Here is a 43,465-nt window from a genome sequence, read left to right as displayed (position 1 = left end):
CGATCCCAACGGCGTTGCCAAGCAGCATTTTGCTGCTTTGTTCCTTGATAAAGTTAACCTCGGACGGGATTTGCTCAGGCGTCCTGTTGGAAATTTCCATCCTCATACCGGCTGCCAATCCCTTTATGGAATGTCTTTTCAGATCCCGCTATAGGATATGCCGAGCCCCAGACAAGCGTGAGGGCTATAGCGCCAATCCACCCTTGTCGGATTGCCCAAAGTCTGAGTTGGATATTAAGGCGGAAAATCGTAATATTCTGGTTGCCTAAGAGAAAAAAGGGTTGGTTAGCAAGCCCTAATTATGTATTCCTTCAATATAACGATTAATTTCATTTTAGGTTTTCCAGACTTAAAGTCGTAGCTCCGAATTAGTGGCCACTGAAAAAGGGGCTAAATCCTTTCGAGATTTTGCCCCTTTTTCACTCAAAGACCCTTCACTACCCTCTTCACCAGTGTCTTTGCGATCTCAACCTTATAGGCATTTTTGGAAAGGGGCTTTGCTCCAACCAGAGCAAGCCTCGCTGCTTCAGCTACAATCTCTTCGGACAATTCTTTCCCTCTTAAAAATTCCTCGGCCTCAATGGCCCGAATGGGTTTGGGAGCTACCGCCCCTAGTATAATCCGGGCATCTTTACAGACCCCCTTATCTACTGTGATGAGACATGCAGCACTCACAATGGCGAAGTCAATGGGTTTCCTAAGAGTGAACTTAAGAAATTTTTGTCTGGCAACGGGAGAAGGCTTTGGAATATTAATCATCATTATCATCTCATCAGGTGCAAGTACATTCCCTATGGGAGTAAAGAACTCCTTCATTGGGATATTTCGGGTTCCTCCTCCACCTACAATAGTAAGCGATGCATCAAGAACGGTTAGTACCACAGCCATATCGGAGGGACAGACCGCAAAACATTTCTTTGCCTCCATAATGGCATGGTAGCGGTTCTCTCCAGGGACAGCAGGACATGTCTTCCCCCCTTTCCTGAAACACTTAATCATACCACCGATCTCCTCAGGATAACGGTAGTACCAACAGCGGGTATCCTGACCAAGGTTTCCACCGATCGTCGCCATATTCCGAATTAGAGGAGAGGCGACGGTAATGGCCGCCTCTTGGAGAATTGAGTAGGTTTTTTCGACTAAGGTCGAGGAGAGTATATTTATAAGGGGTGTTAAGGCACCAATCCTTATCCCATCGTCATTCTCTTCAATTGTATTTAGCTGAGCTATTGGTTTAATATTGATAATTACTTCAGGATAATCAGGGAGAATACGGTCCTTTAAGACTCCGAGGAGATCTGTTCCCCCAGCATTAAGCTTGGCCCTTCCTTTATATTTTACGAGTAGTTGGATCGCTTCATCCACTGAGCGGGCATTCTCATGAGCAAAGGATTTCATACTCTTCCCCCCTTCTTCAGAGTATCTATCTTCCCTAAAGCACTTAAGATCTTTTCTGGAGTGAGTGGATAATCATGGATCCGCACACCTATGGCATTGGTTACGGCCATGAGAACGGCAGAGGGCCCAGGAGACGGGGCAATCTCACCTACGCCAATGGCATGGAAGCGATGGGTGGGAAAGGGTGTTTCGAGGATTGCATGTTCCATCTCGGGAAGTTCTGCAAAGGTACGCCACTTGTAGTCGATCATATTGGGGTTCATGATGCGCCCGAGCCGTGTATCTAAAACCGTCTCTTCGAAAAGAGCGCTATCGATACCGGCAGAACCCAGGCAGCCATTGAGTTGATTTGTAATGCCAAGAGGGTCAATGATCTGTCCAACGTCGGTAGCAGCTACTACTCTGATCAGATCAACTTTGCCCGTTTCAGTATCAACTTCCACTTCGGTAAAGATCATCATAAAGTTGGGCTGAGTGAAATCAGGCTCGAAACGGCCGCGACCCAGACAGGTGCCATGATAGCGGAGCCCTTTGATCCACGGGAGCCTTACTTCGGGTTTCCCTTTCACGTAGACCATCCCGTCTTCCGTTTCCAAGTCTTCCGACGTAACATTAAACTTAGGAGCCATTATTTCATTAAACTTTGGGGCCATTAGTTCAAAAAGCTGTTTTTTAGCATCTTCAGCGGCAGCTATCACAACACTCCCTATGGCATAGGTCCCCCTCGAACCGACAGGTCCAAACTCAAAGGGGTTGATGCTTGAATCAGCCGCCGTGACAGAAACCCGGTCAAGAGGAAGCTGTAGAATCTCAGCCACGTACTTACAGATGTTGCTGCGCTGACCTGTGCCATGTTCCGCCAAGCCTGAGTAGATTGTAGCCTTACCATCGGGATCAAGACGTACAAAGGCCTCGGATACATCCTCCCCAACATCGGCATTACCGTGTACTCCAACCCCCACGCCTCTCCGCTTTGTACCCATGACAGATGTAGGCTTTAACCACCCTTGCCATTTTTCTTGCCAGCCGAAGGCTTTAGAGCCTTCTTCGATCGCCTTGGTGAAGTCGACTCCCTTAGAAACCCACCATTTTCCATCCCGCCAGTAATAGCCTTCCCCTGGTTTCACATAATTCCTCTTGAAGAAATCGACCGGATCAATGTTAGCCTTTTCCATTCCGAGAGTAAGGATGGGAACCAAGGCGCATTTCAGTTCTTGACCGCCGTAACCCCGCACCTGCCCTGAAGCTGTTCGGTTGGTGCATACCACTTGGGGTTTAAGATTCCAATTGGCACACTTCAGCATGAGTTGCACTTCACCGCACCCCACTGCTACCATACCCTGAGTCCCTTCTGAAAAGGCGCCGGTGTTAACTAACCAATCGCCCTCCAAGAACGTTACGGTGCCGTCCATTTGCATGCCTACCTTACCATGAATGCGGGATCCGATGCGGACTGAAAAGGCAGCCAAATGTTCTGCCTTCCCGTAACAAATCTTGACAGGCCTCCCTGTCGCTTTGGCGAGCGCAGCGGCCGGAAAAACATACTGCCAAGACATATACTTTGAACCATAACTCCCTCCAACGGGACTCCCGATCGACTTTACCTTAGTGGATCTCCCCATCAGATTCTGAAGGGCAACTTTGAGCATATGGGGACCCTGGGATGCCGACCAAACTGTTAAGGTATCTGTCCCTTCCCAAACCGCGATTGCTCCAGGAGATTCCGGTGGCAAAGGATTGGGTATATTCTCATAGGCATAGGTTCCCTCAACAATGAAATCAGCCTCTGCGATTCCCTGGTCTATATCCCCAATGACCAGCTCCTGAAGGGGGGTTGGTCCAAACACCCGGATTCCCCGTGGCAAGACATTACCCGGGAACTGCTCATACAACTGCGGTGCCTCGGGTTGTATAGCCTCATCTACATCATAGACTGCGGGAAGGGGTTCGTACTCGACCACAATCAGGCGGAGTGCCTCTTCTCCAATCTCCTCCGTCTCAGCCGCTACCAAGGCAACCGCGTCCCCAACATAACGGACCTTACTGTCGAGGACTCGAACGTGTTGTGGTAATCCCCCCATCCATTCGGGAATATCTTTGTGGGTGAGGACGGCCTTCACACCGGGGAGGTTCATCGCCTTGGTAGTATCGATACTCTTGATGAGAGCATGAGAATGAGGACTTCTGAGGACCTTAGCGTAGAGCATATTGGGAACGCTAAGATCATTAATGAATTTGGTTTTGCCCGTAACGATGTCGAGGGCATCCGTACGGGGTGTGGATTTGCCAATAAAGCGGTAGTCTTTCATTTCTTAACCGTCCTTTCGGGCAACTGCCATCACCGCATCCAGAACATGATAATGACTGTTGCACCGACAGAAATTCCCTGAGAGGGCTTCTTGGACCTCACCTCTTGTGGGAGAGGGGTTCTCAGTAAGGAGGGCCTTGGTGCTCATGATAATTCCCGGAGTACAGAACCCGCACTGGAAGGCCGTATGGTCGATAAAGGATTGCTGGATAGGATCAATGGATTCTGTCATAGGATCTCCTAAGCCTTCAATTGTAGAAATCTCCTTTCCTTCACACTCTACAGTCAAGAGCATACAGGAGAGGACCGCTTTCCCGTCCATCATCACAGTACAACAGCCACAAGCACCACGATCACAGGAAATTTTAGTACCCGTAAGCCCTAACCTCTCTCTTAGGGTGAAGGCTAAGGTGTGAGACGGAGAGACCTCGTGACAGCCCTCTCCCAAGGCGAATAAGTGGGTATCACCATTGATACTTAGAGTAAGAGTGGAATGGGATTTTTCTTTGGATGTTTGTTCCATTAATAACTTCCTCCCCCATAGTAAAACTTCGAACTTTCGGTTCTCGTTAAAACTCCACTTATGATCGATCGGCGATACTTTCCACCGGACACTATCGTCACCGAAGTCTCGATGTTCAACCTTAGTTCACGACTTCACACGCAATGTACCCTAAGCTCTTAGAAATCAGTTCACTTGCTTCCTTGGTTAGTGCTGCAATTTCCTCAATTTTCGTTCGCATTCGCCTACTAGGCCCTAATACAGCTATTGCAGCGTTTATCTTCTGGTCGTAAGAAAAAATAGGAGCTGCACAAGCCACAATATCCAGGGCATATTCTTCAAAATCAAACGCCAGCTGCTTGTGCCTGACCTTAAGTACCTCTTCTCTAAGGGCTTCCTTGTCTATGATTGTGTTCGGGGTAAACGTCTTCAACTCATGTTCTGACAAGTATCTATCGAATTCCTTATCTGGTAGTTCAGATAAAAATATCTTACCGGTTGCTGTGCAATGAGCGGAAAATTTCTTGCCTAGGGGTACAGAAACCTTGATGTCGGAAGGACTTTCCCATTGATCGATAAGCATTACTTTATCCTTATACCAAATTGTTAAGTGCACACTCTCCCCAGTTTTCTGGGTTAACCCTTGAAGCACAGGTCCAGCCAACGTGCGTATGTCCATACTATTAAAAAGCGCTAAGCTTAATCCAATCAGAGTGGAACCCAGTCTGAAACCACCGGATTTTGGATTTGATTGTACAAATCCGCCTGTTGCCAGAGTGGTCAGGATTCGATAAACCGTCGTGCGGTTCATATTCAGCTTATTGCTCAGTTCATTAACCGTCCACTCAGACTGTTGAGGGGAGAAACACTTGAGTAGTTCCATCGTTTTCAAAATTACTTTTATCGAGTATTTCTCTTCAGTTTCCAACTCGGCTCACTCCTTGTACGAGGTTCTCAAATGTTCATAATGATAACACAATGTTCACAATATAATATTAACACGATATAGAATTTTCTGTCAATTAATTTATAGGTAGTATCAGCGACCTTAAGCGAACTAACTTCGCTCGATGATTCAGTGGGGGTCTCTACCCTCCCCTACTGAATTAGAAGGTATTATAATGAATTTTGCCCGAATGGCACGTTAATTTGATAGACTGAAAATCGAAATTAAAAAGCTTGCAAACTTCCGTACTGTTGTGTCAATATTAACCTACAGAGCTACTAAATTCCCTTTTGGGGTTTTCAACTGTATTCCGTGTGTGCATAGGTAAAACTCAGTTTTGATGTCCAATTTTTACGGCTCGATCATATTTGTAAGTGTTGAGGAATAGGAGGCAACCGGTATGAAACCGTCAGTTTATATAGGCATCGACCTAGGGGGAACTTCCATCAAGATGGGCCTTGTAGATCAGCTAGGCAATATTCTCCATACTCTGGAAAGTCCAACGCCGGTCAAAGCAGGTTACCATCAGATATTAGCTGTTTTCTCTCAAATGGCTGAACAACTTTTTCGGAAAAGTCAATATGAATGGAAAGATATTATTGGCGTAGGAGCTGGTGTTCCTGCATTTCTCGATCAGCAAAAGGGTATTGTCGTTGAGGCAGTTAACCTTGGCTGGGATCATGTACCTTTGAAAGCAGATCTAGAGAGAATGTGGATGGTGCCAATTATGGTTGATAACGACGCAAATGCAGCCGCCTTGGGAGAAATGTGGAGTGGGGCTGGAAAAGGAGCTTCACATTTAATCTGCCTGACACTGGGCACCGGAATCGGTGGTGGCGTAATTATCAATGGTAATATTTATCACGGCGCAAATGGATGTGCGGGCGAAGTAGGGCACATTACTGTTAAGCCTCAAGGTGGCCGTAGGTGTAATTGCGGCAGAAAGGGTTGCCTGGAAACTGAAACGTCGGCAACAGCCATTGTGTCGGATGCCCTGGAACAGGTAAAGGGGATGTCAACCGGACCGTTAAAAGACGAATATGACCGAACGGGAACGGTTTCAGCCAAGTCAGTGGTCCAATTGGCCCAACAAGGGGATTCTATTTGCTTAGAGATTATCACAAAAGTTGGCTGCATCCTTGGAAACACCTTGGCTCAAATGTGTTATCTGTTAAATCCTGAGGTTATCGTGATTGGCGGAGGAGTTGCACATGCAGGCAAGATACTTTTTGATCCCCTGACGAAGGCCTTTAATAAGGCGATTCTGCCAAGAGTAGCAGAAAACACATCCATTGTTCCAGCTAAACTGGGAAACCTGGCAGGGTTAACGGGTGCTGCCTGGTTGATTCATCGAAAATACACATTAAATAAGCCTTAAGGTCAAAGGTGATTGACCTTAAGGCTCCTGAGGCGGACAGAGAAGCTCTCAGACTCAGAAAGATGCCAAGTTCATGATATCCAAAGAATTCACGCAATCTTTAGAGCCCTTTTAATTTCCAAGCGAGATCGTTCCAGCGCAATTCGTTACGGAAAGCCAAAAGATTGGTGTCCTTGTTAATTAATAGACATTCAACACCCACCATTTCAGACCAATCAAGCAATTGTTCAGCACTTACCTTCAATGAAAAACAAGTATGGTGAGCTCCACCAGCACGTATCCAAGCTTCAGCTGCCTCTTGAAGATTGGGCTGAGGTTTCCAAAGAACTCTGGCAACGGGAAGCTTTGGCAGTGAATGCGGTGATTTTACAGCATCTACTTCATTAACAATCAGACGGAAGCGTCCTCCTATATCTATTAGTGAGACACAAATTGCAGGGCCAGTTGCACCATCAAAGACCAATCGTGCAGGATCAGCTTTTCCACCAATAGAAAGTGGATGAACTTCAATCCGCGGGCGAGAAGCGGCTATGGTTGGGCAAATTTCAAGCATGTGTGCTCCAAGGATCATTTCGTTACCTTTTTCCAGATGATAGGTGTAATCTTCCATGAGAGAAGTCCCTTTTCCTGCAGCCATGATCTTCATGATTCGAACCAAGGCGGCCGTTTTCCAGTCCCCTTCAGCACCGAAGCCATACCCTGCCGCCATGAGACGTTGTGCTGCCAAACCAGGGAGCTGTTTCATACCATGCAAATCTTGAAAGGTCGTGGTAAAGGCACTATAACCACCTTCTATCAAGAAGGCCTTTAAGGCCAGTTCAATACGAGCCTGTTCTCGAACAGCCTCACGAAGCGAACCTTCTTCCCTAGCTTCTAAAACAATATCATATAGAGTTTCATATTCTTCCATCAATTGGTTTACTTCTGCGTCAGAAATGCCGTCAATATATCTTACTAAATCCCCTACTCCGTACCCGTTTATAGACCAACCCAATTTGATTTGGGCTTCTACCTTATCTCCTTCTGTTACAGCCACTTCGCGCATATTATCGCCAAACCGTGCAACCTTAAGCTGGCGTCCCTCTGTGTATCCTACAGCCGTGTGCATCCAAGTACCTATTCTTTGGCAGACTTCAGGGTCCTCCCAGTAGCCGACAACCACTTTCCGAGGAATCCGCAGGCGAGCACCGATAAAACCATATTCACGGTCACCATGAGCGGATTGGTTTAAATTCATAAAATCCATGTCAATATTACCCCAGGGCAGGTCACGATTAAACTGAGTATGCAGATGTAAGAGCGGTTTGTTCAACTCTGAAAGGCCGGCAATCCACATTTTTGCGGGTGAAAAGGTGTGCATCCATGTAATTAGGCCAGCACAAGAATCATCAACATTTGCCTCCAGACACAACTTGCGAATACCCTCCGGTGTTTTCAAGACTGACTTAAATTCGATTTGATAAGGGATGGCTGAATCGTGATCTAAGCCCTTCGTCATCAACCTAGAATGTTCCTCTACCTTCAGAAGCACTTCAGGTCCATATAAATCTTGACTTCCAGTCACAAACCAAAATACTGATTTTTTAATATCTAACATCATTTCATCTCTCCATCTTCGTCTCATTTTTTATATTCTCTATAAGGAAACTTACTTCAGGTGGAGTTTATCTCCATCTGTTTTCCTATTGTCCATAATAAGCATTTACACCATGCTTTCTTAGAAAATGCTTATCCAGCAAGATCTGATCAATCGAATTAACTCCAGGCGTAAGCGAGCAGGCAGTATAAGCCATCATGGCAACTTCTTCAAGTACCACAGAATTATGCACTGCCTCTTGAGCATCCTTTCCCCAAGTAAAAGGCCCATGATTATTCACTAGCACTCCTGGCATATAAATTGGATTCCTACCTAAAAAAGTTTCTACTATTACTGCTCCAGTTTGCTTTTCATAGTCTACCTGTATTTCTTCTGGCGTCAGCTTTCTAGTGCATGGTATTTCTCCGTAGAAATAGTCCGCATGAGTGGTTCCTAGGGCCGGAATTCCTTTACCCGCTTGTGCCCAGCTCGTAGCCCATCTCGAATGAGTATGAGCCACACCACCCACCTGATTGAAATTTTTATAAATAACAAGATGAGTTGGAGTATCCGATGAAGGCTTTAACTTACCTTCTACTTGATTTCCATCAAGATCGACGACAACAAGATCTTCAAGTTTAAGTTCTTCGTAAGGAACACCACTAGGTTTAATGACAATAAGATTGCTCCTACGATCAATGCCACTGACATTTCCCCAGGTATAGGTTACAAGACCTTTTTTAGGTAGTTCTAGGTTTGCATCCAGGACGGATCTTTTTAATTCTTCTAGCATATAATTAGCTCCTTTAAGGTGACTGCTCCTATTTTACTGCGGCTTTTATCTTCTTAAGTCTTTTCATGACATCATTTGTACCTCGTCCGAAGTAATCATGGAGGATATTGTATTCCACGTAAAGCTCTTCATAGATTTCAACATTCTTTTTATTGGGTTTATAATAGTCTTCTTTCACCTTACCCATGTGTTTTGCTGCCTCAACAATTGAGTCATATCCGCCCTTTTCTTTCCCTGCAACAACTGCTCCAAACATGGCAGAACCAAGAGCAGGAGTTTGAGCTGAAGCTGATATTCTAATTTCACGGTTAGTTACATCAGAATAGATCTGCATCATGAACTTATTTTTCTCAGCAATCCCACCAGCTGCATATAATTCACGAATAGGAACCCCATTTTCCTCGAAGGTATCAATTATTTTCCGTGTTCCATAAGCTGTTGCTTCTATTAAGGCCCTATAGATCTCCTCCGGTTTTGTTAAAAGAGTACACCCTAAAATCATTCCGGTAAGGTCAACATCCACCAATACCGATCTATTTCCATTCCACCAATCTAAGGCAATCAGTCCACTTTCTCCTACTTGGAGTTTTTCAGCCTTTTCTGTCAATAGCCCATGAATATCTAGGCCTCGTTCTTCAGCTTCCTTGGTTAGGCTAGCAGGCACACAATTTTCTACAAACCATTCGAAATGGTCTCCCACGCAGGATTGACCTGCTTCATAACCCAATAGGCCAGGAATAATTCCGTCTTCAACGACACCGCACATACCGGGAACGATTTTTTCGTCGGTCCCCAGCATGACATGGCATGTTGATGTTCCCATAATCATTAACATTTTGCCTGCCTCCGTCATGCCCAAGGCCGGAACTGAGACGTGAGCATCGACATTACCAACAGCTACAGCAGTTCCAATTTTTAACCCCGTGAGTTCTGCCGCTTGAGGCGTAATTTCCCCTGCTTTTGAACCTATGGCATAGATGTCAGTGCTAAGTTTCTCTTCAACTACGTTTTCAAGGTTTGGATGAAGCGCTTTGAAGAAATCCTGGGAAGGATACCCCTCATGTTTATGCCATATTGCTTTATACCCTGCTGTACAACTATTTCGTTTTTCTTCTCCAGTAAGCTGATAGACTACCCAGTCAGCCGCTTCCATGAATCGATCTGCCAACTTATAAAGTTCGGGTGCCTCATGAACAATTTGGAGTATTTTAGGTATCATCCATTCTGAAGAAATTTTTCCCCCGTAATTTTTAAGGAATTTCTCTCCTCTTTCCTCCGCTAGTTTGTTCAACTGATTCGCTTCCTCTTGGGCAGCATGGTGTTTCCAAAGCTTCACATAGGCATGAGGATTTGATTTCAAGTCTTCGTCGAAGCATAGTGGCGAGCCATCCTTGTAGGTTGGTAACATGGTACAAGCCGTAAAGTCAATCCCAACCCCAATGACATCTTCAGCCTTGACTCCTGATTTCTTTAAAACTGCAGAAATAGTTGCACTTAGAACCTCCAGATAATCTTGAGGATGTTGAAGCGCCCAATCCGGTTCTAGCTTAGTCACGCCATCCGGCAAATACTCGTCCATGACGCCATGAGGATAAACCTTGACTGCAGCAGCGACCTCTTTCCCAGTCTCTACTTCAACAAGTACTGCTCTTCCAGATTGAGTTCCGTAATCCACTCCAATAGCATATTTATGATTCATTGATTTTCCATCCCCTTGATCATATTAATTTATGTTTAAGTAACGTCACTTTGATTGGATAATAACCTATTAGCAATAGTGCTAACGGGAAGAGAACAACCATTCCAGGTATCATATAAACCACGCCAAAGATTATGCAGAAAATCCCATCGAATAACGTTATTCTTCGTTCGTTGGCTGTCTTATAGTTCTTCTTTGCGGCATCATACGAAATTTGTTTACCAGGGTATTTATTAAACGCAATTCCATACATTCCGATGGCCATAATTATTAATCCTAGAACAATATTTGAGTGAGACATAGACGACTCTCCTTTAAACCTTTTTCCATACGATAAACTACATTGTTTATACCGTTATACAGATAAAAGCTGAAAATACTATTCAGCTTTTATCCAAATATGAAGGTATGATTTTTCTACAGAACCTCTCACCGTTGGGTCAAGCACTATCTGCAACAGTATTCTATTGCTGATAATTGACTTCGAAATGCCAGACAAGGCAACTCATTTAGGCAGTTTTTGATTTTGAGTAGACATCAAATGCGACAGCCATTAATAATACTAAGCCTTTGATGGTCTGTTGCCAGTCAATCCCGACGCCTATTAATGACATGCCATTGTTCATAACACCCATAACAAGCCCACCTATGATTGCGCCCATGATCGTACCTATGCCTCCAGCGGTTGATGCCCCTCCTATGAAGCAGGCAGCAATAGCATCCAGCTCAAAGTTTGAACCAGCATTGGGTGTTGCGGAATTTAATCTAGCAGCAAAGACCAGTCCCGAAAGAGCCGCTAGTATCCCCATATTTACGAAGACCATGAAGATCACTTGCTTTGTTTTGACCCCAGAAAGTCTTGCGGCCTTTTCATTGCCACCAAGGGCATAAATATGTCTTCCTAAAGTCGTCTTAGTTGTAATAAACGTATAGAAACCGATTAATACCAGCAATAAGACTAAAACATTGGGTATTCCTTTGTAAATAGCGAGGGTATAGAAAAATAAATTTAAGACAGTGACCAGTGCCACAATTTTTACGATCAACGGCCCCAGTGATACCACTTCAAAATTGTATTTCTTTTGAGTCTTTCTCTTACTTATTTCATAGATCACATATAAAACTGATAGAAGTAGTCCGATAACAATCGTGGTGATATGAATACCTGTCCCATGAAAGAAATCTGGTATAAAACCCGTGCTCATTTTTTGGAAAGAGCTTGGAAATGGTGCGATTGAAGTGCCTTTGAGGGAAACGTAAGTCAGACCTCTGAATATTAACATTCCCGCCAGAGTCGTGATAAAGGCGGGTATTCTGACATAAGCAATCCAGAACCCTTGAAAGGCTCCTATCAGGGCGCCAACTATAAGGCAAATCAGGATCCCCAAGGCAACCGGAACATCATTGTTAATGATCAAGATCCCTGAAAGAGCTCCTACGACAGCGGCGACTGAACCCACGGATAGATCTATCTGAAAAGAAACTATGACCAGTAACATACCAATTGCTAAAATTAATATATAGCTATTCTGTAAGATTAAATTGGTAACGTTCAAAGGTTTTAATAATATACCACCGGAAGCAATCTGAAAGAAGATCATAATTCCGACTAACGCTATAACCATACTGTATTTGGTTATATTTTCTTTAAAAATTTTATATAGAGCTCCCATACTTATACCTCCTGCCCCTGTTTCATAATCATTTCCATAATTTTTTCCTGAGATGCTTCCTTCGCGCTAATCTCTCCTAATACTTTTCCATCATTCATGACATAGATCCGATCACACATCCCCAGCAATTCAGGAAGTTCCGAAGAAATAAGCAATATGCCCTTTCCTTCCGTTGCTAATTGATTAATAATCGTGTATATTTCATATTTTGCACCGACATCAATGCCTCGGGTTGGTTCATCCATGATTAATATATCGGGTTCAGTGAAAATCCATTTACTGAGTACTACCTTTTGTTGGTTTCCACCACTTAGATTACCGGTTTGCTGCAAGATTCCAGAACACTTGATATTTAATTTTGAACGTAAATTCTCTGAATGCACAATTTCTTCATTTTCGTTGACGATACCGCCCTTGGATATTCTCTTCAGATTAGCTAATGAAATATTTGCCTTTATGTGATCTATTAAAATTAATCCGAATTCTTTTCTGTCCTCTGTAACGTATGCCAGACCGTTTTTAATAGCCTTATTTACATTGTTGATGTTTATTTCTTGACCGTCTTTATAGATTTGACCACTTATTTTTTTGCCATAGGATTTACCAAAGATACTCATAGCAAGTTCGGTTCTTCCTGCACCCATAAGGCCAGCAATGCCTACAACTTCCCCTTTACGAACATTGATGTTGACATTATCACAGACTTTACGTCCACTGCTTATCGGATGATAGACCGTCCAATTCTTAACTTCAAAGTTGATCTCACCAATTTCCGCTTCTCTTGGTGGGTAACGATGGACTAAATCCCTGCCTACCATACCTTTGATGATCTTGTCGACCGTTATATTATCATTTTTTGTATCGAGTGTTTCGATGCATGTCCCATCGCGTATAATCGTAATTGAATCAGCAATCTTGGAGATCTCGTTTAATTTATGGGAAATAAGGATCGATGTAATCCCTTGGCTTTTAAGTTCAGCAATCAGATCGATCAAATTCTGACTATCATCTTCATTCAAAGCAGCTGTGGGTTCGTCCAAAATTAATAATTTAACTTCTTTTGATAAAGCCTTGGCAATTTCAACGAGTTGTTGCTTACCAACCCCAATATTAGCAATCAGAGTCTTTGGGGATTCGTTCAATCCGACTTTTTTAAGTAATTCTGTTGTTCTCCTTGTAGTTTCATTCCAGTCAACGATTCCATAGTTACTTCGTTCGTTTCCAAGAAAGATATTTTCTGCAATCGATAAAAAGGGTATTAGAGCCAACTCTTGATGAATGATTACAATCCCTAAGCGTTCACTTTGTTTGATATCTTTAAACTCGCATAACTTGTTATGAAATAGGATGTCTCCGGTATAGCTCCCGTGGGGATACACACCGCTCAAAACCTTCATTAGTGTTGATTTACCTGCCCCATTTTCCCCAACTAGTGCGTGAATCTCTCCTTGTCTAACCTTTAAATTAACGTTATTGAGCGCCTTAACACCAGGAAAAGTTTTAGTAATCTTTTTCATTTCGAGAATGGTCTCTGCCATAGGATTTCAGCTCCTACCATAAAAAATAATTTAGTGATGGGTATAGCACGATCGATATACACCATCACTAAATAGCATTCAGTCAATTACGAATCTTTATTCTTTACTTGAGTTTATCTGCTGTATAGTATCCACTTTCAATTAAGATCTTTTCATAATTTGTTTTATCAACAACCACTGGATCACAGAGGAAGGAAGGAACAACTTTAAGTCCGGTGTCATATGTTTTTGTATCATTAACGACTGGAGTTTTACCTTTTAGGACAAAGTCTGCCATTTCAGCAGCTTTAGCTGCCAATACTCTGGTGTCCTTAAAGATCGAGGTGGTTTGTTCACCAGCGATGATTGATTTGACCGAAGCGACTTCACAGTCTTGTCCTGAGATGATCGGCATTTTTTGAGTAGCTGATCCATAGCCGACGCCCTTCAAGGATGAAATGATACCAATACTGATACCATCATAAGGAGATAAGACTGCATCAACTTTAGCGGTTGTATAGTTTTTACTAAGTATGTTATCCATTCTCGCCTGTGCGGTAGCGCCGTCCCATCTTAGGGTTCCGACTTGTGCATAAGCTGTTTGTCCACTCTTGACAACTAATTTACCAGACGTGATGTACGGCTGTAAAACGGACATAGCTCCATCAAAGAAGAATTTAGCATTGTTATCATCTGGAGATCCAGCAAACAATTCAATGTTAAAGGGTCCTTTTCCATCCTTTAAGCCTAACGCTGTTTCAATGGAACCTGCTTGAAGGACACCGACTTTGAAGTTATCGAAGGTTGCATAGTAATCTACGTAAGCGCTCTTCGTGATCAGTCGGTCGTAGGATATTACTGGAATCTTGGCATCATGAGCCTTTTGTAAGACATCTGTTAAAGCTGTACCATCAATTGAAGCAATGACTAAGACGTTTGCGCCTTTCGTGATCATATTTTCGATCTGTGCTACCTGATTCGGTACATTATTATCACCATACTGTAAATCAGTCTTATAACCGAGTGCTTCCAAGGATTTTACCATGTTATTGCCATCGTCAATCCATCTCTGGGATGTCTTTGTGGGCATAGCAATACCGGCGATTTTACCATTGCTTTCTACTGTTGGGCTTGGAGTAGCTGAGCTTGGAGCTGCTGGTTTCGCTGCACCGCAGGCTGTCGTCATGACCATGACTAATAAGAGCATTAAAACTGACAGGACCTTTTTCATTCTTTTTCCCCCTTATTTTTTTATAGAAATATATCACTATTCCTTTACCGTGTTATCATTACTTCTTTTAGATATACTGGCAAAAGATAGTAACCGAAAGAGTAAATATCTCAACCTTAGACTTAGTTAATTAAATTATCTAAGTTAGGTATATTGTATATTGCCGGAATCTGAATAGTCAAGCACTATCTTTAAGACAACTTACTCATTGATAGTTTCAAATAATGCATCAGTTAACCCTGTCGATGTGAATATTTTTTTCAGTACTAAGGTAAGCGCCCCAATAGCGATGGCATTTTCGCCCAATTCCGAGATGACAATAGAAACTGCATGAGCTGGTTTTGCTAAAGCCCGACGTTCGACCGTCTTTCTTAAAGAATCCATGATGAAATCAGCGGATCCGAAAACTCCTCCACTTAAAATAATCAGCGATGGATTGAGAGTATTGATCAGATTAGCAATGCCTATTCCAAGATAGCGGCCTGTGTCTTCTAACACGTCTATTGCCACTTGATCCTCTTGCTGCGCTGCCAAGTAGAGCATTTTTCCATCAATAAGCTCGATGTTTCCTTTAACCATATCCTCCAGAATTGACTTCTTGCCAAAACGAATGGCCTGCTGGGCTCTCACCGCAAGCGCAGTCCCGCCTACCATACTTTCAAGACAACCGTAGTTACCACAGCTGCATTTTGGTCCATTGATATCAATGATTGTATGCCCTATTTCACCTGCAGTGAATGAGGTTCCACGATACAACTGATGATCTAAAATAATACCTGCCCCTACGCCTGTTCCAACCCGGAACAAGATAAAATTAGGAACGCACTTCCCTTGACCAAACCAACTTTCTCCGATGGCCTGAGCTCGAATATCATTTTCCACTTCAACGGGCAAATCAAATTTATGTTCTAGGTACGCTTTGATGGCGATGTTACGAAAATTAAGATGAGGAGCAAAAATCGAAACTCCTTGTTCGGAGTCGACAAGGCCATGCATACCCACGCCAATTCCTAGAATAGACTCCATTTTGGGGTTCGCTCTCTCGATAACCTTTTCGATGACGTCTGCCAGGGTTGCCAAGAACTGTTCACACGTCGGATTTTCTACATACCTCGCTTCTACTTGGGTGATCACATTTCCATCCAAGGTGGCCGCCACTGCCTTAACTTTCTTCGGCCCAGCATAAACGCCAACCACATGGAAAGCGGAGGAGTTAATTCTGAGCATAATCGGTTTTCTTCCACCCGTAGACTCACCCAGATCGGTTTCTACCACCAATTTTGTGTCAATTAATTCCCCAACAAGATTCGTAACTGTAGGGGGAGTTAGCTTTGTCAATTTTGCTATCTCAGCTCTCGAAATAAGGCCATGCTGCCTGACGACATTGAGAATTGCCGATTTATTCAGAGATTTCATGCCCTGAAAACTCCCGACTGAAATTGGTTCACCCACGCTTTCACTCCCTTTTTTGTGCCAATTGTGATATTCCATTATCGAATCAGGATATCTGGGCGGAGGTAAATTTGGCCGTTTTTCTCCATCCGCATATACTCCCATTCCCCTGTGTATGTTAAAAATTCCGGCCCATTCTCGGTAACCAAAATTGTATCTTCTGATTTTATTCCTTTGAGGGATGGGTTCCAAGCAAAGGCTTGATGATCCTGAACCACGCCCTCACTATTCAAATTAGCCAAAAATTCACGTGAAGCATACCCTGTCGGACCGCCTTGATGAAGGGAACGCCAATCCTCTTCATAGCCCATTTTTCTATACACTTCAATACCTTGCCGAAAAACATCCTTGATCGGGACTCCTGGCCGAGTCGCCAGATTAAACGCTAGATCAATTTCTAACAATTTTCGTTTATTCTGCTGTAGTTCCTCCGAGATTGGTCCAAAATGAACAAAGCGAGTTGCACTAGCGACTAAGCCCCATTTTTCACCACAAAGGACAAGCATCGCATAATTCTCCAGCTTTTTCTCCGTAGGAATGGGATGACGATACTTATAAATTCTCTGATCCGTTGCCACCAGAAGTACTTGCGGTTGGATTCCTAGACTTACTACTTTCGAGGTTAGAAGCGCTTGAATCTCGAATTCTGACATTCCTGGTCCAATCTGTCGGCACGTCATTTCCAAAGCTCTAGCAACGTTTTGTGACAACCATCGATAGTGATCAATTTCTTCAAGACTTAAGACATAGGACAGCTCCGCTAATTCCTTGCTCAGGTCTATTCCTGCTGTAAGAGGAACCGTTTCTGGGCACATATCCGTCCCCATCTTTTTCCCTTGGCATAAGTTGTCAATCGCCACTTGATGTCCCTCAAACCACTCTGGCGTGATCCACTCAATTTCCAGATCAGACAGTTCCTCTTCCTGTATGCGGGCAAACTCCATTTTAGTCGTGATGCAGCAAACCTTGTCCTCAAAGACTAACAAATCCGCTACTCCTAGCTCTGTCGAGGAAAAGATATAGTTTACCCGTCCGTTCGTCAGCCATGAAAAGCTCCGACGTTTACGGAGAAGGACTCCGTCTAAAGACTTCTCTCTTAGTAAATTCCTGATTCTCTGGATTTTTCCTTTTGTAGTCATTAATTATCAAACCCTTCCCGCTGATGCCGCTGCCAGTTCTTAGCTGTTTAGTTCACGGGCTCCATCCCCACTATCGCAATGATAAAATGTCGGGGTCAGCCCAGTCTTGCCCCTATATCCTATCGTCACCTGCGTTTGAAAATCCTTGACAGCCTCTTTATGAACCAAACTCACGGTACACCCGCCAAAACCAGCTCCTGTCATTCTCGTGCCCAGGCATCCGTCGACCTGACGTGCCTCAACAAAAAGTGTGTCTAGTTCCGGACCTGTCACTTCGAAGAGATCACGCAGAGACTCGTGAGACTTTATCATATACTGACCAAAATCCTGGATATTCCCTGCTTCTAAAGCGAAGGTTGAAGCTAGAGTACGTTCGTTTTCATGGATCACGTGGTCTAAGCGTTTATAAATCTCTGGCACCGTTACATACTTCTGTACCTCTTGCCATTGATCAAGCGAGAGATTACCCAAACTAACAACCCCAGGAAGGTTTTTCTGGACAATATTAACCCCTTCCTCGCACTCTTGCCTTCTTTGATTATACTTTGATTCTGTCAAACTTCGCTGTTTATTTGAGTTGGTGATGACAAGTTGATAGTCTCCCAAGACCAGCGGAACATAGCGATAATCCAAGGTGTCACATTTCAAGAGCACAGCGTTCCCCGCCTGTCCCATCCCCGAAGCAAACTGATCCATAATCCCACAATTAAGCCCGACAAATTGATTTTCGGCGCGCTGAGCCAGTTGCGCAAGGTCAATTAATGAGTAATCGAGAGATTCGATGTGTTTAAGAGCAATTGCAGTCACCATTTCTATAGAAGCGGACGAGGACAATCCAGCCCCTTTGGGGATATTCCCATCGTACAGAATATCGCAGCCTGATAAGCGCAGACCCAATTGATTGAATTCACTGAAGACCCCTTTGGGATAATTTGCCCATCCGTCAGCCTGCTGGTATATAACCTTATCCGCGTCGATCTCTACCTTTCCAGGAAAGCTTGTCGAAGCAAGACGAAACCTTCGATCCTTGCGAGGACGAACAACCGCCCAGGTTCCGTATGTTAACGCCGCAGGCAACACATACCCTCCCGTGAAATCAGTATGTTCTCCAATTAAATTTACTCGACCTGGGGCAAAGAAAACTCGCAGTTCCTCTCCGCTATCGCCATAGCCAAAGACTTTTGTAAAGGTCTGTCTCAGTATGTTCAGTCCAGGCATTCGTTGGTCCGCCCTTCTTTATCGAGATAATCTTGAAACGCCTTGCGCAAATATTCGGACGTCTCTTCCACAGCTTGCGGGTTAGCAGGCGCCCAAGCACCCATTTCAGAAGAAGCATAGTATTTTAGTTTACCTTCATCTCTCAAGGGTGTGTAAAATTCAATATGAAAGTGATAATAATCCTTTGCAGACTGTCCATGAACCGGGCGTTGATGAATGACCATCATATAGGGGAACAACCTATTGAATAAAGTATCCATGGCACCCGTCATACACTTTAGCATGAGAGCTAAACTACGTTTTTCCTCCCGAGTGAAATCACTTAAGGCCGTCTTATGGTTTTTACTAACAATAAATAACCCGTATGGGTAATCCGTAAAGAACGGAATATACGCTAAAAAATGCTCATTTTCATGAATTACACGCTTCTGAAACTCTAATTCTGCTCGATTCATATCACAAATTAGACACGATCCGTGTGAGGTGTAATAGGTATGGCAATTCTCGAGTTCCGTGCGGATTTTCAAAGGAATCCAAGAATAAGCATAAATCTGACCATGCGGATGAGGCATCGTTACACCGCACTCTTCCCCTCGATTCTCGAAAATCATAATATATTCATGGTTTGGCTCCTGACTCAGGGCCACAAACCGTTCCGTCCACAAATCAATTAATTTTTCCAGATGCTCGATAGAAAGCTCTGGAAGTGTCGTGGTATGATTAGGGGAATAGAGGATTACCTCGCATTTTCCATGCGCTTTCGCAGTTTTATATAAGGAAGACCCTACAGAATCAGCCTCGGGTGGGTCAGACATAAGTGCAGGAAAATCGTTATCGTATTTAAGAACATCATAATCTTCAGGTACCTTACCCGAACCCGGACAAAAAGGACAACCTTCCTTCGGCATATTCGGTCGATTTTGCCTGCGGGTAGCCACCATAGTCCAATCCCCCAACAACGGGTTATAACGTAATTCAGTCATGGCTATCCCCTCCTCTATGATCGTCTCTCAATGAGTTTTTAATCTTAGCTTATTTGATCTTCTCTATTCTATTATAATCCATTTAATTAAATTAATTAAGTATCTTTTATATTTATTTTCTCGTTTTTATTTAACAAATTAGGGAATGTTTAGTTGGTTAAATTAACCCTTCCATTCAAATTAATAGCAGATAGGGGTCGGTCTCTTTTTTCATGCCTCCACTCTTACCCTTATCAACTAGATGTTAAAGGCTGCCGATACCATAGGGTATCGACAGCCTTTTTCCTACTATCAGAAAGTATAAGTTTCGGGTAAGGTCCCTTCTCGCCATCACAGCACCTTGCCATCCATGGCGGTGCTCTAATCTCAAACGTCCTGTTCGAGTCATGACCAACGCATAAGTGCAACTAAGGCTGAGGCCTTCGCTAAGGCTTCTCCGCTAAGCTAACACGTGCGAAGACAGTGTCTTCGTGGACGTCAGCCAAGTTTTCTTTACATCGTTTATGCTTTGAAGTTTTCTTAGCCCTTGTAGAAGGTTTATCTTGCTGCTTGGGTAGTGCTCAATCCTAAGCCCTTTCTCTTCGCCATAATATGAGCCTCGATGTTATTAGCCACTTCGACAGGATCGTCTCCGAGGGCGACCTTCCCTCCGGTTAGCCCTTCTACATCTTGGGTCAATAATTTGACGAGTTGGGGTGCGCCCGTCACAAAGGGGGTCGGGGATAGATGAGTGTACGCCCCATATGCAACAGCAAATACTCCATCAATCGTCGCTTTTTGCTCCATCCATTCGGGGGCAGTCACTGCAATGGGTAATTGAGGTACGTCAACATCCAAATGATCTGCCAGGGCTGTGACGAGCATCGAGATTCTTCCTGTATCCGTACAGGTTCCAAAACTCAAGACGGGTGGGATTTTTAAGGCACCGCATATTTCTCCAAGGCCTTTGCCCGCCATTTTAACGGCATCCATGTTACAAAGCCCCGCCACTTCTAAGGCGTGATTTCCACACCCACCGGAAACAACCAAAATATCCTTTTTGATTAGTTCTTTTGCCAGATTTACAGTGTTCCAATCCTGTGGGCCATTCCTAATGGTCGAGCAGCTCACTAGGGCGACAACACCTTTAATTTTTCCCGCTGCGATGACATCAACGAGCGGATCTAGTTTGTTGCCAAGAGCCTCTAAGACAGCTTCAGTGGAGAATCCCGCAATCGCCTTCTGCGTGATTTTGGGAACCTTCGGGGTAATTGTCCCTTTTCGCTTATTGAAGTTTTCAATACTCAAATTAATGAGTTGATCAGCTATTGCATCAACTTCAGCCGGATGATACGCATACTTATGTTGGAGTCCCGGTACACCGATGATCGTACTGACACTCACCAGGGTTATTTGATATTTTTCTGCATACATATCAATGGCTGGTGGGGAACAATTCTCATCCATGGCTAGGACATCCACCGTCCCGGTAGCTAAAAGGGGCTCTATGGTCAACCAATTCCCCATTAGACCCACAAAAACATCATCTACAGGAAATCTCTGGACCAATTCTTGTCCGGTTTCGATAGAACCGACGATTCTAAGTCCTTTCGCCCCAGCCGCTTTGGCCCGATCTTGGACTTCCTTCGTTTTGGCCTTTTGAATGGTTGCAACTCCAGGCCATGGTTGGTGACCATTGAGCACGATATTAACGTAATCAGGGTCCATAATCCCTAAATCAACATTGACTTCGTGGGGTTTAGGTGTGCCAAACAAAATATCTTGGGTCATTTCCAGCCCAATTTGAGCATTATAGATTGTGGCAAGTCCCAAGCGCAAGGCTTTGAGTGCCAATGATACGTAATCTCCATCGACATTAGTTAAGCAGCTAGCGACACAATTTTGCTCTTCATGAACGGCACCGGCAGGGTAAATATTTAAGTCCTTCCAGACTTGTTTCCGTTTCTTCGGAGCAAATGCTTCGACCATAAGGTTAGGCTCTTCAGATCCGATGTTCATCTGTGCATTGAGGAGATCGGCTAATTGTATGGCCATCTGGTTAGTATCCTGATTCGTATTGAGTCCAAGCTTTTCACACATCCATTTAAGTTTATTAACATCTGTAATAATAAATGGAGTTTTCCCTTCTCCAGTCGCCTTTAAGGTTCTGAAAGCCTCATAGGCATGATGGCTATAGGTCCCCGCTCCCATAATATTTTGCAGAAGAAGCTTTCTCATAGCCATAGCATCGGCACCAATTCCACAGACCCCTTTATCCTGTTCACCCTTTTCACTGATTCGGCAGGGTCCTTGGGCACATTGTTGACAGGTTAAGCCTTGAAGACAAAATTTACAACGTATCTTCTCCTGTTGAGTCCAGCGATCGAATGAATTGGACATACCATCTTCCCGGATACGTATTAACATCTCTTCAACAGAGTCATGATAACTTACCCGGCCTTCTGTCTTTTCCAGTATGGTTTCAGTCATTACCGATCCCCCTTTTGTTATTACTATAGAAAGTTTGCTCATCTGCAATGGTAAATATGTACATGTTAATAAAAACTAAAAAGTCTCATTATCTATTCTCTTGTCATTCAATAGTTGCTGATTAATTTTCGATATTAATCAGCATGGTTGTTATAGTTGCTTAGGAAAAATGGAAAGATATAAAAATAGTAACCTTACAAGGAGGGATCATAAATGAACGAAAGCAGCGTTATGAACACTGATCCGAAAAATCTCCAAGCTAAAAGAATCGTTTATTATATCTTAGGGGTTTTACAAGTTTTACTAGCCTTTCGCTTAATCTTCAAGCTATTAGGGGCCAACCCACAAAGTCCTTTTGTGTCGTTCATCTATTCTGTGTCACAAGCCTTTTTAATCCCCTTCAACGGTATTTTCAGATCGGCTGTCACTAAAGGAATTGAGGCACAGTCAGTCTTAGAGCCAACGACCATTATCGCAATGATTGTTTATGCGATCATTGCTTGGGGAATCGTTAAGTTAATTGAAATCCGCAGGCCTGCGCATAGCAACGAAATCCGGTAAAGGAATGCTTACCTCAGGTGAAGTTTTACTCCATCCGAAAGTTTAGTTGAACTTATCCATGTGCAAGTCATGCAAGCCAAGTGCAAGCCAAGAACCGTCCCCAACTTGCACACCAACTTGCATACAACTGCATATTACGACTAGTGCAAAGAAACCCCCGTAACGGTAAATCTATACCGTTACGGGGGTTTGGCCATTTTCTTTCATAAAGTCATGCAACAATAAAATTCCATTCCGGATCTCATCCGGTTCCAGATGCCCATATCCTATCAACAACTTGTCTAAATGCTTACCTTTGCGGATACTGTGATATTCCACCGGAGTAACACGAATCCCATAGTTTCGACCCCGCTGTGCAAACTCATTATCAAAACGCATACCTGGAAACTCTAGGGCAAGATGTAACCCTGCAGCATCTCCCCACGGGTGCCATGCTTTCCCGAATGTTTCATCCAGCGTCTGTAAAAGGACATGTCGCCTCTGTCCATATACCCTCCGCATCTGCTGTACATGCCTATCTAGTTTTCGAGTATGCAAGTATTCAGCCAAGGCCGCCTGTTCAAAAGGGGGATTCTGGACATCTGCATGAATACGTAGATACCGCCACTGTGAGTGTAGTTGTTGCGGCAACACCACATAACCGATCCTTAACGCTGGGAATAAAACTTTGCTGAATGTCCCAACATAAATCACCCGTTGCGGATCCATCGAATAGAGAGGAGATACCGGGGCCCCGCAATATCTGAATTCACTATCATAATCATCCTCAACAATATACAAGTTATTTTCCCTAGCAAATCGTATCAACGCGGCTCGACGTTTAGCTGGAAGAATGCCTCCCAGAGGAAACTGATGAGAAGGTGTTACATATACTGCACATGCTCCTTTACCATCAAGATACTCGGTCTGAAGTCCTAGTGCATCCACCGGCACTGGACGCATTGAATATCCTTTACCTTGGAGTGCTCGCAGCATACCGATATGGCATGGGTCCTCTATCAGCATCTCCCGTCCCTCAGTAGACAGTAAATCGGCAATCAAATGTAAGGTTTGCGTTGCTCCAGCAGTAATGAAGATATCTTGTGAACTAACTGCAAGCCCCTTGCTTCGAAATAGCCATGCAGCAATTTCTTCACGTAACGACAGAAGCCCTTCCGGTCCGGAATAACCTAGTTGATTTAATGGCATTTTTTCAAATGCTTTAACGAATAGTTGCTGCCATTGATAGCGCGGAAAACATCGCAAATCTGGCTGACCTGTCTTAAAATCAGCCCTGAACGATTGAGCCTGTGGCATTGTTTCTTTCAACTGTTCTAAGGCAGGGGTTTTTTCAAGGCGCAGACCTTCAACAACCCGTGTTGGAGAACCCTGTCGGCTAATTACAAATCCCTCAGCTAATAACATTTCGTAGGACTCAGCAACAGTATTGCGCGATACCGACTGTTGTTTTGCTAATTCACGTGTAGAAGGTAATGCTTCACCTGGTTTTATCCGCCCATCTATTATGTAATCTCTCAGTGTTTGATAAATCTGACGCGACAAGGAAATTTCGCCTTGACGCTCTAATTCTATTCCCCACATACTCCCTCCAACTGGACTATTAATAATCCCCTTCAACTGGTTCTGTTGCTAGACCAGTTTATTTTGTATGATTATAACATCCCTGATTATTCATTACTATAAAATAAACTATTATATGGAGGATGAAAAATGGAACAGTTTAAAGGAATGATTTATTTAATGGGTGCTTTTACTCTGGCAGGAACTTCAGTTATTGCAGCCCGCTTCGTTTCCGGTCATCTGGGGACATTTACCATTACTGCTATCAGCTTGTTGTTTGCAATTCTTGCTTTGCTGCCGCTTTGCAGAAGCAATCTCAGAAAGACGCTTCAACAGATGTCGGCACGCGACTGGGTTACACTACTTCTCCAGGCAACATTTGGTATTTTTCTATTCCGTATGTTTCTTTTACAGGGTTTATTGTACACAAGTTCAGGTGAAGCCGGAGTCCTAACCGGAGCGACACCAGCAGCAACAGCACTTTTTGCAAGGTTTCTGTTAAAGGAACCCTTATATAAAAAAAGCCTTTTCGGTATTTTCAGTACTATTATAGGTATTCTGTTGTTACAGGGAATATTGTTACCTGGAAATGCATTGACTATGAATCATGTAATCGGGAATATATTGGTTCTCTGTGCTGCAGTATGTGAATCTCTGTTCAATATTCTATCCCGGATCAGTAGTCTTAGAATAGTTGCAGCTCGTTCTCTTCCCATAAATCCCATTGTCCAAACGATCCTTGTATCAGGAATTGCTTTGCTTCTTTGCCTAATACCATCACTATTCGAGCATCCGGTTTTATCGCTTATGTCACTTGGTATTAAAGAATGGTTGGCATTGGGGTGGTACGGTTTGTTCGTAACTGCACTGGCTTTCATTTTTTGGTACGCTGGTATAAAACGCTGCACCGCATATACAGCTGCTGCCTTTTCCGGTATGATGCCACTCACTTCGTTGGTCCTGTCTGTTTTGATATTAGGGGAGCGCGTTGCATTGCACCAATGGTCTGGGGGACTCTTGGTTGTCTTTGGTATGCTTCTGATTGGAGGGTGCCAAGTCAATCTACAACAAACAAGGTTACTAAGTATATCAGCATCTAAATGATACGAACTGTATGAGTGCGGAGCAAGTTGTGTCCCAACTTTTCATACCCTCGCCAACAGTGGGTTCACAGAGTTCGAGTCGATTTAATTTACATAAATTGGGCTGGTAATAAGCATTGAATTAAGTCTATAATCAATTAATGATATACTCATTTTTCAGTCGTATATCATTTGTTATTTGGATACCAATCAATCATCTGGTTGCAAGTTAACTCTAGAAAATGAGTTTAGACATCGTACAGGAGAGGATTGTATGGATCATAAACCAAAGAGCCTATTTCAACTCATTGAAGAGGACAAGCTAGTACGAATCATTGAAACCTTCACTAAGGCCACTGACATCACGATTGATATTAATGATGCCCTGGGTTTTCCTGTGGTTCAGCATGATTACTTTTATGGATTTTGCCGTAGCATCCGCTCCAAAGAGGCTGGTCTAAAGCGATGTATTAATTCCAATGCTCAGCTAGGTTTTAATACCGTAGAGCAGGGCAACTCCTGTATGGGCAAATGCCATGCTGGTGTTATGCTAATGTCAGTACCCATCATAGTAGATGATCAGTTCTATGGATCGATTACCTGCGGTCAGATGCTCCTGGAAAAACCACAAACTCAAGAGATTGAAGATATGCTTCACGCTACTTCTGACTTGGGTCTTGATCCCGAACACTTAATCCAATCTTTTCAGGAAATCCAGGTTATAAGCATGGAAAAATGCCAAGCTGCCGGTGGACTTATACAATTTGTGGTGAGTTATATAGTCGAACTGATCTATCGGGCAAAGATGCAAGAAGCGCTAAGCAAAGAGAAATTGAAAGCAGCTGAGGACGCGCGAATTATCGTAGAGCTTGAGCACACGCTACACAAGGCAGAGTTAAAAAACCTACAGGCTCAAATTAAACCCCACTTTTTATTCAACACTCTAAACACGATCATCAGTTTGGTAACTCTCGGTGAAAATACAAAAGGATTGAACACTCTTTTCGCCCTGTCCAATTTACTAAGGCATAATTTAGATCAGCCAGAAGAATTGGTCTCCTTGTGTGAAGAACTACATTATGTAGAAAGCTATCTTCTTATTCAAAAAACCAGATTTGGTAGTCGACTTGAAGTATCTATAGACGTTCCGGAAAACCTCCGAAATTTACAGATTCCTTTTTTAAGTTTGCAACCCTTAGCGGAGAATGCCTGTATCCATGGGTTGGAACCAAAAGAGGGTATAGGCCACCTCTGGATTAAGGCTAGAAAAGTTAACAACCTTGTGGAGATATCAGTGATAGATGATGGAGTCGGCATGCCCCAGGCTTATGCTGCGATCGATTTGAGCAAGGATCAGCAAATCCTTGCAGGGATTGGTCTGCGCAATGTTCATAAACGCTTGCAACTACAATTTGGCAAGGAATTCGGGGTTAAGCTGGTGCCTGAACAAGGGCTTACTACAGTTAGTCTCTTAATACCGAGTCAGTCCCCTATACCGCATTACGGCATCACTGATGAATGAAATCTCTACATCGCGGCGCAATACCATCACTGCGCGTTTGAGTCTTGGTAGCGCTCTAATTCAAACATCCTTGTTCGAGTCTTAGTAGCTCTATCCTCAAACATCCTTGTTCTAGTTATAGCCAGCGCGTGCAACTTAAGCGAGAACATAGGACGCGCCTAGTATCAAATGCTCCATGGATGGTTTAGCAGCATGGAAAAAGGACAAGCTTTTGAGCCTGTCCTTTCCTACGTGTGAAACTTCGGTTGCTAAACCGTTCTTGGGGTCTAATCCGGCTTAAAAACTAGAGGGGACTTCAGTAACGTCACTTAACGGCGTGTACTCCAGATTGAGTGCTTCTGCAACTGCTTTATAGGTGAGTTTACCATGGATTACGTTGACACCGCGGGCCAGCGCCAGGTCGGTTCTGATTGCTTCAGCATAGCCTAGTTTAGCAAGCTTAAGTGCATAGGGCAATGTAGCATTGGTCAAGGCGAAGGTCGAAGTACGGGCTACTGCTCCAGGCATGTTGGCGACACTATAGTGTATAACCCCAAACTTTTCATAGGTTGGTTCTGCATGAGTGGTCACATGATCAATCGTTTCTACACTGCCACCTTGGTCAATAGCAACGTCAACAATCACCGAACCCGGTTTCATAGCTTTCACCATTTCTTCAGTAACCAGCTTAGGGGCTCTCGCACCGGGGATCAGAACTGCTCCTACCAGCAGATCAGCTTGCGCTACAGCCTGCGCAATATTATAACTGTTAGACATTAAAGTTTTGATCTTTGAACTAAAGATATCATCCAGATAGCGGAGACGGGCATTGCTTACATCCAGAATAGTAACCTCTGCTCCCATACCGATGGCCATTTTAGCGGCGTTGATACCAACGATACCGCCACCAACAATCGTAACTTTAGCAGGGGAAACTCCGGGAACTCCGCCTAAGAGGATACCTTTCCCACCATATTGCTTTTCCAGAAACTGAGCACCAATTTGAGTTGCCATTCGCCCGGCCACTTCACTCATAGGAATGAGTAGAGGCAGGCTGCCGTCAGCAGGCTGAACAGTTTCGTAAGCAATACCTACGACATTTTTCTTGAGTAATGCTGCTGTCAAGGCGGGCTCTGGTGCCAGGTGAAGATAGGTAAACAGCAGTTGACCATCTTTGAACAGATCATATTCTGCAGACAGGGGCTCTTTTACTTTAATGATCATATCCGCGCTAGTATAAACATCAGCCGGGGTAGCCAAGACTTCGGCGCCAGCAGCAATGTATTCCTCGTTACTGATTCCACTGCCGACACCAGCATTATTTTCAATGACAACTTGGTGGCCGGCTTTGCAAAATGCCACAACCCCGGCGGGAGTAAGAGCAACGCGGTTTTCATTATTCTTAATTTCTTTAGGTACTCCGATAATCATTTTAATAATCTCCTTTCAATATGGGAAGCCTTTTAGTACCTTTATCATCTCACAATTAAGTTCTTAAACCAGACAAAACCATGTGCAATATTCTTAAGATATTGTCAGATTATTTGAATAACTTATTAAAATTTTTACCTTGAGTATTAATATTTTGTAATGCATAGATATTAAAAGAAAGTATAATTAATATGAACTCCTATCATAAGCAACAGATCTTGAGGGTGGGTGGTAATAGGATGTATAGAGTATTACTGGTTGATGATGAGGAATTAGAACGCAAAATTATCTGCTTTATCCTACAAAACTCCAGCCTGCCTATCACAATAGTTGGAGAAGCTACGAGTGGGCGAGAAGCTTTAGAAAAGGTTCATCTCACACGCCCTGATTTGATAATCATGGATATCAAAATGCCCGGAATTGACGGAATTGAGGCAACCAGACAAATTAAGGCACTTAACCCTGCCACAGAAGTCATTATTTTAACAGCCTATGGTAAATTTTCTTATTCTCAGCAGGCTATAAAAGCTCAAGCCACAGATTACTTACTCAAACCAATTCAACCACAACAACTGATCGAGGCTGTAAAACAGGCAATGGATAGATTTTCCCTTAGAAAGTTTCAACCTGGTCCTACTCTGGATTTGACAGGACTTGAGGAACAAGTAAGAGCAGGAAATCTTAAGGAGGGTAAACGTCAATTAGCGCTTATTCTTGAGCAGCTCGCTGCTTCAAACCAGATTCCACAAACAGTTCTTGTAAATTCTTTTGCTGTACGACTCATGATCATTGTCATACAAGTTACCCTTTCTGCAGGTGCTGATCCCTCCGAAGTTACTCCAATTGAACATGAGCTTGCCCAAGATTTATCCCATGTATCCTCCCTCGATGATATAAAATATTGGGGGGAGATAATGCTGGAAAAATGTATTGGTTTATTAGGTTCAAATCAGCCGTTTAATCAATCCCAAGTCTTAGTAAGTAAGGCCAAAGACTATATCGAATCTAACTATGCCCATAATATTTCGCTTAATATAGTGGCAACTCATGTCCACCTCAGTCCCGCTTATCTCAGCCGGATCTTTAATAAACATACAGGTATTGGTTTAACAGATTATCTGGCCCAAGTACGGCTCAAGAATGCCAAGCAACAATTGCGTAGGTCAACTGCCACAATCGACCAAATAGCCGCTGCTACCGGGTTTAATTCCAGCAGCTATTTTTCAGCTATTTTCAAAAAGCACGAGGGTATTACCCCCTCTGAGTATCGAGCAAATCATACCTTTTAACCAGGATCAGAGGTCATTATAGTTGCCAAAAGGGATGCAGAAATTGAGTCAATTCGACTGCATAATTTAGAGGTATTGAGCGTTTTAGCGCGAAATGTTACGTAATAGTTTATTTTTTCCTGTCAGGCCAATCCTATTAAAGATTAAACAACAAATTGAGGAGACTACTATGTCTAAGAGAAATATTGAGAATTTTCTTGATCCTAAATACTTAGAGGAAATCCTAGCTAGCTTTTCTAAGGCTACTGGGTTACACATTGAAGCAGTAAATAGGAAAGGGGAAACCCTCGCAATATTGGGTAATAAAAGCAGAAACCATTTTTGTCAGTTTATCCGCAGTCATAGTAAAGGGGAAAAGAAGTGTCTAGATTCTTATAAAGAAGCGACTTTAGAGGCAGCAAAATGGAATGAACCCTATTTCTTCCGTTGCCACGCCGGGCTCATCATCTGGGCTGTTCCAATTATCGTTGATAATGTATTTTTAGGGAGTATTATTTGTGGACAAGTCTTATTATGGAAACCCGATGAATTTTTTCTTCAACAGTTAAAGAAATCAAATCCTAAAAATATTGACTTTGATACTTTACTACAAAGAGTCAAAGACCTTCCCATTTCCTCTCCTGAGCAGTCTCAAGCTGCGGCTGATATGCTCTTTGTTGTCGTAAATCATCTGGTAAACAGAAACATTCACACGATGGAGGCGGAAAATGCCTATCACTTAGAACGCCTGCAAATAAAAGCTGATCTAGAAAACAGGAAGAAGAAGAACATTTCAGGCTTTACTGACTATGGAACCTATTTAAAGAATGAGAGGCGTTTTCTAAGTTATATACGGCTTGGTGATAAAACCAAGGCCCAAAGCACTTTGAAGAATTTATTAACCGACCTCTTAACAAAGACCGCGGGTGAAAAAGCGACTATCAAAATACGGATTCTTGAATTGGCTTCCCTATCATCAAGAGCAGCCGTCGAAGGGGGAGCTGATGCAGAACAAGTCATGGTGAAACTTCAGGATTTTAATAATGAAGTTGAAAGCATAGAACGCATAGAAGAATTTTTTTTCAAAGTCCATAAAGTCATAGCAGAATTCCTCGATGGAATTTTCAAACTTGCAGACAAGAAACATCTCAGTCTAGTTAATAACGCCCGAAATTTCATCATGGAAAATTACCATAAACCGCTAACCCTTAAAGCAACCGCCGATTATCTGTTTATTAGCCCGTCCCACCTATCTCGTTTATTCCGCTTAGAATTAGATTGTACCTTTAACGATTATCTAACTCGAGTCCGTGTTGAAAAAGCAGTAGAGCTGATGAAGAAACCGGAGTTCAGCGTTGAACAAGTTTCTAAGGCCATAGGCTTTAAAAGCCAAAGTTATTTCGCTGAAGTATTCCGAAAATATATTGGGGTAACTCCTTTGATTTATAAAAATAGCTTATTTTAGGAGCGATTTAAATTGATTTTTGACGATATTATTGACTCCATTGCAGAAGGTGAATCTGAAGATACCCTCGAATTAACCAAACAAGCATTGGCACAAGGCTATTCAGCTACTTCCATTCTTGAAAAAGGACTAATTACGGGTATAAACATCATCGCTGAAAAATACCGCACAGAAAAAGTGAACGTTCCGGAGGTCCTGATGGCCACCAATGCGATGCATGCCGGGCTATCTGTGATTGAACCAATCCTGACTGCACCTACCAAAAAGGGGCTCGGCAAGATAATCTTGGGTACTGTGGCAGGCGATTTACATGATATTGGCCTGGGCATTGTTAAAACCATGGCTATGACGACGGGTGCTAAAGTGATAGATCTGGGGGTTAATGTTTCTCCTAAGAAATTTGCCAGTGCCGTTCGCAAGGAAAAACCTAATATTTTAATGATCTCTGCCTTATTAACTACAACCATGCCTGTTATGAAAGATGTGATCGTTGAACTGGAAGCTCAAGGATTACGTAGTGGGCTTAAAGTAATTGTAGGGGGAGCACCGATCACAGATGCTTTTGCCAAGGAAATAGGAGCGGATTATACCTTTGAAGATGCTTTTGAGTTTCGCAATTTTCTAAAAGCAAATTTAAGCAAAATCTTAGCTTCCAAACATGTCGACCTATAAATCAAAAAGAACTACTCTCATATTGGGAGTAGTTCTTTGCTTCTCAACGACTTGATTTGGGGTGATCGTTATTTTTCTCGCTGTCCTCCTTTTAACATTTTCAAAGTAATGACTTGCCCAGCGTCAACATAGATAGACTCTGGTGCCTTGATTCCTTTCATTACTGAGGTGAGAAGGCTAATGTCACCCTCGATTTCTCCGACTTCCCAGTCAAAAAAATCGGCGATTTCTCGAACCTTCTGCCGGTATCCTTCAAGATCTTTGATTCCTGGTGTAATAATAAAGATTGCTTTCTTATAACTTCCATACAAGGTATTAATCAATTTACGTGCTTTCTTTTCTCCATATCTTGCTTCATATTCGAAGTATTCTGCCAAGGGAGTGCGGCCATAATCCAACCATCCCTGACTGAAATAATAAGTAAGGGAATTCTCCTTGAATAACTCCATATGTCTTGTCGTCGACCCTAACATTAAGCCAATACAATCGTGGGTCGCCGGAAATAAAAGTGGTACGCGAGGGGATAGCAAGCCAAGCATTGAATTAGAACATCGTCCGTAAGTCAAGATGATCAAATCATAGTCCTGGCTCTCATTAATTATCTCTTGTAGTTTAGTGTGTAACTTATCCGGTCGAGCGTGAAAGCTGTAATCTAGGAATTCACAATCCATCCCTTGGTTCAGTCCTTGGGCATGAATTTCATTCATAGTTGATTGACAACCAATCAGTTTAATCGCTTTATCCATTAGATTTTCCTTCCTCGCACTAGATGAATCTGAGTGTGGGAAAAACACCCAGGCCTCCACAACCTAGGTGTTCTTCAATTTCGTCATTAGGACGTTCTGACTTTTATGAAGTTATGGCTTAGCGTTACTTTCCTCCCAAAAGCTTCTCCTGCCCAAGTGCTTTGAAAATACTATAGCACATTGCTAGCATGATCAACATGAAGGGGAAGGCCGCTACAATAGAAACCGTTTGTAAGACCGCTAAAGCTGCAGTGCCACCGCCGACTAGGATCAGGATGATGGTGAAAGCACCCTGCATGATACCCCAGAAGCTACGCAATTTCTTGTCAGGGTCCATGTTGCCATTGGAAGTCAGCATGGCCAGGACATAAGTTGCGGAATTGGCAGCACCTACGAAAGAAGCAACGATGAGAAGAATTGCCAAGGGAGCTGTGATCGAATACAAAGGTAACTGTTGCAGTGTCGCGAAAAAGGCGGTAGTATAATCTGCATTAACAGCGGCCTGAATGGCCCCATTGGAGAGTTTATCCAAGTTGAAAGCGGCACCGCCGTAAATCGAGAGCCAAACCATAGAGAATCCTGAAGGTAGCAATGTTACTGCCAACACGAATTGGCGGATGGTACGACCCTTGGAGACACGGGCCACGAATTGTCCGACGAACGGAGCCCAAGCAATCCACCATGCCCAATAGAACACGGTCCAGCCATTCACCCAATCAATATTGCCCATCCACAGAGTCTGTCCGACAAAGTTTTGCAGGTAGGCTCCCAGAGTATCAGTGAAGTTGTTCAGGATTAACACTGTACCCCCGAACAAGAAGATAAATACCATGAAACCGATTGAAAGCCATACCTTAATATCGGCAGCAATCTGCATTGCCTTATGCAGACCGGAGATCGTGGCCAGAGTAAAGAGTAGAGTCATCGCCGCGATAACTATAGAAACTGTCACGGGCGTCGCCGGAATTCCCCAGATATAGTTCAGCCCTGTGGCTATCTGGTTGGAGCCGAGACCTAAACTGGTGGCCACGCCGAACACTGTGGCAAACACTGATAAGATGTCAATAGCTTTTCCGATAGGTCCGTAAATCCGGTCGCCAATCAGCGGATAGAAGGCTGAGCTGACTAGGAACGGCAAACCCTTACGGAATTGGAAGTAAGCTAGAGCCAAACCACAAATGGCGAAAATAACCCAAGGGTGGATGCCCCAGTGGAAAAACACGATACGCATAGCTGTACGCATAGCTTCAGGAGTAGCAGCTTCGCCCATCGGGGGGGACAGGTAATGCATCATTGGCTCGGCAACTGACCAGAACACCAGGCCGATACCCATACCTCCTCCAAACAACATCGAAAACCACTGGAAGTTGCTGAACTCAGGCTTGTCGTCGTCTTTTCCCAGCTTGATCAGACCAAAACGACTAAACGCAATCCCGTAAATGAAAACCGTGAAAAAGGCTACGGATAACAGGTATAGCCAGCCAAAATCAGTGGTCAAAAATGCGAAGGTCGCGCTAGCAACTTTACCCATTTCTTTGGGAAGGAACATGCCGAATAATACGAACAATACGATAATGACAGAAGAAATATACATAACCGAACGATTTGTGGTTGTCCCCTTACTATTTGTCATAAATAGCATTACTCCCCTTCCTATATTCAATACTTCTTCGAAATAATTGGGTCGTATTCTAATTCTGGTACGTGGAGAGTCACCAGTCTATAGAATCACTTGGGATACCTCTATCACAGTCAATAACGTATAAATACCAAGTAATACATTCTGACTATTAGAAAAGAATCCTAGGGACTTAAATGGATGTGATGTGCATTATTAAGGTCCCTAGGATTCAACTACATTAAGCAATCTTCCTCTATTGAATTAATGGTGATTCATTATTTAGCCAGCATACGATCGGCAAGTGCGACTGCCTCGTCTGCAGATTCTGCCCATCCATCGGCTCCGATTTCATTGGCATAGGCTTGGCTGGTAGGACCGCCGCCAATGAATACTTTGAACTGATCCCTAAGATTATGCTCTTTCAAATAATCAACAATCTGCTTTTGTGCACTCATCGTCGTTGTCAAGAGGGCACTTGCACCAATAATGTCCGCATCAACCTCTTGGGCCTTTAAGACAAAATCTTCGGCTTTAATATCAGTCCCGATATCATAAACTTTATAGCCTGCTGCCGTAAACATTGCTCCCGTAATATTCTTACCAATGTCATGAATATCACCTTCTACGGTTCCCAAGACTAGCTTACCTTTTGCCTCACCTTGACTCATACCCAATTTAGCAATCTCGGGTTCAAGCAGACCTAACCCTACTTTCATGGCCTCAGCGGACATCATTACATCCGGCAAAAAGACTTCTCCAGCTTTCCATAATTCTCCTACAACTTCAATTCCCTTGATCAAGCCTTGTTGTACAGCGTCAACTGGGTTAATTGATTCATCAATGACTTTTTGGGAAAGTTCGCCTACGATATCCTCATCCCCATCAATAATTGCTTGCTTTAATTCTAAAAAGATTTCATTCATTGCTTTATTTCCTCCCCATTTTTGATTCTTTTGAAAGTTATTGAGCGTTATTGAGCCTAGACGCTCTAAGATCGTTGAGCGATAAAATCTAATAATTTTTTATCAATGGCTTCGTCAAGTGCGGGTGGCACGTAATTAGCTAACACCTCTTGCCATTGTTTATGGGCCCTTTGGTTTGTATCCAGTTTTTCCTTGGACCAAGCATCAAAAGCTGAGCGATCACTTAATTGAGGGGAACGGAACTCTTTTTTATGATTCTTCCGTGTATGTTTTTGAGTAAGGAAGTGCCCGCCCGGTCCTACTTTAGCAATCGCATCGAAGGCTAAACCGTCCTCATCAAAGTTGAACCCCTTCATATAGTGCAAGAGCATCCCGGCCATTTCATCGTCCATCATAAACTTTTCATAAGAAATAGCCATATAATATTGTAAAATTCCAGCCGTATGAAGAACAAAGTTGATACCCGTTACGCTAGCTGCCATCAAGGTCATCATTGATTCATACCCCGCTTGGGCATCGACAATCTTGGCATCATTCAAAGCGCCGCCGGATCGACTGGGAACACCGTAGAAACGGGCAATTTGAGCACTGGCCGAAATGAACAAAGCAGTTTCTGGACTGCCAATCGAGAGGCTACCGCTACGCATATCACTGAGAGCCGAGGTTGAGCCGTACACGACCGGTGTTCCAGGATTAATACTTTGGGCTAGGGCTATGCCAGCTAAAACTTCAGCGTTTTGCAGGGCTAAAGTACCGACTAAGGCTGCCGGTCCAGTAGACCCAGCCATGACCAAAGAAGCGATAACAACAGCTTGTCCGGCTCTAGCGTAGGCCATCATAGCTCCCAACATTCTCTCGTCATATTTTAAGGGTGTTAACGAGTTGATTAGGGAAATAAGCACGGGTCTTTCCTTGATAACGTCTTTGCCACCAAAAAGCAGGGCAGCCATTTCGATGGAGTCCTCTGCGCGTTCCTGTCCTTCTGCACTGCCCATAAAACACTTATCCGAGTTTTTAATAGAACTATAAATCATTTTCATATGCCGAATTTCATCCGGGATATCTTGAGGCTCAGCTACCGTCCCACCTGTCATATGCAAATTTTTGCTGGCTCCGGCTAATTTAACAATATTATCGAAGTCCTGTATCGTGCTTTTACGACGAGTTCCGTCAGCTAATTGAACAAAGGGAGCCCCATAACCAGGCATATAGATTATATTTTCTCCGCCGCAAACCAGATTGTGTTCCGGATTCCGGGCATGCAGGGTAAATTCAGACGGTGCCAGCTTAACTTTGCCCTCAATAAATTCTCTCGTAAAATGCACTCGGTTTCCCTCTACCTTGAGTCCTTCCGCCCTGAAGACTTCTAAAGCTGGTGGATATTCAAAATCCATGCCGATTTCTTCAAGGATCTTGATGGATTCATTATGAATAATCTCTACCTGTTCCTGGGTCAAAACGTCATACTTAGGTAACATCAAATTACACCCCTTTAAAATTTATCTACGTTCCACTTTCTATAAGTGGGAGCTCAACGCTCGTAGGCTCATGTTTAGCATTAGCTGAACGGGTTCTAAAAAATCTTTAATAATGGATGCTCAGGTGATCCGAATTTTACACCCGTCAGCTTGTTATTATAAGCCATCATGGCATCCGTGGTAGCAACTGCCCTATATACCCAAGGAGCATTTACCATTGGACCATAGAGAATGAAGCTGGCACCTTGAGTTACTGGATACGTAAAGACGGCAGCCCCGGCCACTTCGAAAAATGGAGTTCCTTTGGAACGCATCTTCTTCCACAAATATACTGCGTTAGAAGGAGCACATCCGCCAGGATAACCAAATTCCTGATTGACTACATTGATAGCCTCACTCGTCCAGCTTGCGCTCGGTACATCCAAGACACCTGGATCAACCAAAAACTGCTCGATTCCTGCTCTCTTAGCAGCGTCAATTAAACCTTCCTTCTCTCCATCTCCTGTCAGAAGCTTAATTCTAGCTTTAGGTTTTAACGCTTTATTACTAAACGCTAAAATAACGGCGGTTTTAATCCCGCTTTCTTTGATAGCGGCTAACTCTTCCTCAGAATAATGCTCGTCAATCGAGTTATAGATAAGTCTTTTGCGCACTTCTGGATCGTTGCCAAGTTCTTTCAAAGCACCCATCCGTACGGCAGGACTGATACTGTCCAACAAAAAAGGAGCTTTAGAGTTTTTCATAACAAATTCAACATAACGGGTTAAAGCTTCTACCGATTCACCTAAAACATCGAGAATAAATGGATTACCCGTTTCAGCGCTAAGCTCGGCTTCTTGATCTAAGAGAGCTTTGGCAGCATCTTCATTGAAAATTCCCTTCATGCCATCCTGGACAATTTTGTGACCCCGATAAAAGATGCTACCGATCAGCACAGTTGGATATTGTCCTGGCTGTCCGCCTACTTTTACTCCGTTAATATCATAGACATGTTGTTCTGAAGTATAATTTAACATTATAAATTCCCCCATATTTTTATTGATTGAAACTTTCATCGTCGTCAAATGCAGCTTTCATATTTCAATCTAAAATTCCCTTTAACTAAATGTTTGATTCCCCAGAGAATACGAACTTTACATCATATATTAATGCGTTCCATGCATCTTGGAAGTTCACCCCCTATATATTGGTGACATGCGACAATTTCTTTGTTTGATCTTCCCTGTATCCATCATAACACCATAGCTCTCACGCATTATCACTACAGTTATGCTCGTTTTGCTACATTTGAAGCTGAAAATGAAAATTCGGATTATTCCTTTATTTGATATAATTTTCACATTTATATGTAAAAAAGACCCCATACTACATTAGTATGGGATCTTAAGAGAATTTGGACACTTTATGTGAATTCTCCCCTAAAAGCTTTTATAATCGACACAGTCATCGCAAACATGACAAACATAAACGGGAATGCTGCAGTGATGGAGGCCGTCTGCAGCGCACTCAGTCCCCCAGCTATCATTAAGGCAATAGCAACGGCACCCTCAATCAAACCCCAGGTAATCTTCAACCCAGCATTAGGGTTTAATTCCCCACCTGAAGTGAACATAGCTAAAACAAAGGTTGCAGAGTCCGCAGAAGTTATAAAAAAGATTGCTATGATTATAGTTGTCAGGACTGTTAGGACACCCGTAAGCGGGTAGTGCTGGAACATGGCAAAAATGGCTGTACTCATATCTTTAGTTACTTGAGTTGCAATTCCACCATGTTGTACAACATCAATGTACAGCGCGCTGTTACCTATGACTCCCAACCACATAAAACTCATCAACGCGGGCGCAATGACCACCCCTAAGATAAACTCTCTTACTGTCCGACCCTTTGAAATTCGGGCAATGAACGCGCCAACAAAAGGGCCCCAGGCAACCCACCATGCCCAGTAGAAAATGGTCCAACCTCCTACCCAACCAGGATTAGTTTCAAATGTATCTGCCCAAAAACTCATTTGAATGATATTTTGAACGTAAGACCCAAAAGTTTCGGTAAAGCCATTAAGAACAAACCGAGTCGGCCCAATGATTAACATAAAGGCCAGAATTATAAAAAGGAGCAGCATATTAGCGTTGCTTAGAAACTTAATGCCTCGTTCAATTCCAGTTACTGCAGATATTATAAATAATGCCGTAATGACTACGATGATAACGACAGAGGGCATGATTCCTGTAGGAAGGCCATAGGCATAATTTAATCCGGTGGCGATCTGCGTAGCCCCTAATCCCAGAGATGTAGCAACCCCAAATATCGTTGCAAATACAGCCAGGATGTCAACTAACTTTCCAATCCACCCCTTGATTCCTTTTTCCCCAATTATCGGGTAAAGAGAGGAACTAACTAAAGCAGGTAACCCTTTACGGAACTGAAAATACGCCATAGACAGCCCTACGATGCCAAACACACTCCAGGGATGAAAACCCCAGTGGAAAAAGGTATAGCGCATTGCGGTTTGGGCTGATTCTATTGTAGAAGGTTGCCCGAAGGGAGGTTTAGTATAGTGCGTCATCGGTTCAGCTACTCCCCAGAATAGCAATCCAATTCCCATACCAGCCGCAAAGAGCATGGCAAACCAACTCCAAGTACTGTATTCGGGCTTCTCACCGTCTTTGCCTAGGGTAATATTGCCGTATTTGCTTAAGGCAATAAACAAAGCAAAAAACAGAAAGAAAGTCACACCGATTAAGTAACTCCAGCCGAAATTGTTCGTAATGAATTTCTGCACTGCGTTAAACATGTCACCGGCTTCTTTAGGCATAAGCAGTGTAAAGATAACAAACAGCACCATAATTGCTGCGGAAATTGAGAAAATGGGACGATCTATCTTGCCAAATAAACTCTCTTTTTCACTCATTCTTCGTCCCCCTATAATTATTTCTTTCATCTTAACATGTTTATGTTATCCTAAATTGCCACTATAATGATTATTTTGCTACATTTAGACCATTTTTGAATATTCTAACTACTCTATGTGAAAATAACTTAATATTCACTATTTTATCCATCGTTGAGACTCTCCCCAACCGAAGACTCGATGTTCAACTTAAGTTGACCGAGTTCATCCTCATTGTGCCGCGCACCGATAGAGGTCTAATATATGCGAAGAACCAAGGCTAAGCCTCGGTTCTGTATTGTTTACCTGGTCCTTACTTATTCCTGCGGTACTGATACCGTCATAACTGCCACAGTCTTATCGCTACTATCCTTAAAGGGAATATAGACCTTCAGATATCCGCCGCTTAGAGTACTAGTAGTCGTTCCACTTTTCATAACCTCTCCAACCGTTGCTGGGGTGGCATAACCTTTTAGAACCCTTGCAGTGCCTTGTAAAACACTAGAAGAGATTCTTTCTTCACCCACGAAAATAGATACCCCCATAGTATCCGGGAACAAGGCTGCAACGTCATCCACTATTTTATGATTACCATTTTCAGTGTAGGAACCTTTACTTAAAGTGGTTCCGGTTACTTTCCAGTCCCCGGGATAGTTTTTACTAAGCAGGTCATTTATTTTGGTTTCCACATCAACCCGGCTCACTTTGCCCCCAGGTTGAACTGGGGTTTCAGCAGGATGCCCTTCCGGTGTTAGTGTCGCATTGTTGGGTTGGGGTGCGGGTGCTGGAGTTACAGGTTTTTTTGCACAACCAACAAAAGAAACCATTAATATCAGGATAGTTACAACCAGTAAAAGTTTCTTAACCATTGTTCCTCCTTATTTGTTGTAAATGAGCGGTTTAGAAAAATCAGACTGTATGCCACTCTGTGTTAATATTTATTTACCATTTTTCAGAAAGCCATTCATCCAATCGCGAGACTCCCTCGATATTCGAGCTTAGTTGAACGAGTTCACTCTTATGCTATTTGACCCTAGTATAAAAAGGCGTCTTTAAAGTTTTTTGATCCCCTAGAAGCTGCCCTTAAGAAAATTGCTTGGGTATCTTATCTCCCGGCCTGTAGAAAACCTTTATCGCGCTCCACGAGAACCCTCTCCGCCGCCTCCATAATATCGGCCAAAACAGCCCCTCCAGTGGCTAACCCACCCGCTCCCGGGCCGCTCCAGAAAAGCTCGCCAGCTAAAAGTGTCCGCAAAGAGAGGGCATTTTGCACCCCAGAGACTCGACTTAACAAATCGGTATCCGGTAACCATTCAACTCCAACTCTGATTTCTTGCTTTTGTGGTTTAGCACGGGCGATCAATTTGGGAATGCGTCCTTGTCCCTTCTCCAAAGCAATTTGCACTTTATCCAACTGTTCGATTCCAGCCATCGTCACATCTTTAAGCTGAATATCCAAATCGAAACACTCTCGACAGAGAATTACTAATTTACAGGCGGCATCTAAGCCACTAACATCCATTGAAGGATCAGCTTCGGCATACCCTGCTTTCTGAGCAAGACGGAGTGCAGTGGAATAATCTTCGCCTAAATCATGCATCCTGGTTAAAATAAAGTTCGTTGTGCCATTAAAAATCCCTTGGACTTCTTCCACTCGATCTCCACAAAGCCCCCGTTGAATTGTGCGTAAGATTGGGATTCCGCCTAAAACACTTCCTTCATAGAGCAGGCCAGTCCCATTTCGGCGGGCAAGAGCCTTGAGTTCTGGGCCGTGTAAAGCAAGCAACAACTTATTGGCAGTTACAACCTGTTTTCTTTGCTCCAAGGCTTGCTTAATATAGGCATAAGCTGGTTGTTCTCCGCCCATTACTTCTACCACGATATCAATTTCCGGATCCTCCAAAATATCTCGGGCATTCGTTGTAAATTCAGGTAAACCAACGACTCTTTTCTTTTTAGGATCTTGAACCAAGGCCCTTTGAATTTTTAGTGGAGCGCCAAGTCGACGGCAAATATTATTAATCTGCAAATTAATTCCTTGGACAAGACCCTGACCTACTATTCCAAACCCCAGTAACCCCACTCGTACATCCTCTTTATCATTTCTCAACATTCTATCCCCTTTTCTTCTGAGTGTTGTCTGAGGATAATAAAAAACTCTTCTTTTCAAAGAAGAGTTTGCAGATAGCCTTCAGCTCAACTCATCTTTCAGGAAAATCCTGCAGGAATTAGCACCACTGCCTCAAAGGCCGGTTGCTGGGTTTCATCGGGCCAGTCCCTCCACCACTCTTAATGAGAACTTTATATTTAATTATCTTCATATGATATAACATTAAAAGAACATCTGTCAATAAATTTAGATTTAATCAACTGCAAACTGACTGCAATCAACTATTTAGAACTTTGATTCCGTCCTCTTTTTCCAGAAGATTCCTACCTGAAAAATGTATGTTCTAATTTTGTCTAACCATACTAAATCCATGAGAACACTTAAGCGCTTCTTAATTTACGGAATCATTGGTCTTGTCCTTGAGGTCATATATACGGGTTTGGCCTCCCTCTTCAGAGGGGATTTAAGCATGCAAGGGTTTACCTTTTTAGTGATGATGCCCATTTATGGGCTGGCAGTCTTTCTCGAACCCGTGCATACCCACATACGGCCTTTACCTTGGTGGAGCCGCGGGCTAATATATTTAGCCACGATCTGGGTGATAGAATATTCTAGTGGGGTTATTTTGGCAGGAGTCTTAGGTGATTGTCCCTGGCACTATAGTGACATATTAAACGTCAATGGATACATTACCCTTCGTATGGCCCCCGAATGGTTCCTTGCTGGATTGGGATTTGAAGTCCTTCATGATTATTTAGACAAGTTGCCTTTCGAAATCTAAGGGGGCTGCTCTGACTTCGCTTTGAAGTCCATAAAAGAGAGGATTGTAGCATTCCACAATCCTCTCTCGTTTCTGAAATTTCGTGCGAAATATTCTTTGCAGGATTTTGCCTATTGTCCTAGACCCTTCCTCCCAGAAACTTTCCTTTTCTCTAAGTAGTTTCAACGGTTAAAGTGAGAATTCCTTTAATGAATAGTATTTTTTTACAATTCTATTCTGCCAACTCAGCAAATTTTTCATCAACGCCAAGACCATTTTTATGGCCCGTATCTCTATGGCAATTGTTGCACCCTACACCGTTTTTAATAAGCTTGGCATGGTTTTTAGGCATAAGCGGTGCATTTGTTTCAGATTTAAAATTACCTGTATGACAGTTGATGCAATTAGTATCATAATAAACCGCCCTAAAGGTAAAGTAGTCACCTTTAATATGCAGACTTAAATCTTTTATACCACGAACCGTTGTATCTAGTCTATGGAACGGTCCTCTGGTCTTATGACAGTGCATGCAATCGATATTCTTATGAGGTGATTCTTGCCAAGATGCATGGTATGGCTCAACTTCGTGGCATTTCTTACACGATGAAGGATCCATATACCAAGCATAGGTAAACCTAAAAGCGATATATACTACTAAGAAAAACCTCGGCTGCGCCTCGGTCCTTTTATTCATCTAGGACATCTGTAATTTTATACTCATTCCCATGAAGACCCTTATAATACTCCGGATACATGGTGCCACCACATTTCTCACAACTAAACTGTGGAGGTACCATGGAATCCCCATCATCCATCGCATCCATTGTTCTAACGACGTCTAAGGGTATCTCCTCATTTTCACGACACTCCAAACATATATAACTGATCACACCCTGCTTTTCCTCTATCCTCCTGAAGTTTGAGCTTTGGTCTCTTTTCTTCTTCTTTTTGGGGTTTCGCGACTTCGATACCGGTGAAATTGTAAATCATCCTTTCCATGTAGCTTTTTGCTGTATCATCACTGGCATATTTGATCTCCAATTGGCCGTCTTTCAGACACACTTCTCCCCTGTATTCATAGCAATTCTCACAATGTGGACATATCATCGGGTCTTTAC

Annotated in this window: 38 protein-coding genes and 1 riboswitch; of the genes, 9 read left to right on the top strand and 29 right to left on the bottom strand. The window is 43.1% G+C overall.

Features of this window, described 5'->3' with window-relative positions; all coding sequences use genetic code 11:
* Positions 1 to 269, top strand: a 269-nt coding sequence (locus JL57_RS09270; RefSeq protein WP_291299890.1) for a hypothetical protein, incomplete at its 5' end; no start/stop codon positions are given.
* A 154-nt stretch (positions 270 to 423) separates the two neighbouring features.
* On the opposite strand, the gene JL57_RS09265 is transcribed toward JL57_RS09270, so the two are convergent.
* The 4 genes from JL57_RS09265 to JL57_RS09250 all read right to left on the bottom strand — a co-directional run bounded on the left by JL57_RS09265 (position 424) and on the right by JL57_RS09250 (position 5,136).
* A complete protein-coding gene (locus tag JL57_RS09265; protein ID WP_034141765.1) occupies positions 424 to 1,398 on the bottom strand; it encodes a xanthine dehydrogenase family protein subunit M in 975 nt (324 codons plus the stop codon).
* The gene (locus tag JL57_RS09260; RefSeq protein WP_034141764.1) at positions 1,395 to 3,707 is read right to left on the bottom strand and encodes a xanthine dehydrogenase family protein molybdopterin-binding subunit; all 2,313 of its coding nucleotides are present in this window, start codon (positions 3,705 to 3,707) and stop codon (positions 1,395 to 1,397) included. The genes JL57_RS09265 and JL57_RS09260 overlap by 4 nt, the downstream gene beginning before the upstream one ends.
* Positions 3,708 to 3,710: 3 nt before the next feature.
* On the bottom strand, positions 3,711 to 4,229 hold the full coding sequence (locus JL57_RS09255; protein ID WP_034141763.1) for a (2Fe-2S)-binding protein: 519 nt from the start codon (positions 4,227 to 4,229) through the stop codon (positions 3,711 to 3,713).
* Between the two features lie 121 nt (positions 4,230 to 4,350).
* Entirely contained in the window at positions 4,351 to 5,136 is a 786-nt protein-coding gene (locus JL57_RS09250; RefSeq protein WP_034141762.1) for an IclR family transcriptional regulator, read from the bottom strand.
* A gap of 418 nt (positions 5,137 to 5,554) precedes the next feature.
* Here JL57_RS09250 and JL57_RS09245 point away from each other — a divergent pair, with 418 nt between their 5' ends.
* Positions 5,555 to 6,532: an ROK family glucokinase gene (locus JL57_RS09245; protein WP_034141761.1), complete on the top strand. Its 978-nt coding sequence runs from the start codon at positions 5,555 to 5,557 to the stop codon at positions 6,530 to 6,532.
* A 100-nt stretch (positions 6,533 to 6,632) separates the two neighbouring features.
* Here JL57_RS09245 and araA read toward each other — a convergent pair whose 3' ends face one another.
* The 12 genes from araA to cooS form a co-directional block, all read right to left on the bottom strand.
* The gene (gene araA, locus JL57_RS09240) at positions 6,633 to 8,129 is read right to left on the bottom strand and encodes an L-arabinose isomerase (protein ID WP_034141760.1); all 1,497 of its coding nucleotides are present in this window, start codon (positions 8,127 to 8,129) and stop codon (positions 6,633 to 6,635) included.
* Between the two features lie 85 nt (positions 8,130 to 8,214).
* Positions 8,215 to 8,901 (bottom strand): L-ribulose-5-phosphate 4-epimerase, encoded by a 687-nt coding sequence (araD, locus tag JL57_RS09235; RefSeq protein ID WP_034141759.1) that lies wholly within the window; start codon positions 8,899 to 8,901, stop codon positions 8,215 to 8,217.
* A 28-nt stretch (positions 8,902 to 8,929) separates the two neighbouring features.
* Entirely contained in the window at positions 8,930 to 10,600 is a 1,671-nt protein-coding gene (locus tag JL57_RS09230; protein WP_034141758.1) for a ribulokinase, read from the bottom strand.
* Positions 10,601 to 10,619: 19 nt separating this feature from the next.
* A complete protein-coding gene (locus JL57_RS09225) occupies positions 10,620 to 10,901 on the bottom strand; it encodes a hypothetical protein (protein ID WP_034141757.1) in 282 nt (93 codons plus the stop codon).
* A gap of 208 nt (positions 10,902 to 11,109) precedes the next feature.
* Positions 11,110 to 12,273, bottom strand: a complete 1,164-nt coding sequence (mmsB, locus tag JL57_RS09220; protein WP_034141756.1) for a multiple monosaccharide ABC transporter permease — start codon at positions 12,271 to 12,273, stop codon at positions 11,110 to 11,112.
* A 2-nt stretch (positions 12,274 to 12,275) separates the two neighbouring features.
* Positions 12,276 to 13,811, bottom strand: coding sequence for a multiple monosaccharide ABC transporter ATP-binding protein (mmsA, locus tag JL57_RS09215; protein ID WP_034141755.1), 1,536 nt, complete (start codon positions 13,809 to 13,811; stop codon positions 12,276 to 12,278).
* Between the two features lie 103 nt (positions 13,812 to 13,914).
* Positions 13,915 to 15,021, bottom strand: coding sequence for a multiple monosaccharide ABC transporter substrate-binding protein (chvE, locus tag JL57_RS09210; protein WP_034141754.1), 1,107 nt, complete (start codon positions 15,019 to 15,021; stop codon positions 13,915 to 13,917).
* 201 nt (positions 15,022 to 15,222) lie between these two features.
* Complete coding sequence (locus JL57_RS09205; protein WP_034141753.1) at positions 15,223 to 16,473, bottom strand: ROK family transcriptional regulator; 1,251 nt, start codon at positions 16,471 to 16,473, stop codon at positions 15,223 to 15,225.
* Positions 16,474 to 16,511: 38 nt separating this feature from the next.
* Positions 16,512 to 17,612: a Xaa-Pro peptidase family protein gene (locus tag JL57_RS09200; RefSeq protein ID WP_034141752.1), complete on the bottom strand. Its 1,101-nt coding sequence runs from the start codon at positions 17,610 to 17,612 to the stop codon at positions 16,512 to 16,514.
* A gap of 39 nt (positions 17,613 to 17,651) precedes the next feature.
* Complete coding sequence (locus tag JL57_RS09195; protein ID WP_034141751.1) at positions 17,652 to 18,830, bottom strand: galactokinase; 1,179 nt, start codon at positions 18,828 to 18,830, stop codon at positions 17,652 to 17,654.
* On the bottom strand, positions 18,818 to 19,813 hold the full coding sequence (gene galT, locus JL57_RS09190; RefSeq protein ID WP_034141750.1) for a galactose-1-phosphate uridylyltransferase: 996 nt from the start codon (positions 19,811 to 19,813) through the stop codon (positions 18,818 to 18,820). Before galT ends, JL57_RS09195 begins: the two co-directional genes overlap by 13 nt.
* A 537-nt stretch (positions 19,814 to 20,350) precedes the next feature.
* On the bottom strand, positions 20,351 to 22,282 hold the full coding sequence (gene cooS / locus JL57_RS09185) for an anaerobic carbon-monoxide dehydrogenase catalytic subunit (protein WP_034141749.1): 1,932 nt from the start codon (positions 22,280 to 22,282) through the stop codon (positions 20,351 to 20,353).
* A 213-nt stretch (positions 22,283 to 22,495) separates the two neighbouring features.
* On the opposite strand from cooS, the gene JL57_RS09180 reads away from it, so the two are divergent.
* Positions 22,496 to 22,843, top strand: coding sequence for a YggT family protein (locus JL57_RS09180; RefSeq protein WP_291299889.1), 348 nt, complete (start codon positions 22,496 to 22,498; stop codon positions 22,841 to 22,843).
* Positions 22,844 to 23,014: 171 nt separating this feature from the next.
* On the opposite strand, the gene JL57_RS09175 is transcribed toward JL57_RS09180, so the two are convergent.
* A complete protein-coding gene (locus JL57_RS09175; protein WP_034141748.1) occupies positions 23,015 to 24,424 on the bottom strand; it encodes a PLP-dependent aminotransferase family protein in 1,410 nt (469 codons plus the stop codon).
* Between the two features lie 129 nt (positions 24,425 to 24,553).
* Here JL57_RS09175 and JL57_RS09170 point away from each other — a divergent pair, with 129 nt between their 5' ends.
* Complete coding sequence (locus JL57_RS09170) at positions 24,554 to 25,507, top strand: DMT family transporter (RefSeq protein ID WP_034141747.1); 954 nt, start codon at positions 24,554 to 24,556, stop codon at positions 25,505 to 25,507.
* 252 nt (positions 25,508 to 25,759) lie between these two features.
* Positions 25,760 to 27,007 carry a PocR ligand-binding domain-containing protein gene (locus JL57_RS09165; RefSeq protein WP_034141746.1) on the top strand — a complete coding sequence of 416 codons (1,248 nt, stop codon included), beginning with the start codon at positions 25,760 to 25,762 and terminating at the stop codon, positions 27,005 to 27,007.
* Positions 27,008 to 27,283: 276 nt separating this feature from the next.
* Here the strand turns inward: JL57_RS09165 and ald are convergent, their stop codons facing one another.
* The gene (ald, locus tag JL57_RS09160; RefSeq protein WP_034141745.1) at positions 27,284 to 28,417 is read right to left on the bottom strand and encodes an alanine dehydrogenase; all 1,134 of its coding nucleotides are present in this window, start codon (positions 28,415 to 28,417) and stop codon (positions 27,284 to 27,286) included.
* A 239-nt stretch (positions 28,418 to 28,656) separates the two neighbouring features.
* Here ald and JL57_RS09155 point away from each other — a divergent pair, with 239 nt between their 5' ends.
* The 3 genes from JL57_RS09155 (at position 28,657) to JL57_RS09145 (ending at position 31,822) form a co-directional block, all read left to right on the top strand.
* A complete protein-coding gene (locus JL57_RS09155) occupies positions 28,657 to 29,706 on the top strand; it encodes a response regulator (protein ID WP_034141744.1) in 1,050 nt (349 codons plus the stop codon).
* Between the two features lie 169 nt (positions 29,707 to 29,875).
* Positions 29,876 to 31,150, top strand: coding sequence for a PocR ligand-binding domain-containing protein (locus JL57_RS09150; protein WP_034141743.1), 1,275 nt, complete (start codon positions 29,876 to 29,878; stop codon positions 31,148 to 31,150).
* A gap of 12 nt (positions 31,151 to 31,162) precedes the next feature.
* Entirely contained in the window at positions 31,163 to 31,822 is a 660-nt protein-coding gene (locus tag JL57_RS09145) for a corrinoid protein (protein WP_034141742.1), read from the top strand.
* Between the two features lie 68 nt (positions 31,823 to 31,890).
* Here the strand turns inward: JL57_RS09145 and JL57_RS09140 are convergent, their stop codons facing one another.
* From JL57_RS09140 to JL57_RS09105, 8 genes are all read right to left on the bottom strand, one after another.
* On the bottom strand, positions 31,891 to 32,568 hold the full coding sequence (locus JL57_RS09140) for a DUF1638 domain-containing protein (RefSeq protein WP_034141741.1): 678 nt from the start codon (positions 32,566 to 32,568) through the stop codon (positions 31,891 to 31,893).
* 124 nt (positions 32,569 to 32,692) lie between these two features.
* Positions 32,693 to 34,201, bottom strand: coding sequence for a BCCT family transporter (locus JL57_RS09135; RefSeq protein WP_034141769.1), 1,509 nt, complete (start codon positions 34,199 to 34,201; stop codon positions 32,693 to 32,695).
* Positions 34,202 to 34,464: 263 nt separating this feature from the next.
* On the bottom strand, positions 34,465 to 35,112 hold the full coding sequence (locus JL57_RS09130) for a B12-binding domain-containing protein (protein ID WP_034141740.1): 648 nt from the start codon (positions 35,110 to 35,112) through the stop codon (positions 34,465 to 34,467).
* A 65-nt stretch (positions 35,113 to 35,177) separates the two neighbouring features.
* Entirely contained in the window at positions 35,178 to 36,590 is a 1,413-nt protein-coding gene (mtgB, locus tag JL57_RS09125) for a glycine betaine--corrinoid protein methyltransferase (RefSeq protein WP_034141739.1), read from the bottom strand.
* Between the two features lie 95 nt (positions 36,591 to 36,685).
* Entirely contained in the window at positions 36,686 to 37,606 is a 921-nt protein-coding gene (locus JL57_RS09120; protein WP_034141738.1) for a tetrahydromethanopterin S-methyltransferase subunit H, read from the bottom strand.
* Positions 37,607 to 37,992: 386 nt separating this feature from the next.
* Positions 37,993 to 39,498, bottom strand: a complete 1,506-nt coding sequence (locus tag JL57_RS09115; protein WP_034141737.1) for a BCCT family transporter — start codon at positions 39,496 to 39,498, stop codon at positions 37,993 to 37,995.
* A gap of 296 nt (positions 39,499 to 39,794) precedes the next feature.
* The gene (locus JL57_RS09110) at positions 39,795 to 40,346 is read right to left on the bottom strand and encodes a cache domain-containing protein (RefSeq protein WP_034141736.1); all 552 of its coding nucleotides are present in this window, start codon (positions 40,344 to 40,346) and stop codon (positions 39,795 to 39,797) included.
* Positions 40,347 to 40,582: 236 nt separating this feature from the next.
* The gene (locus JL57_RS09105; RefSeq protein ID WP_034141735.1) at positions 40,583 to 41,590 is read right to left on the bottom strand and encodes a homoserine dehydrogenase; all 1,008 of its coding nucleotides are present in this window, start codon (positions 41,588 to 41,590) and stop codon (positions 40,583 to 40,585) included.
* Positions 41,591 to 41,675: 85 nt separating this feature from the next.
* Positions 41,676 to 41,776: riboswitch (SAM riboswitch) on the bottom strand.
* A 145-nt stretch (positions 41,777 to 41,921) separates the two neighbouring features.
* On the opposite strand from JL57_RS09105, the gene JL57_RS09100 reads away from it, so the two are divergent.
* Positions 41,922 to 42,368: a putative ABC transporter permease gene (locus JL57_RS09100; protein ID WP_366557004.1), complete on the top strand. Its 447-nt coding sequence runs from the start codon at positions 41,922 to 41,924 to the stop codon at positions 42,366 to 42,368.
* Positions 42,369 to 42,579: 211 nt separating this feature from the next.
* Here JL57_RS09100 and JL57_RS09095 read toward each other — a convergent pair whose 3' ends face one another.
* The 3 genes from JL57_RS09095 to JL57_RS09085 all read right to left on the bottom strand — a co-directional run.
* Positions 42,580 to 43,041: a NapC/NirT family cytochrome c gene (locus JL57_RS09095; protein WP_034141734.1), complete on the bottom strand. Its 462-nt coding sequence runs from the start codon at positions 43,039 to 43,041 to the stop codon at positions 42,580 to 42,582.
* Positions 43,034 to 43,237 carry a hypothetical protein gene (locus tag JL57_RS09090; RefSeq protein ID WP_291299888.1) on the bottom strand — a complete coding sequence of 68 codons (204 nt, stop codon included), beginning with the start codon at positions 43,235 to 43,237 and terminating at the stop codon, positions 43,034 to 43,036. Before JL57_RS09090 ends, JL57_RS09095 begins: the two co-directional genes overlap by 8 nt.
* The coding region (locus JL57_RS09085) for a hypothetical protein (RefSeq protein WP_034141733.1) at positions 43,206 to 43,465 on the bottom strand (260 nt) is incomplete at its 5' end. The genes JL57_RS09090 and JL57_RS09085, both read right to left, overlap by 32 nt.

This window comes from Desulfosporosinus sp. BICA1-9 (genome assembly GCF_000802135.1).
This window is presented reverse-complemented; position numbering and strand designations above follow the sequence as displayed.

Bases quoted from the DNA above. Each gene is read 5' to 3' on its own strand.
- JL57_RS09265 (WP_034141765.1), bottom strand. From the start codon at position 1,398: ATGAAATCCTTTGCTCATGAGAATGCCCGCTCAGTGGATGAAGCGATC.
- JL57_RS09260 (WP_034141764.1), bottom strand. From the start codon at position 3,707: ATGAAAGACTACCGCTTTATTGGCAAATCCACACCCCGTACGGATGCC.
- JL57_RS09255 (WP_034141763.1), bottom strand. From the start codon at position 4,229: ATGGAACAAACATCCAAAGAAAAATCCCATTCCACTCTTACTCTAAGT.
- JL57_RS09245 (WP_034141761.1), top strand. From the start codon at position 5,555: ATGAAACCGTCAGTTTATATAGGCATCGACCTAGGGGGAACTTCCATC.
- araA (WP_034141760.1), bottom strand. From the start codon at position 8,129: ATGTTAGATATTAAAAAATCAGTATTTTGGTTTGTGACTGGAAGTCAA.
- araD (WP_034141759.1), bottom strand. From the start codon at position 8,901: ATGCTAGAAGAATTAAAAAGATCCGTCCTGGATGCAAACCTAGAACTA.
- JL57_RS09230 (WP_034141758.1), bottom strand. From the start codon at position 10,600: ATGAATCATAAATATGCTATTGGAGTGGATTACGGAACTCAATCTGGA.
- JL57_RS09225 (WP_034141757.1), bottom strand. From the start codon at position 10,901: ATGTCTCACTCAAATATTGTTCTAGGATTAATAATTATGGCCATCGGA.
- mmsB (WP_034141756.1), bottom strand. From the start codon at position 12,273: ATGGGAGCTCTATATAAAATTTTTAAAGAAAATATAACCAAATACAGT.
- mmsA (WP_034141755.1), bottom strand. From the start codon at position 13,811: ATGGCAGAGACCATTCTCGAAATGAAAAAGATTACTAAAACTTTTCCT.
- chvE (WP_034141754.1), bottom strand. From the start codon at position 15,021: ATGAAAAAGGTCCTGTCAGTTTTAATGCTCTTATTAGTCATGGTCATG.
- JL57_RS09200 (WP_034141752.1), bottom strand. From the start codon at position 17,612: ATGACTACAAAAGGAAAAATCCAGAGAATCAGGAATTTACTAAGAGAG.
- JL57_RS09195 (WP_034141751.1), bottom strand. From the start codon at position 18,830: ATGCCTGGACTGAACATACTGAGACAGACCTTTACAAAAGTCTTTGGC.
- galT (WP_034141750.1), bottom strand. From the start codon at position 19,813: ATGACTGAATTACGTTATAACCCGTTGTTGGGGGATTGGACTATGGTG.
- cooS (WP_034141749.1), bottom strand. From the start codon at position 22,282: ATGACTGAAACCATACTGGAAAAGACAGAAGGCCGGGTAAGTTATCAT.
- JL57_RS09180 (WP_291299889.1), top strand. From the start codon at position 22,496: ATGAACGAAAGCAGCGTTATGAACACTGATCCGAAAAATCTCCAAGCT.
- JL57_RS09175 (WP_034141748.1), bottom strand. From the start codon at position 24,424: ATGTGGGGAATAGAATTAGAGCGTCAAGGCGAAATTTCCTTGTCGCGT.
- JL57_RS09170 (WP_034141747.1), top strand. From the start codon at position 24,554: ATGGAACAGTTTAAAGGAATGATTTATTTAATGGGTGCTTTTACTCTG.
- JL57_RS09165 (WP_034141746.1), top strand. From the start codon at position 25,760: ATGGATCATAAACCAAAGAGCCTATTTCAACTCATTGAAGAGGACAAG.
- ald (WP_034141745.1), bottom strand. From the start codon at position 28,417: ATGATTATCGGAGTACCTAAAGAAATTAAGAATAATGAAAACCGCGTT.
- JL57_RS09155 (WP_034141744.1), top strand. From the start codon at position 28,657: ATGTATAGAGTATTACTGGTTGATGATGAGGAATTAGAACGCAAAATT.
- JL57_RS09150 (WP_034141743.1), top strand. From the start codon at position 29,876: ATGTCTAAGAGAAATATTGAGAATTTTCTTGATCCTAAATACTTAGAG.
- JL57_RS09140 (WP_034141741.1), bottom strand. From the start codon at position 32,568: ATGGATAAAGCGATTAAACTGATTGGTTGTCAATCAACTATGAATGAA.
- JL57_RS09135 (WP_034141769.1), bottom strand. From the start codon at position 34,201: ATGACAAATAGTAAGGGGACAACCACAAATCGTTCGGTTATGTATATT.
- JL57_RS09130 (WP_034141740.1), bottom strand. From the start codon at position 35,112: ATGAATGAAATCTTTTTAGAATTAAAGCAAGCAATTATTGATGGGGAT.
- mtgB (WP_034141739.1), bottom strand. From the start codon at position 36,590: ATGTTACCTAAGTATGACGTTTTGACCCAGGAACAGGTAGAGATTATT.
- JL57_RS09120 (WP_034141738.1), bottom strand. From the start codon at position 37,606: ATGTTAAATTATACTTCAGAACAACATGTCTATGATATTAACGGAGTA.
- JL57_RS09115 (WP_034141737.1), bottom strand. From the start codon at position 39,498: ATGAGTGAAAAAGAGAGTTTATTTGGCAAGATAGATCGTCCCATTTTC.
- JL57_RS09110 (WP_034141736.1), bottom strand. From the start codon at position 40,346: ATGGTTAAGAAACTTTTACTGGTTGTAACTATCCTGATATTAATGGTT.
- JL57_RS09105 (WP_034141735.1), bottom strand. From the start codon at position 41,590: ATGTTGAGAAATGATAAAGAGGATGTACGAGTGGGGTTACTGGGGTTT.
- JL57_RS09100 (WP_366557004.1), top strand. From the start codon at position 41,922: ATGTATGTTCTAATTTTGTCTAACCATACTAAATCCATGAGAACACTT.
- JL57_RS09095 (WP_034141734.1), bottom strand. From the start codon at position 43,041: ATGAATAAAAGGACCGAGGCGCAGCCGAGGTTTTTCTTAGTAGTATAT.